This window comes from Methylobacterium sp. Leaf99, assembly GCF_001422375.1.
Classification (GTDB): domain Bacteria; phylum Pseudomonadota; class Alphaproteobacteria; order Rhizobiales; family Beijerinckiaceae; genus Methylobacterium.
In genome coordinates this window covers 1-57,671 of sequence record NZ_LMMU01000014.1, presented here as the reverse complement: position 1 = coordinate 57,671, position 57,671 = coordinate 1, and the positions used below count along the sequence as shown (strand labels likewise).

Annotated in this window: 41 protein-coding genes, 1 tRNA gene and 2 pseudogenes (1 of these 44 running past the window's edge); 21 read left to right on the top strand and 23 right to left on the bottom strand. The window is 71.5% G+C overall.

From position 1 onward, the window contains the following. Positions 1–674 carry the 5' portion of an invasion associated locus B family protein gene (locus ASF28_RS21045; RefSeq protein WP_056097361.1) on the bottom strand. 109 nt of this gene lie to the left of the window's left edge, so the window shows 674 of its 783 coding nt (coding positions 1–674); it begins with the start codon at positions 672–674; its stop codon lies off the left edge, out of view. 445 nt (positions 675–1,119) lie between these two features. Here ASF28_RS21045 and ASF28_RS21040 point away from each other — a divergent pair, with 445 nt between their 5' ends. Together ASF28_RS21040 and ASF28_RS21035 are read left to right on the top strand one after the other, a co-directional pair. Further along, positions 1,120–2,421, top strand: a complete 1,302-nt coding sequence (locus tag ASF28_RS21040; RefSeq protein WP_244475104.1) for an AMP-binding protein — start codon at positions 1,120–1,122, stop codon at positions 2,419–2,421. Positions 2,422–2,710: 289 nt separating this feature from the next. Next, positions 2,711–3,052, top strand: coding sequence for a hypothetical protein (locus tag ASF28_RS21035; RefSeq protein WP_056097360.1), 342 nt, complete (start codon positions 2,711–2,713; stop codon positions 3,050–3,052). A 149-nt stretch (positions 3,053–3,201) separates the two neighbouring features. On the opposite strand, the gene mfd is transcribed toward ASF28_RS21035, so the two are convergent. The 3 genes from mfd to ASF28_RS21020 all read right to left on the bottom strand — a co-directional run bounded on the left by mfd (position 3,202) and on the right by ASF28_RS21020 (position 7,563). Continuing rightward, entirely contained in the window at positions 3,202–6,801 is a 3,600-nt protein-coding gene (gene mfd, locus ASF28_RS21030; protein ID WP_056097358.1) for a transcription-repair coupling factor, read from the bottom strand. A 107-nt stretch (positions 6,802–6,908) separates the two neighbouring features. Next, positions 6,909–7,202 carry an FAD assembly factor SdhE gene (locus ASF28_RS21025; protein WP_056097355.1) on the bottom strand — a complete coding sequence of 98 codons (294 nt, stop codon included), beginning with the start codon at positions 7,200–7,202 and terminating at the stop codon, positions 6,909–6,911. Between the two features lie 97 nt (positions 7,203–7,299). Continuing rightward, on the bottom strand, positions 7,300–7,563 hold the full coding sequence (locus tag ASF28_RS21020; RefSeq protein ID WP_056097352.1) for a hypothetical protein: 264 nt from the start codon (positions 7,561–7,563) through the stop codon (positions 7,300–7,302). A 220-nt stretch (positions 7,564–7,783) separates the two neighbouring features. Here ASF28_RS21020 and recG point away from each other — a divergent pair, with 220 nt between their 5' ends. Further along, entirely contained in the window at positions 7,784–9,928 is a 2,145-nt protein-coding gene (gene recG / locus ASF28_RS21015) for an ATP-dependent DNA helicase RecG (protein WP_056097350.1), read from the top strand. Positions 9,929–10,020: 92 nt separating this feature from the next. Further along, entirely contained in the window at positions 10,021–12,498 is a 2,478-nt protein-coding gene (locus ASF28_RS21010; protein ID WP_056097349.1) for a putative bifunctional diguanylate cyclase/phosphodiesterase, read from the top strand. A gap of 55 nt (positions 12,499–12,553) precedes the next feature. Here ASF28_RS21010 and ASF28_RS21005 read toward each other — a convergent pair whose 3' ends face one another. The 5 genes from ASF28_RS21005 to glmU all read right to left on the bottom strand — a co-directional run bounded on the left by ASF28_RS21005 (position 12,554) and on the right by glmU (position 18,581). Then, entirely contained in the window at positions 12,554–13,324 is a 771-nt protein-coding gene (locus ASF28_RS21005) for a DUF502 domain-containing protein (RefSeq protein WP_056097347.1), read from the bottom strand. Between the two features lie 173 nt (positions 13,325–13,497). Beyond that, on the bottom strand, positions 13,498–14,790 hold the full coding sequence (locus ASF28_RS21000) for an extracellular catalytic domain type 1 short-chain-length polyhydroxyalkanoate depolymerase (RefSeq protein WP_056097449.1): 1,293 nt from the start codon (positions 14,788–14,790) through the stop codon (positions 13,498–13,500). A 29-nt stretch (positions 14,791–14,819) separates the two neighbouring features. Then, positions 14,820–15,239 carry a hypothetical protein gene (locus tag ASF28_RS20995; protein WP_056097345.1) on the bottom strand — a complete coding sequence of 140 codons (420 nt, stop codon included), beginning with the start codon at positions 15,237–15,239 and terminating at the stop codon, positions 14,820–14,822. A gap of 143 nt (positions 15,240–15,382) precedes the next feature. Then, on the bottom strand, positions 15,383–17,047 hold the full coding sequence (gene glmS / locus ASF28_RS20990) for a glutamine--fructose-6-phosphate transaminase (isomerizing) (RefSeq protein ID WP_056097342.1): 1,665 nt from the start codon (positions 17,045–17,047) through the stop codon (positions 15,383–15,385). A 151-nt stretch (positions 17,048–17,198) separates the two neighbouring features. Further along, complete coding sequence (gene glmU / locus ASF28_RS20985; RefSeq protein ID WP_056097339.1) at positions 17,199–18,581, bottom strand: bifunctional UDP-N-acetylglucosamine diphosphorylase/glucosamine-1-phosphate N-acetyltransferase GlmU; 1,383 nt, start codon at positions 18,579–18,581, stop codon at positions 17,199–17,201. A gap of 378 nt (positions 18,582–18,959) precedes the next feature. Here glmU and ASF28_RS20980 point away from each other — a divergent pair, with 378 nt between their 5' ends. The 5 genes and pseudogenes from ASF28_RS20980 (at position 18,960) to ASF28_RS22110 (ending at position 24,106) form a co-directional block, all read left to right on the top strand. Next, positions 18,960–20,504 (top strand): glucan biosynthesis protein, encoded by a 1,545-nt coding sequence (locus ASF28_RS20980; RefSeq protein ID WP_056097447.1) that lies wholly within the window; start codon positions 18,960–18,962, stop codon positions 20,502–20,504. Positions 20,505–20,572: 68 nt separating this feature from the next. Further along, positions 20,573–22,669 (top strand): glucans biosynthesis glucosyltransferase MdoH, encoded by a 2,097-nt coding sequence (gene mdoH, locus ASF28_RS20975; RefSeq protein WP_157085685.1) that lies wholly within the window; start codon positions 20,573–20,575, stop codon positions 22,667–22,669. A gap of 72 nt (positions 22,670–22,741) precedes the next feature. Then, a tRNA-Ser gene (locus tag ASF28_RS20970) sits at positions 22,742–22,831 on the top strand. A gap of 200 nt (positions 22,832–23,031) precedes the next feature. Beyond that, positions 23,032–23,368: pseudogene (locus ASF28_RS23510) on the top strand (hypothetical protein); the annotation flags it as partial. 207 nt (positions 23,369–23,575) lie between these two features. Then, the gene (locus ASF28_RS22110) at positions 23,576–24,106 is read left to right on the top strand and encodes an isocitrate lyase/phosphoenolpyruvate mutase family protein (RefSeq protein WP_244475103.1); all 531 of its coding nucleotides are present in this window, start codon (positions 23,576–23,578) and stop codon (positions 24,104–24,106) included. Between the two features lie 140 nt (positions 24,107–24,246). Here ASF28_RS22110 and ASF28_RS22800 read toward each other — a convergent pair whose 3' ends face one another. Next, positions 24,247–24,720 carry a hypothetical protein gene (locus tag ASF28_RS22800; protein WP_157085683.1) on the bottom strand — a complete coding sequence of 158 codons (474 nt, stop codon included), beginning with the start codon at positions 24,718–24,720 and terminating at the stop codon, positions 24,247–24,249. A gap of 187 nt (positions 24,721–24,907) precedes the next feature. On the opposite strand from ASF28_RS22800, the pseudogene ASF28_RS23775 reads away from it, so the two are divergent. Beyond that, positions 24,908–25,322 (top strand): annotated as a pseudogene (locus ASF28_RS23775) (IS3 family transposase); the annotation flags it as partial. Between the two features lie 90 nt (positions 25,323–25,412). Here the strand turns inward: ASF28_RS23775 and hpxZ are convergent. Genes hpxZ through ASF28_RS20950 form a run of 3 tightly spaced genes read right to left on the bottom strand, consistent with a single transcriptional unit; the run spans position 25,413 to position 27,420 of the window. Further along, positions 25,413–25,793: an oxalurate catabolism protein HpxZ gene (hpxZ, locus tag ASF28_RS20960; protein ID WP_056097334.1), complete on the bottom strand. Its 381-nt coding sequence runs from the start codon at positions 25,791–25,793 to the stop codon at positions 25,413–25,415. 5 nt (positions 25,794–25,798) lie between these two features. Next, entirely contained in the window at positions 25,799–27,223 is a 1,425-nt protein-coding gene (locus ASF28_RS20955) for an AtzE family amidohydrolase (RefSeq protein ID WP_056097332.1), read from the bottom strand. Further along, the gene (locus ASF28_RS20950) at positions 27,220–27,420 is read right to left on the bottom strand and encodes an AtzG-like protein (protein WP_056097330.1); all 201 of its coding nucleotides are present in this window, start codon (positions 27,418–27,420) and stop codon (positions 27,220–27,222) included. Before ASF28_RS20950 ends, ASF28_RS20955 begins: the two co-directional genes overlap by 4 nt. Positions 27,421–27,599: 179 nt before the next feature. Between ASF28_RS20950 and ASF28_RS20945 the strand changes: the two genes are divergently transcribed. After that, positions 27,600–28,964, top strand: coding sequence for an 8-oxoguanine deaminase (locus tag ASF28_RS20945; RefSeq protein WP_056097328.1), 1,365 nt, complete (start codon positions 27,600–27,602; stop codon positions 28,962–28,964). Positions 28,965–28,982: 18 nt separating this feature from the next. On the opposite strand, the gene uraH is transcribed toward ASF28_RS20945, so the two are convergent. Continuing rightward, positions 28,983–29,837, bottom strand: coding sequence for a hydroxyisourate hydrolase (uraH, locus tag ASF28_RS20940; RefSeq protein ID WP_082476714.1), 855 nt, complete (start codon positions 29,835–29,837; stop codon positions 28,983–28,985). 244 nt (positions 29,838–30,081) lie between these two features. Here uraH and pucL point away from each other — a divergent pair, with 244 nt between their 5' ends. Together pucL and ASF28_RS20930 are read left to right on the top strand one after the other, a co-directional pair. Beyond that, positions 30,082–30,921 (top strand): factor-independent urate hydroxylase, encoded by an 840-nt coding sequence (gene pucL, locus ASF28_RS20935; protein ID WP_056097325.1) that lies wholly within the window; start codon positions 30,082–30,084, stop codon positions 30,919–30,921. 576 nt (positions 30,922–31,497) lie between these two features. Further along, a complete protein-coding gene (locus ASF28_RS20930) occupies positions 31,498–32,934 on the top strand; it encodes an acetamidase/formamidase family protein (protein ID WP_056097323.1) in 1,437 nt (478 codons plus the stop codon). 6 nt (positions 32,935–32,940) lie between these two features. Here ASF28_RS20930 and ASF28_RS20925 read toward each other — a convergent pair whose 3' ends face one another. Next, positions 32,941–35,700, bottom strand: coding sequence for a molybdopterin-dependent oxidoreductase (locus ASF28_RS20925; RefSeq protein ID WP_056097322.1), 2,760 nt, complete (start codon positions 35,698–35,700; stop codon positions 32,941–32,943). Further along, positions 35,697–36,512, bottom strand: coding sequence for an FAD binding domain-containing protein (locus tag ASF28_RS20920; RefSeq protein WP_056097320.1), 816 nt, complete (start codon positions 36,510–36,512; stop codon positions 35,697–35,699). Before ASF28_RS20920 ends, ASF28_RS20925 begins: the two co-directional genes overlap by 4 nt. Positions 36,513–36,908: 396 nt before the next feature. Here ASF28_RS20920 and ASF28_RS20915 point away from each other — a divergent pair, with 396 nt between their 5' ends. The 4 genes from ASF28_RS20915 (at position 36,909) to ASF28_RS20900 (ending at position 42,926) form a co-directional block, all read left to right on the top strand. Next, a complete protein-coding gene (locus ASF28_RS20915; protein WP_056097318.1) occupies positions 36,909–37,418 on the top strand; it encodes an RNA polymerase sigma factor in 510 nt (169 codons plus the stop codon). Positions 37,419–37,718: 300 nt separating this feature from the next. Further along, positions 37,719–38,612, top strand: coding sequence for a FecR family protein (locus ASF28_RS20910; RefSeq protein ID WP_056097443.1), 894 nt, complete (start codon positions 37,719–37,721; stop codon positions 38,610–38,612). Positions 38,613–38,788: 176 nt separating this feature from the next. Next, positions 38,789–41,329 (top strand): TonB-dependent receptor, encoded by a 2,541-nt coding sequence (locus ASF28_RS20905; protein ID WP_056097317.1) that lies wholly within the window; start codon positions 38,789–38,791, stop codon positions 41,327–41,329. Between the two features lie 19 nt (positions 41,330–41,348). Then, the gene (locus ASF28_RS20900) at positions 41,349–42,926 is read left to right on the top strand and encodes a PepSY-associated TM helix domain-containing protein (protein ID WP_056097316.1); all 1,578 of its coding nucleotides are present in this window, start codon (positions 41,349–41,351) and stop codon (positions 42,924–42,926) included. Positions 42,927–42,996: 70 nt separating this feature from the next. Here ASF28_RS20900 and ASF28_RS20895 read toward each other — a convergent pair whose 3' ends face one another. From ASF28_RS20895 to ASF28_RS20880, 4 genes are all read right to left on the bottom strand, one after another. Continuing rightward, a complete protein-coding gene (locus tag ASF28_RS20895) occupies positions 42,997–44,130 on the bottom strand; it encodes a hypothetical protein (RefSeq protein WP_157085682.1) in 1,134 nt (377 codons plus the stop codon). Positions 44,131–44,305: 175 nt separating this feature from the next. Next, on the bottom strand, positions 44,306–45,034 hold the full coding sequence (locus tag ASF28_RS20890; protein WP_056097442.1) for an amino acid ABC transporter ATP-binding protein: 729 nt from the start codon (positions 45,032–45,034) through the stop codon (positions 44,306–44,308). 89 nt (positions 45,035–45,123) lie between these two features. Next, the gene (locus ASF28_RS20885) at positions 45,124–45,816 is read right to left on the bottom strand and encodes an amino acid ABC transporter permease (protein WP_056097313.1); all 693 of its coding nucleotides are present in this window, start codon (positions 45,814–45,816) and stop codon (positions 45,124–45,126) included. 41 nt (positions 45,817–45,857) lie between these two features. Beyond that, on the bottom strand, positions 45,858–46,580 hold the full coding sequence (locus ASF28_RS20880; protein WP_056097311.1) for an amino acid ABC transporter permease: 723 nt from the start codon (positions 46,578–46,580) through the stop codon (positions 45,858–45,860). 651 nt (positions 46,581–47,231) lie between these two features. Here ASF28_RS20880 and ASF28_RS20875 point away from each other — a divergent pair. Next, positions 47,232–47,600, top strand: a complete 369-nt coding sequence (locus ASF28_RS20875; protein ID WP_056097309.1) for a hypothetical protein — start codon at positions 47,232–47,234, stop codon at positions 47,598–47,600. A gap of 22 nt (positions 47,601–47,622) precedes the next feature. On the opposite strand, the gene chlG is transcribed toward ASF28_RS20875, so the two are convergent. Next, positions 47,623–48,519: a chlorophyll synthase ChlG gene (chlG, locus tag ASF28_RS20870; protein ID WP_056097308.1), complete on the bottom strand. Its 897-nt coding sequence runs from the start codon at positions 48,517–48,519 to the stop codon at positions 47,623–47,625. A 229-nt stretch (positions 48,520–48,748) separates the two neighbouring features. Between chlG and ASF28_RS20865 the strand changes: the two genes are divergently transcribed. The 3 genes from ASF28_RS20865 to ASF28_RS20855 all read left to right on the top strand — a co-directional run bounded on the left by ASF28_RS20865 (position 48,749) and on the right by ASF28_RS20855 (position 51,701). After that, on the top strand, positions 48,749–48,931 hold the full coding sequence (locus ASF28_RS20865; protein WP_056097306.1) for a hypothetical protein: 183 nt from the start codon (positions 48,749–48,751) through the stop codon (positions 48,929–48,931). A 314-nt stretch (positions 48,932–49,245) separates the two neighbouring features. Further along, positions 49,246–49,626 carry a response regulator gene (locus ASF28_RS20860; RefSeq protein WP_056097440.1) on the top strand — a complete coding sequence of 127 codons (381 nt, stop codon included), beginning with the start codon at positions 49,246–49,248 and terminating at the stop codon, positions 49,624–49,626. 104 nt (positions 49,627–49,730) lie between these two features. Beyond that, positions 49,731–51,701, top strand: coding sequence for an AI-2E family transporter (locus tag ASF28_RS20855; protein WP_056097304.1), 1,971 nt, complete (start codon positions 49,731–49,733; stop codon positions 51,699–51,701). A 1,106-nt stretch (positions 51,702–52,807) separates the two neighbouring features. Here ASF28_RS20855 and ASF28_RS20850 read toward each other — a convergent pair. Continuing rightward, a complete protein-coding gene (locus ASF28_RS20850) occupies positions 52,808–55,777 on the bottom strand; it encodes a response regulator (RefSeq protein ID WP_056097302.1) in 2,970 nt (989 codons plus the stop codon). 77 nt (positions 55,778–55,854) lie between these two features. Further along, entirely contained in the window at positions 55,855–57,273 is a 1,419-nt protein-coding gene (locus ASF28_RS20845) for a pentapeptide repeat-containing protein (RefSeq protein WP_082476712.1), read from the bottom strand. Positions 57,274–57,671 lie beyond the last annotated feature (398 nt).

Genomic DNA, 57,671 nt, shown 5'->3' with positions numbered 1-57,671 from the left:
TGCTGCTCTTCCAGGACCTTCGGGTCGATGGCCGGGCCGTCGAAGGCCTTGCCGAAGCCGGCCAGCGGCACCGCGAAGGTGACCTCGCGCTGGGTCTGGTTCTGGACGCTGACGTTGAGGGTGGTGCCCTTCTTCATGGCGTTGACGACGTCGTTGCTCACGCCGCCGGCTTCGGCGAAGCAGCCGTTGGGGAAGCAGACGGCGAACTTGCCCGGCGTGCCCTGCTGGCCGTCGACGGTGAAGCGGATGCCGGGCTGCAGCAGCAGGCCCAGGGGCAGCAGGTAGCGCACCACGCGCACGTTCTGCTGGGCGTTCTTCATGTCGTAGACGGCGACGGCCAGCACCGGCTGGCCCTGGTCGGAGACGAAGTCGCGGGTGGTGTAGCAGACGTCCGTGGCGCTCGCCTGATCCTTGCCGCAGACCTTGGTCCACTCGGTCTGGGACGGCTCGGACTTCACGTTGACGGTCTGGGGTCCGGTCTGCTGCTGGGCCATGCCGCCGGCCGCGGGCGCGGCCGGAGCCGTCGGGGCGGGGGCCGTCGGCGCCGGGGCGGCCGGCTTGGGCTTGGCGGCCTGCGCCAGGGCGGACCCGGCAAGACCCGATCCTGCAAGACCCGCCAGGGCGAGGAACGCGGCGATGCGCAGCGGGCGCGCGGGACGGTTGGCGAAGGACATCAGGTCTGACCCCTTGGAATTCGACGGACTTGGGAATGGACTCGGGACTTCAGCGGATTTGGCAAGTCCGCAGACTTCGTGGAGGGCGCGCGAACGGGACGCTTGAGTCCCGGCGGCCGCTTGAACTGACGCGACACGGTGACGACGGATCCGATTTCGGCGCCGGTCCGAGGCCCCGCGCCGGGAGACCGGACGCGTCCCGACCCCGCCTGAACGATTGCGCGGCCTGCTTTCCCTCGGAATGCGGCGAAGACATGACACCAGCCCCGTTCGGACCGTGCGCGAAGGCCGGGTTAAGGTTGGCTTAACCCTAAGGGTTCATGAACGCAGGGCAGCGGGAGTTCAAGCGCACGTGTCGGCGCAACCAGTCATCTCATCCCTCTTCCCATCCCTCCCCCCGGGTCCCGCCACCGGTTCCGCCGCTGCGCCCCGCCGCCCCGCCCTCGTGGACCTGACGGCCCTGGGCGCGGGAATCCCACCGCCCCCGGCCGGGCCGCAGACGCCCCCGGCCGGCCGGCCGGAGGGGCGCGACGCCCCGTCACGCACCCAGCGCCTGTGCACCCTGCTGGCCGCCACCGCCTACGCCCATCCGCAACGGGTCGCCCTCGTCGATCCGGCGGGCAAGCCCCTCTGGAGCGGGCGGCCCGCCATCACCTGGACCTACGGCGCCGCCGCCGAGATCGTGGCGCGCCTCGCCAACGGCCTGCGCGGCTGGCGATTGCCGGCCGCGAGCCGGATCGGAATCGCCCTGCCGGGCGGCGTCGAGGGCGCACTCGCCCTCCTCGCGGTGGAGGCGGCCGGCCACGTTCCCTGCCTCCTGCCCCCGGCCCTCGACGAGGACGGCCTCGTCGCCGCCGTCCAGGCCGCCGGCATCAACGCCGTCCTGACCCAGGCCCGCTTCGGCGCGAGCCGTCCGGCCGAGCGCCTGTGCCGGGTGGCGGCGCGATACTTCGGCCTGCGCTACCTCGCCGCCTTCGGACCGGACGTGCCGGACGGGGTGATCAACCTCGACGCCATGGTGCTCGATCAGTCCGGCGGGCCGTTCGCCCCGGGTCCGGGCGGGTTCGTCAGCTTCGCCGGCGGCGACCCCACCCGGCCGATCCATCGCAGCGGCGACGCCCTCCTGGCGGCCATCGCCGCACACCGCGTCACCGCCCGGATGGCGCCCGGCGTGCGCCTCCTCACCCTCCTGCCGGGCAGCGACCTGCGCGGCCTCGTCACCGGCCTCGGCGCCGCCCTGGTCGCCGGCGCCGCCTTCGAGCCGATGCCGGTGTTCGAGGCGGCCGCCTTCACGGAGGCCCTGGAGCGGCCGGTGCCGACCCACCTCGTGGTGCCGGCCGCCCTCGAGGCCAACCTCGCCGCCTGCCGCCTGCCCCCGACGCTCGCCGGCATCCTCCTGGTCCACCGCGTGCCGGCCCGCTTCCCGCCGCGCCGTCTGCCCTCCGGGCCGGACGCGCCGAAGGTGATGGACGTGGTCGCCTTCGAGGAGATCGTCCTCCTCACCGGCGCGCGGGCCGGCAGCGACGTCGCCCTCACCCTGGCGGCGCCCGAGCGGGCCAACCCCGTCTCGACCCTGATGAGCCTGCGCCGCGACGCCGACGGCACCCTCGCCTTCCGCGGCCGCGCCTGCCACGCGGGACCGCTGCAACGCGGCATCCCCCAGCCGGACTTCGTCGATGCCTGGCTGTCCTCGCCGTTCCGGGCCCCCGTCGACGCCGGCCAGGCCACGGGGATCACCCGTGATTGACGCCAGACACGCCCACGGCCCCGAAAACGCACGACGGGCGTCATAAATTCGAAACCCGATCTTCGTCCCGGAAGCGAATCAGAATTCTTTTGCAGAAGATGAATTACCATCAGTAGTTTAGAAGGGCGTCCGGATGTGATGGATGAGGTCCGGGCGCCGGACTGCGAGTCCATCCACCACGCTACCGTCACCAAAACCCCGATTTTGCGCCAGCGAACCAATCGTCGCCGTGTGTGTTGTCACACGGGTCCCTTCCCAAGGGACGATGGATGGACTACCGCTGACGCTCATGGGTGCGCTGCAACAGGTTCTCGTTGTCGATGATGGCCATCGGGCCATCGACCGCTCGCTGGCCGCAGAGCTCGCGGAGCTCGGCTATGCCAGCGTCACCGCGTCCCTGGAAGCGGCGCAGGACGTGCTCGCGGTCATCGCGCGCCCGGCCGCCATCCTGCTCCAGACATCGTCGCGCGATCCCGCCTACGCGCTGCTGTCCGAGCGCCTGCGGGAGCAGATGCGCCAGGCCGGGATTCCGGTCATCGTCGTGGACGAGGTCATGGCCGGCCAGGCTGGCACGCGCATCGACCTCCAGAGCGAGATCGGCCCCTACGTCCTCAACGAGCCCGATCTCTGATCATCGCTGTCCGCCCGCGCTCGACACGTTGCGAAAATGCTTGAGCGTCCGCACTTAACCCCTGACCATACAACGGGATTTCGCCTCGACGGGCGCGCTGGAAGGCGCGCCCGTTTCGCGTTCGGGCGGCCTTCGTCAGGCGGTCTTTGTCAGGCGGCCTTGGCCTTCCTGGCATGGGCGATCTTCGACAGCTCGCGCAGGATCGTGGTGGTGATCTTGAGGCGTTCGGGGATCGAGTCGAGGTCGCGGATGAAGACGATGCTCATGTCCGGGCGCACCTTGGCGAAGGACGCCTGCCCCGCGACGTAGGCTACCAGCCCTTGCGGGTTGGCGAACGACTTGTCGCGGAAATGCACCACGGCGCCCTTCGGTCCGGCCTCGACCTTCTCGACGTTGCAGTCGCGGCACAGGATCTTGATGGTGACGATTCTGAGGAGCTGCTCCACCTCCGGCGGCAATGGCCCGAACCGGTCGATGAGCTCGGCGCCGAAGCTCTCCATCTCGGCGTCGTTCTCCAGGGTCGAGAGCCGGCGGTAGAGGCCGAGGCGCACGGTGAGGTCCTCGACGTAGTCCTCCGGGATCGTGACCGGCGCCCCGAGGGCGATGGTCGGCGACCACGCCTCCTCCGCGGGCTCCTCGATGCCGGCCTTCAGGGCGGTGACCGCATCCTCCAGCATCTGCTGGTAGAGTTCGTAGCCGACCTCCTTGATGTGGCCGGACTGGGCGTCGCCGAGCAGGTTGCCCGCGCCGCGGATGTCGAGGTCGTGGGAGGCGAGCTGGAAGCCGGCCCCGAGGGTGTCGAGGGTCTGGAGCACCTTGAGGCGCTTGTCCGCCTGCACCGTCAGGGTGCGGTTGGCCGGCGTGGTGAACAGGGCGTAGGCCCGGGCCTTGGCACGCCCGACGCGGCCGCGCAGCTGGTAGAGCTGGGCCAGACCGAACATGTCGGCCCGGTGCACGATCAGCGTGTTGGCGGTCGGGATGTCGAGGCCGGATTCGACGATGGTGGTGGAGAGCAGCACGTCGTACTTGCCCTCGTAGAACGCGGTCATCACGTCCTCGAGCTGGCCGGCCGCCATCTGGCCGTGGGCCACCGCCACGGTGGTCTCGGGCATCTCGGTGTCGAGGAACTTCTTGACCTCCGCCAGATCCTCGATCCTGGGCACGACGTAGAACGACTGGCCGCCGCGATAACGCTCGCGCAGGAGCGCCTCGCGGACCAGGAGCGGATCGAACGGCGTCACGGAGGTGCGGACCGCCAGGCGGTCCACCGGCGGCGTCGCGATGATGGAGAGTTCGCGCACCCCCGTCATGGCGAGCTGCAGGGTGCGGGGGATCGGGGTCGCCGACAGGGTCAGCACGTGGACATCGGCCTGGAGCGCCTTGAGGCGTTCCTTGTGGGCCACGCCGAAATGCTGCTCCTCGTCGACGATGATGAGGCCGAGATCCTTGAAGGTGATGGCTTTGGCCAGCAGCGCGTGGGTGCCGACGACGATGTCGACGGTGCCGGCGGCGATGCCCGCGCGGTTCTGCTTCATCTCGGCGGCGGAGACGAAGCGCGAGAGCTGCGCCACCTGGACGGGCAATCCCTTGAAGCGCTCGGCGAAGGTCCGGAAATGCTGGCGGGCCAGGAGGGTGGTGGGCACCACCACCGCCACCTGCTTGCCCCCCATGGCGCCGGCGAAGGCGGCGCGCAACGCCACCTCGGTCTTGCCGAAGCCGACATCGCCGCAGACGAGGCGGTCCATGGGCCGGCCGGCATTGAGGTCGGTGAGTACGGCATCGATGGCCGCGGCCTGATCCTCGGTCTCGTTGAAGGCGAAGCGCGCCGCGAACTCGTCGGTGAGCCCCTCGGGCGCGTGCAGGCGCGGAGCCTGCCGCACGAAGCGCTCGGCCGCGACCTTGATGAGCTGGCCGGCCATCTCGAGGATGCGCTTCTTCATCTTGGCCTTGCGGGCCTGCCAGGCCCCGCCGCCGAGGCGGTCGAGGGCGACCTCCGCGTCCTCCGAGCCGTAGCGCGTCAGGAGCTCGATGTTCTCCACGGGCAGGAGCAGCAGGCCGCCGGCATACTGGATCTCCAGGCAGTCGTGCGGGGCGCCCGCCGCCGTCACGGTCTTCAGGCCGACGAACCGGCCGATGCCGTGATCGGCATGGACCACGAGGTCGCCGGGCTGAAGCGCCTGGACCTCCAGGATGATGTCCTGCGGGCGCTTGGCCTTGCGCTTCTGGCGCACGAGGCGGTCGCCGAGGATGTCGCCCTCGGAGATCACCGCGAGCTTGTCGACGATGAAGCCGGATTCCAGGCCCCAGACCGCCACCGCCACGTCGGTGCCGCGCTTGAGCGCGTTCACCGCCGTCAGGGTGTTGATGGCGATGGGCTTCTTCAGGCCGTGGTCGCCGAGCACGGAGCACAGGCGGTCGCGCGAGCCGTCGGACCAGGACCCCAGGATCACGTGATGACCGGATCCCTGGAGCTCCTTCACGTGGGCCACGGCGGCGTCGAACACGCTGGCCGATTCGTCGGCGCGCTCGGCCGCGAAGGTGCGCCCGGCCCGGCCCTCGCAATCGATGGTCAGGCGCTCGGGGCTCTCGGGCACGGAGAACGGCGAGAGCCGGGCGACGGCGGCCGCCGCCACCCGGTCGCGCCACTCGTTCTGAGTCAGGTAGAGGGCGGAGGGCTTGAGGGGCTTGTAGGGGGCGACCCCGGGGGACGGCGTCTTCACCGCCTCGGCGCGGGCGTCGTAATAATCGCGGATCAGGGTGAGGCGCTCGGCCGCCGCCTCCTCGACCTGCGCGTCGAACACCATCGGCACGCCGGCGACGTAATCGAACAGGGTGTCGAGGTGGTCGTAGAACAGGGGCATCCAGTGTTCGAGGCCGGCATAGCGCCGGCCCTCGCTGATGGTCTCGTAGAGACGGTCGTCGCGGGTCGCCGCGCCGAAGCTCCCGATATAGCCCTGGCGGAAGCGCCGGATGGTCTCGGTGGTGAGCTGGACCTCGCTCATGGGCACGAGGTCCAGCGAGCGGAGTTGCCCGATGGTGCGCTGGGTCTCGGGATCGAAGGCGCGGATCGATTCGAGGGTGTCGCCGAAGAAGTCGAGGCGGATGGGGTTGGGCAGGCCCGGCGGCGACAGGTCGAGGATGCCGCCGCGCACGGCGTATTCGCCCGTGTCCCGCACCGTCCCCGTGCGCAGAAATCCGTTGGCCTCGACCCAGGCGGTGACCCGATCCATGGGCACGACGTTGCCGATGGCGGCCGAGAACGTCTCGACGGCGATCTTCTCTCGGGGAGGCACCCTCTGAATCAGAGCGTTGACGGTGGTGCAGAGGATGCGCGGCTGCTCTTCCGACGAGCGCGAGCGGGACAGCCGCGACAGGGCGGTCATGCGCTGGGCCGCGATGGCGGCGTTCGGCGAGACCCGGTCGTAGGGCTGGCAATCCCAGGCCGGCACGCTCATGGCCTCGATCTCGGGGGCGACGAACTTCAGGGCGTTGACGAAGGCGGCCGCGCGCCCGGAATCGCGCGCCACGTGGACGAGGACCGCCGGACCCTCGACGTCGCGGCTGAGCGCCCTGGCGAGGTCGGCCACCACGACGGCGTCGAACCCCTCCGGCACGTTGGCCAGCGTCGGGCTGTCGCCGCGCTTGAGCGCCTCCAGCGCCCGGGCGAGGGGCCCGGATTTCGGCAGGGCGAAGCGCGCCGTCTGCGGCTTCGGGGCGGGCGCGGGGGCTTTGGGCTGGGGTTTTGCCATCGGGTCGGGTGTTCGAACTCGTTCGGTGGGCGAGGCGCGACGCAGAGTCCCCCCCCGTATGGGGCGGGATCCAGGGCGTCGGACGGTCCCGTGCGGTGGCGCGCCGTCTAGTGAATCGGCGCGTCGTGCTTATGGAACGCCTTGAGGCGGCGGTACACGGGGGTATCGTAGTTCTGCGGCGTCTCGTCCTCACCCGTGAGCCAGCGGAACAGGTCCCGGTCCGGCACCTCGATGAGGGCCTCGAACAGGGTCAGCTCCTCCTCCGTCAGGGTGCCGATCTCGGCATCGGCGAAGCGGCCCATGATCAGGTCCATCTCGCGGATGCCGCGGTGCCAGGCGCGGAAGAGGGTGCGGCGGCGGCGCGGATCGAGGTCCGCGCTGGTGCGGGTGGTTCCGGACATGGGGCGGCCTGTGATGCTGTGATCCGGGGATGCTGTGATCCTCGGATCAGAGGATTGCAAGATCGAAGGCTGCAGCTTCCAGCAGGGGCCTCTGCCCTCAGCGAAGGCCCTTCGTCAGCGTGATGATCGCACCCATCACCACGATGGTCTGGAAGCCGATGGCCGACAGAACCCACTTCAGGATGTCGTACTTCGCATCGGAGAGTTCCGCCTTGAGCGTGGAATTCGTGACCAGGGCGGACAGGTCACTCTCGCGGACCTCGCGGATGACCCCCGTCACGGCTTCGGCCTGATCGTCCGAGAAGCCGGCGGCCTTCAGCTTGCGGGCGATGGCGAGCGTGTCCAGGGTGGTTGTGGTCATGGTGCGCGTCGCGTCTCCCGTCCCATCGAGGCGAGCTACCATCGCATATGGCCCGTGCCGGAGCCATCGCAACGGCTCCGAGAACGGAAGCGGCAACGCGGGCGTTGCCCCGGCCGCGCTCGGCATTCTATGGCGGGGGTATGCATTCCGTCACGGCTCATAGACCCAGTAGGCGCGGCTCTCCCCCAGCCCGGGCGAGCGGCTGGGCCGAGCCGCGCGCATGACCGACGACGCCCGCCCCGCCCCGCTCCGCCCGACCATCCTCGATCCGCTGTTCGCGCCGGCCCGGGGCCTGCCGGGGATCGGCCCGAAGATGGCGCCGATGATCGAGCGGCTGCTCGGGACGCCGGAGCAGCCGGCGCGGATCGTCGATCTCCTGTTCCACCTGCCCCAGGGCGGCGTGGTGCGGAAACTTCTGGGCTCCATCGCCGAGGCGCCGCCGGGGGAGCCGGTGACGCTCGGCGTCACCGTCACGGAGTACCGCCCGCCCCAGGCCGGCGCCGGCAAACGTCCCTACCGGGTGCTGGTGGAGGATGCCACGGGCGACATCACCCTGGTGTTCTTCGGCATGCCGGGCCCCCGGGTGGAGAAGATGCTGCCGCTCGGGGCGCATCGCTACATCACCGGCCGCATCGACCTCTACGACGGCCACCGCCAGATGGTGCACCCGGCCCGCATCATCGACGAGGCGGGGCTGGCCGCCCTCCCCGCCGTCGAGCCCGTCTACGGCGCCACGGAGGGGCTGACCTCGCGGGCGATCTCGAAGCTCGCCCACGCGGCCCTGGAGCGCCTGCCCGTGCTGCCCGAGTGGCAGGACCCGGCCTGGCTCGCGCGCGAAAACCTGCCGGCCTTCGCCGACGCCCTGCGCGCCGAGCACCGCCCGGAGAACGCCCCGCCCCCCGTGCCGGACGGGGCGACGAGCGCCCCCCGGACCCCCGCCCGGCGGCGCCTCGCCTACGACGAACTCCTGGCGTCCCAGCTGGCGCTCGCGCTTCTCCGCGCCCGCAACCGCCGGGCCCCGGGCCGGGCCAATGCGGGCGACGGCCGGCTCAAGGACCGGATCGAGGCCGCCCTGCCCTTCGGGCTCACGGGTGCGCAGACACGGGCCGTCGCCGAGATCCGCGCCGACCTCGCCTCCGACCGGCGCATGCTGCGCCTGCTCCAGGGCGATGTCGGCTCGGGCAAGACCGCGGTGGCGCTGCTGGCCATGGCGTCCGCCATCGAGGTCGGCCGGCAGGCGGCCCTGATGGCCCCCACCGAAATCCTCGCCCGCCAGCATTTCGAGCGCCTCGGACCCATGGCCGGGGGCCTGCGCCTGCGTTTGCTCACCGGCCGCGACCGGGCCGCCGAGCGGCGCGCGACCCTGGCCGACCTCGCGGCGGGCAGCATCGACATCGTGGTCGGCACCCACGCCCTGTTCCAGGACAGCGTCGTGTTCCGCGACCTCGGCGTGGCGGTGGTGGACGAGCAGCACCGCTTCGGCGTCCATCAGCGCCTGGCGCTCGGCGCCAAGGGCCAGGCCGTGGACATCCTGGTGATGACCGCGACGCCGATCCCCCGCACCCTGGCGCTCACCTGCTTTGGCGATATGGACGTCTCGGTCCTCGACGAGAAGCCGGCCGGGCGCCGGGCCATCGTCACCCGCCTCGTCTCCACGGACCGCCTCGACGAGGTGGTGGCGGGGTTGGGGAGGGCGCTCGCCGCCGGCGACCGGGTCTACTGGATCTGTCCCCTCGTCGCCGAATCCGAGTTCGTCGACCTCGCGGCGGCGGAAGAGCGTTTCGCCGATCTGCGCCACAGCTTCGGCGACGCGGTCGGCCTCATCCACGGCAAGATGCCGGGGCCGGACAAGGACGCCGCCATGGAGCGGTTCTCCGCCGGCACGACGAAGATCCTCGTCTCCACCACGGTGGTCGAGGTCGGCGTCGACGTGCCGGAGGCCACCATCATGGTCATCGAGCATGCCGAGCGCTTCGGATTGGCCCAGCTCCATCAGCTGCGCGGCCGCGTCGGGCGGGGCGCCAAGGCCTCCACCTGCCTGCTGCTCTATCGCGGCCCCCTGGGCCAGGTCTCGCGGGCGCGCCTGGAGATGATGCGCGAGACCGAGGACGGGTTTCGCATCGCCGAGGAGGACCTGCGCCTGCGCGGCGAGGGCGAGGTGCTGGGCACGCGCCAGTCCGGCATGGCCGCCTTCCGCCTCGCGAGCCTGGAGAGCGACGCCGAGCTGCTGCAGGTCGCCCGCGACGACGCGCAGCTCATGGTCCAGCGCGATCCCGGCCTGAAGAGCCCGCGTGGCCAAGCCCTGCGGGTGCTGCTCTACCTGTTCGAACGCGACGCGGCGATCCGGTTGCTCGGGGCCGGATAAGACCCCTCTAAACGATATTCATGAGCTGGCTCATGAACTTAGCGTCAATATCTCGGGGTGTAAGGCCCGCCCGGAGCGGGGATTGCGGGACCATGCCGAGTGAGAGTGTGGGCCTGAGTGCCACCCCCCTGATCGAGCGCTGGCAAGCGGCGCGGCGCTCGGATGGGGGCATTCCGTCCTACGAGGCCGTCGTCCTCGGCAATCTCGGGCGTTACGCCGATCACGCCGCCCTCATCGCCACGCGGGCGGGTCAGCCGCACGCCATCCTCTGGAGCGGAGCGCGTTTCCTGGCCTGGCTCCATCGGGATTCCGGTTCGGTCCGCGATGGCGCGACGTCCGCGGCGGAGCGCCTCGACGTGGCCGGCCTCAGCGAGGACGTGCGACAGCCCCTGCACGAGGTGGTGGAGCGGGCCCTGATCCTCCGCGGCCCGGCCCGCACGCGCTGCGACCGCGTCCATGACGGCATCGTCACCAGCATCGAGTTTCTCGGCATACCCCTGGCGCGCCGGGACGACGCGCCCCTGGTGCTCCTGAGCCTCATCGGCGTGCAGTCCCGCTACGATCTCGTCAAGGCGATGTTCGGCGCCACGGACCAGGGCATGCTCGCCCTCAGCACCATCCGAACCGGCGACGGACGGGTGAGCGATTTCAAGATCGTCGCGGCCAACGAGGGGGCGGCCCGCCTCCTCGGCGGCACCATCTCGGACCTGCAATGGCAGCGCCTGACCCGGGTTTCCGCGCGGTTGACCCAGGGCGACGTCCTGTGCCGCCTGGTCGGCGTGATCACGTCGGAACGCCGCGATGTCTTCGAGGTCAGCCTGTCCGGTGCGGACGGGTGCGACCTGCACCTCAAGATCGAGGCGGGCTGCATCGGCGATCTCCTGGCCCTGACCTTCGTGGATGTCGGAGACCTGAAGGCCCGCGAGGCTTCGGCCCGCCTCCTGTTCGAGAACAACCCCCTGCCCATGTGGCTGACCGATCGGGGCACGCACCGATTCCTGGCGGTGAACGACGCGGCGCTGACCCATTACGGGCACAGCCTCGAGCGCTTCTGCGCCATGACCCTGGCCGATCTCGAACCCGTGGTCACGGGTGCCCTGCCCGCCACCACCGAGCTCTACGGGCCGGCCGCACCACGGACGCATCTGCGGGCGGACGGGTCGCGTATCGAGGTGACCCTGTTCGAACGCGTCCTCGATTTTCACGGCCGCTCCGCCGTCCTGACGGCGGTGATCGACGTCACGGAGCGGCGCCGGGCAGAGGCCCGCATCGCCTACATGGCACACTACGACGCCCTGACCGATCTGCCCAACCGTGTCCTGTTCCGGGCCCGGTTGAGCGAGGCCATCATCCGTTCTCGGCAATCCGGCACCGGAGCCCTGGTGCTCTTCCTCGACCTCGATCACTTCAAGACCGTCAACGACACCCTGGGCCATTCCGCGGGCGATGAGCTCCTGCGCGGTGTGGCCGGGCGGTTGACCGGCTGCCTGGAGGGCGTCGACCTGGTCGCCCGCATGGGGGGCGACGAGTTCGCGATCCTCGTCGAGCGCGACGTCCCGGTCAAAACCCTGGCCGCGTGCCTCATCGAGGCCGTGAGCCGACCCTTCACGATCCAGGGTCAGGAGGTTCGGGTCGGCGTCAGCATCGGCGTGGCGCGCCTGCCGCACGACGGCACCGACCCCGATCGGCTGCTGCGCAACGCCGACCTCGCCCTCTACGGAGCCAAGGGGGCCGGCCGGAACACGCACCATTGCTTCACCGTCGCGATGGAGGCCGCGATCCGGGCCCGCCGGGACCTGGAGCAGGATCTGCGCGCGGCCTTCGCCGGCGGCGGCCTCGAACTCCACTATCAGCCGGTGCTGCTGGCCGCCTCCGGGCGGCTGATGGGTTTCGAGGCCCTCCTGCGCTGGCGCCACCCCGAGCGCGGCTTCATTGCCCCCGCGGAGTTCATCCCCATGGCCGAGGAGACGGGCCTCATCGTCCCCATCGGGGAATGGATCCTGCGCACGGCCTGCGCCGAGGCGGCGTCCTGGCCCACCTCCCTTCGGGTCGCCGTGAACCTCTCGCCGATCCAGTTCCGGGATCGTGGTCTTCCCGGCGTGGTGGGGCGGGCGCTGGCGGAGGCCGGACTCGCGCCGGACCGCCTCGAACTCGAGATCACCGAGACCGTGCTGCTCGCCGAGAACGCGTCCAACCTCGCGGTTCTGCACCAGCTCAGGGCCCTCGGCGTGCGCATCGCCATGGACGATTTCGGCACGGGGTACTCGTCGCTGGGCTACCTGCGGTCGTTTCCCTTCGACCGCATCAAGATCGATCGGTCGTTCGTGAGCGAGATGGAGACCCATTCCGAGGCCGCCGCCATCGTCCGGGCCATCGTCGACCTCGGCGCCAGCCTCGGGATTCTCACGACCGCCGAGGGCATCGAGACGGATGGCCAGTTCCAGCGCCTGCGGGCGGCCGGTTGCGACGAGGTCCAGGGCTTCCTGTTCGGTCGGCCGATGCCGGCCGGCGAGGCCCGCGACATGATGCGGGACGACGCGCCCGGGATGTCCCTGCGGCGCGCGGGCTGAGGGGAGGACGGACGAACGCCGTTCGATCGCTCCGCCAGGCGGAGTTCGATGATCCTCAGGCCTCCGTCCGCTGGGGGGCGGAAGGCATCAGGGGCGCCGCATCCGCGTCGCGCGCCGCGCGCAGGGTCGCGGCCATGGCCTGGATCCGCGCGTGGGGATCGTCGGGCTGGATCACGCCGGCCGACATGACGAGTTTGGCCGCGTCGTCGACGCTCATGGCGATCTCCACGATGTCGGCGCGTGGCAGGTAGAAGAAGAACCCCGTGGTCGGGTTGGGGGCGCAGGGCAGGAACACGCCGACATGGTCGCCGCCGGGTGCCAGGGCGTTCTGCACGTCCGGTGCTGCCGGCGCCGACAGGAACACCACCGACCACGTGCCCTTCACCGGGAACTCGACGAGGCCCACCGTGCGGAACGAGGTGCCGTTGGCGGAGAACAGCGTCTCGAAGATCTGGCGCAGGCCCTTGTACAGCCCCGAGATCACCGGGGTCCGGGCGAGCAGCACCTCGCCGAACTCGACGACGCTGCGGCCGACGAGGTTGGCCGTGAGGAAGCCGAGCAGGGTCACCGCCACGAAGGCGATGACGAGGCCGAGGCCGGGGATCGAGAACGGCAGGTAATGGTCGGGCAGGTAGCTCGCCGGCACCAGGGGCTTCACCCAGCCGTCGATGAGGCTGATGAACCACCACGTGATGTAGATGGTGATGGCGAGCGGCCCCGAGACGATGATGCCGGTGAGGAAGTAGGTCCGCAGGCGCCCGCGCGCGCTCACCCGGGGGCGGGCGCCGGTGTCGGGTTCGGGGACCGGTGGGATGAGTGTCGCCACGGATGCTCTTTCGGCCGTGGGGAACGGCGCCCGAGGATCGTCGGCCGGCCCCGGCCCCCCTTCCCGTAGAGGTAGCCCCTGCGGGGGCCGGGCTCAAGGCCGGCCTCCCGGCCGGGCTCAAGGCCGGCCCCCCAGCCGGGCTCAAGGCCGCGGCTCGAGCCCGGCCCGTCCGTTCAGTGCCGGGTCGGGTTTTCCGCCAGGGCATGCGCCAGGAAGAACCGCACCATCTCGGCGCTGGCATCGGGTCCGCGCGGGTCGGTGTAGGACCCGTCCGGGCTGCCGCCGGACCAGGCGTGGCCGGTGCCGTGCAGGAGCCAGTGCTCCAGCACGGCGCGGCCCGCCTCGTCGGTCCGGACCGTGCGGGTGTAGCGGGTGCCGCCCGGCGCCGTTCCCTTCGTCACCGTCGTGCCCAGACCCTCGGCCGGCGTCGCCTGGGCGATCACCCGCTCGCCGTTGACGGGATGGACCGTGCGGTCGCCGTCGCCGTGGAAGACGATGGTGGGGACCGCCGGGCCGTTCCCGCGGGCCTGGACCGCCCCGCCGCCGTTCATGGCCGCGAAGGCGGACGGCATGTCGCGCGCCGCCCCGCAGGCGAGGCCCGAATGCACCCCCACCGCCGCGAACAGGTCGGGATAGGTCGCCGCCATGATGGCGGCGGCCGCGCCCCCCGCCGACAGGCCGGCGACGTAGACGCGGCTGCCGTCGCCGCCGAACTCGGCCAGGACCGCCCGGGCGATGCCGGCGATGAGGGCCGGCTCGCCGCCCTCGCGCCGCTGGTCGCCGGCGTTGAACCAGTTCCAGCATTTCTGCGCGTTGGCCGAGGGCGGCTGCGCCGGATAGGCCACGAGGAAGCCCTGCGCCTCGGCCAGCGCGTTCATCCGGGTGCCGGCGGCGAAATCGTCGGGCGACTGGGTGCAGCCGTGCAGCATCACGATCACCGGCAGGGTCTCGCCCGCCCGGCCGCTCGGGACGTAGACCTTGTAGTCGCGGGCGCCATGGGCACCGGTGAAGCGGCGCGTCTCGAAGCGGGCGCCCTTGGGCACCGGAACCGGCGTCGCCGCCGGTGTCCGGCCGAGACCCTGACCAAGTCCCTGGCCAAGTCCCCCGCCGAGCCCTTCGAGGCTCGGCATCGCCGCCGCCAGGCCACCGGTCAGGCCGCCGGCCTTGGCGAAGCGCTCGGACATGGCGCGCAGGGCCTGCGCGACGTCGGGCATCGCCGTCTGCGCGGGGGCTTCCGAAGCGGCCTCCCCGGAGGCCCGAGCCCCCGGCGCCGTCCAGGCCCCGGTGGCGTCCGCCGGGGCCACCATGTCGAGGATGGGGCGCGGCGCGCCCTTCGGCGCATCCGCCTCGGGCACCGGCCTGCCCTGGAGCAGGGCCATCGCCTCGGACAGCCGCCCGGCCTGGGTGAGGCGGGTGACGGCGGCCATGTCGATGGACGGGAAGTGGGTTGCGTTGAACGAGGCCATGGATCGAAAATCCTTGTCGGTGAGGGAGTTCAAGCGATGCGGTCGGCGAGCGCCGCCTTCACGGCGGGGCTCGCCTGGAAGGCGCCGAGCACCTGCACGGAGGCGATGGCCGCGCGGGCGAGGTCGGGGCTGACGTCGGCGGCGATGCTGGCGAGGCCGAGCACCTGGATGTGGAGCGGCGTCCCGGCGTCGCGGGCCGCCTCCAGGGCGGCACGGCTGTAATGCGAGAGGCCGAGTTCGAGGCCCTTGCGCGCCACGGACTGGCGCACGGCCTCGCCCTGGCGTTCGAGCTGGTTGCGCACGGCGGTGCGGATGAAGTCGGCCCGGTTGGCGAAGAAGCCGTCGCGGACCATCAGGTCGATGTGTCCGAGATCGACGAACCCGAGATTGACCGTGACCTTTTCGCTGTCGGGCAGCTTCGGCCGCAGGGCGTGAACGTTGTCTTCCATCTCTCAAACCCCCTCAGACCATCCGGTTGGATGGTCCAGAGATGGCGTTGGGATGGAAAAGCGCAAGAGCCGGCGTTCGGTCGCCGTGGGCGGGACCGCGTTTCAGGACTGGCTGGTGATGGAGCGGGACGAGTCCCGCGCGGCTATTCCACCGTGACGGATTTCGCCAGGTTCCGGGGCTGGTCCACGTCTTTCCCCATGAACACGGCGGTGTGGTAGGCGATGAGCTGGATCGGCACGGCGTAGACGATGGGGGCCACCACCGGGTCGCAGTCGGGCATGGTCACCGTCGCCAGGGTCTCGAGGCCCGCCGCCGCGGCACCCTTGGCGTCGCCGATGAGGATGATGCGCCCGCCGCGGGCGGCCACCTCCTGCATGTTCGACACGGTCTTCTCGAAAATCGCGTCGTGGGGCGCGATGACGATGACCGGGACGCTCTCGTCGATCAGCGCGATGGGGCCGTGCTTGAGTTCGCCCGCCGCATAGCCTTCGGCGTGGATGTAGCTGATTTCCTTGAGTTTCAGGGCGCCTTCCAGGGCCATCGGGTAGCTGGTGCCGCGCCCCAAATAGAGCACGTCGCGGGCCTTCGACACCCCAGTCCGTGGAGCCGGTGCTGCGCCGGCCAGGGTCGGGACCACGGCGGAGGCCTCGCGGGCGATGGTGGAGGTCGGCACGTTGACCACCGCCAGGGTGTGCTGGCCCTGGGCCTTGGCGTAGCGCAGGGACGCCAGGGTGTCGGCGGTCTCGCCCGATTGCGAGATCACCAGGGTGAGGCCGTCGCGGTCGAGGGGCGGTTCGCGGTAGCGGGCCTCGGAGGCGACGTCGATCTCCACGGGCAGGCGCGCCAGGGTCTCGAACCAGTACTTGGCGACGAGGCCGGCGTAGTAGGCGGTGCCGCAGGCGGTGATGGAGAGGCGCGAGAGCGTGGCGAAGTCGAACGGCAGGTCCGCCGGCAGGGCGACGCGGCCGTTGGCGAGGTCGACGTAATGGGCCAGCGTGCGGCCGACGACCTCCGGCTGCTCGTGGATCTCCTTGCCCATGAAGTGGCGGTGGTTGCCCTTCTCGACCCGGTAGGCCTGCGCCACGATGCGCTGGCGCTGGCGGGTGACCGGATGCCCGTCGATGTCGCGGATCTCGGCGCCGGCGCGGCTGAGGACCGCCCAGTCGCCCTCTTCGAGGTAGGTGATCTCCTCCGTGAACGGCGCCAGGGCCAGGGCGTCGGAGCCGAGGTAGGTCTCACCGATCCCTGCCTCCATCTGGCCGAAGCCGATGGCCAGCGGCGCGCCGTGGCGGGCGCCGATGAGCAGGTCGTCGTAACCGGCGAAGACCATGCCCAGCGCGAAGGCGCCGTGCAGGCGCGGCAGGCAGGCGGCCACGGCCTCGACGGGCCCGAGGCCCCCGTCCATGGCGTGGCTGACGAGCTGGGCCACGACCTCGGTGTCGGTCTCGCTCTCGAAGCGCACGCCGAGGCCCTGCAGCTCGGCCTTCAACTCGCGAAAATTCTCGATGATGCCGTTGTGGACCACGGCCAGCCGCGCCGTGGCGTGCGGGTGGGCGTTGGTCTCGTTGGGGCGCCCATGCGTCGCCCAGCGGGTGTGGCCGATGCCGATGGCGCCGCCCAGGGGCTCGTCGCGCAGGCGCGCCTCGAGGTTGGCGAGCTTGCCCTCCGCCCGCCTCCGCTCGAGGCGCCCGTGCGTCAGGGTGGCGATGCCGGCCGAATCGTAGCCGCGATACTCGAGCCGCCGCAGGGCTTCCACGAGCTGCCCGGCCACGGCGTCCCGTCCGACGATGCCAACGATTCCGCACATGGGTCGTGTCTCTCACAAACGGGCCGCCGAACCTCGGCCAAGCCCCGGCTTGTATCGGATCGGGACAGGCGCGCCACCCGCTTCCCACCGGAGGGTTGGCCGGCAAACCCTCAACGCAAGCTTGCGGCGAGGAACCCGCCGTCCCGGATGGTTACGGCTTTTGGCGCGCGGCCTTCTCGGCGGCCAGAGCCGCGCGCTTGCCCGGCGCCCAGCCGGCGAGGTTGCGCTGGCGCGCCCGCGCCACGGCGAGCGCATCGTCCGCGACATCGGACGCAATCACCGAGCCGGCCCCGACGATGGCCCCGGCCCCGACGCTCACGGGGGCGACGAGGGCCGTGTTCGAGCCGATGAAGGCGCCCGCCCCGATGATGGTGCGGTGCTTGTTCACCCCGTCGTAGTTGCAGGTGATGGTGCCGGCCCCGACATTGGCGCCGGCCCCGATCTCGGCGTCGCCGAGGTAGCTCAGGTGGTTGGCCTTGGCGCCGGCGCCGAGGCGCGCGTTCTTGACCTCGACGAAGTTCCCGACCTTGGCCCCCGCCTCCAGCACCGCGCCGGGGCGCAGGCGGGCATAGGGGCCGATCTCTACGCCCGGCGCCAGCGCCGCGCCTTCGAGGTGCGAGAAGGCGTGGACCGTGCAGCCGTCGCCGATGCTGACGCCGGGTCCGAACACCACATGAGGTTCCACCAGAACGTCCCGGCCCAACACCGTGTCGAAGCTCAGGAAAACCGTCTCAGGCGCGACGAGGGTGGCGCCGCCGATCTGGGCCACGCGGCGCAGGCGGCCCTGGATCTCAGCCTCGGCCACGGCGAGCTGGACCCGGTCGTTGACCCCTTGGGCCTCGGCCTCGTCCACGGCCACCACGGCCACCGTGAGCCCGTCCGCGACGGCCAGGGCCACGGCGTCGGGCAGGTAGTATTCGCCCGCCGCGTTGGCGTTGCCGATGCGGCCGAGGAGATCGAGGGCGTGCCGGCCCGACAGGGCCATGAGGCCGGCATTGCACAGGGTGACGGCCCGCTCGGGGCCGCTGGCGTCCTTCTCCTCGCGGATGGCGACGACGCGTCCGCCCTGCGTCAGCACGCGGCCGTAGCCCGTGGGGTTCGGGGAGTCGAAGGCAAGCACCGCCACGGCGGCGCCGTCGGCCAGGGGGGCGCGCAGGCGGGCGAGGGTGGCGCCGGTGACGAGGGGGGTGTCGCCGAAGGCCACGATCACGTCGTCGGCGCCCGCCTCCAGGGCCTCGCGGGCGGCCAGGACCGCATGGGCCGTGCCGAGGCGCTCGGCCTGCGGAAACACCGCGGCGCCCGGCGCCGCCCGTTCGATCTCCCGGGCCACGGCCGCCTGCCCCGGCTCGACCACCACGGCGATGCGGGTCGCCCCCGCCTCGCGGGCGGCGGCCAGCACGTGGCCGAGCATGGTCCGCCCGGCCACGGCGTGGAGGACCTTGGGCAGGTCGGAGCGCATCCGCGTGCCCTTGCCGGCGGCCAGCACCACGGCGGTGAGACTGCGCCCGGTCGTGGTCGTCGTCGCTGCACCCATGGGTCGATCCGTCCTCGTCGTCAGTGTGGAGCCGGTGCGCCGCTGCGGCGTCCCGACAGGATCAGGGTGATCGGCACGGCGGCGACGCACACGAAATGGACGCCTCCGTTGCGACGTCGACCCAGGACCGTCGACGCTTCCGATGTGCCATAAGCGCCGCGCCTCGACCAGATGCCCGGCCTCGGCCGGCCGGTTGAACGGGATCGGCGCATCGCGCGTTCCGTGACACTTAACCTTCAGTTCAGGCCGGCGCATGGTAAAGCCGTCGCCGACGCCACACCCGCTTTCCTGCGCTTTCGCGCCGAGACGACAGGTTCCATGACGACGCCGTTCCAGGATTCTCTTCACGCCGTCCCCGCGGCCGATGACCCGGGGACGATGGCGTCTCGGAATCACACCCGGCGCGCCCTCCTGCGCGGGGCCGGCGCCGTCGCCCTGTCCGGCGGCCTGACCGCCGTGCCCGTCGCGGCCTTCGCCGACGAGGCCCCGGCCCTGCCCGCCGCCGGCACGCCGTTCCGGCCAGGGCTGGTGGCCGACCTCGCCCGGGCGCTCGCCGCGCGCGCCTACGTCGCCCCGCGCACGGACGATCTGCCCGAGGCCCTGGCGGGCCTCAACCGCGAGCAGTACGCCGGCATCCGCACCGTGCCGGGCAGCGCGATCTGGGCCGAGGCCGGCCTCGGCTTCACCGTCGAGCCCCTCCATCGCGGCTCGGTGTTCAAGGGCCGCGTCGCCCTGGCGCTCATCGAGGACGGGGTGGTGCGCCCCGTCCCCTACGACCGCGCCCGGTTCGCGGCCGAGACCACCCCGATCCCGGCGATGAAGGACGATCCGGGCTATTCCGGCGTCAAGCTCCGCGCCCGCTTCGAGGGGGGCGAGCTGACCGACTTCGCCTATTTCCAGGGCGCCTCGTTCTTCCGCCTCGTCGCCGCCGGCCAGGGCTTCGGCGTCACCGCCCGCGCCCTCACCCTGCGGCCGGCCGATGCCCGCGGCGAGGAATTCCCGGAGTTCCGCGCCCTCTGGATCGAGAGGCCCGGCCCCGGCGGCCCCCTCGTCCTGCACGCCCTGGTCGATTCGCCCTCGGCCACGGCGGCCCTGCGCATGAGCCTGCGCCCGGGCGCCGTCTCGCTCTGCGACGTCGAGGGCACGGTGTTCGCCCGCACGGCCATCGACCATCTCGGCCTCGGCGGCATGACCACGAGCTACCTGTTTGGCCCCTACGACCGGCGCGGGGCCGACGATGCGCGGGCCGCCGTCCATTCCTCCGGCGGCCTCCAGATCCGCACGGGCTCCGGGGAATTGATCTGGCGCCCAGCGCGCAACCCCGAGACCCTGCAGGTCTCGTCCTTCGTCGACGACGGTCCGAAGGGCTTCGGGCTCATGCAGCGGGCCCGCGACTACCGCAGCTTCCAGGACGACATCCAGCACTGGGAATGGCGCCCGTCCCTGTGGCTCGAACCCCTCTCCGCCTGGGGACCGGGTTCGGTGACCCTGCTGGAGATCCCGAGCGACTCCGAGTTCAACGAGAACATCCTGGCCTATTGGCGGCCCAAGGCCGGCCTCGCGGCGGGGGCCGAACTGGCGTTCAGCTACCGCCAGCACTGGTGCTGGCAGCCGCCCGAACCGGTGCCCGTCGCCACCGTCTCCGGCACCCGCGCCGGGCGCGGGACGAGCGACGCCCGGCGCCTGTTCCTCGTGGACTTCACCGGAGACGGACTGGCCGAAGCCGGCGACCTGCGGACCCAGCTCTCCGTCGGCCCCGGCGCCATCACGGCGAGCACCCTCTACCGCTATCCCGACCGCAAGACCGTGCGCGTCGCCTTCGAGCTCGACCCGCGCGGCGAGAAGGCGTGCGAGCTGCGCCTCGCCCTGCAACGGGGCGACACCCCCCTCACCGAAACCTGGCTGTACCGTTGGACACCGTGAACGCACCCGCGCCTCAAGTCGCCCCAGCCGGTGACGTCGCCCCGGCTCCCGCCCCGTTCCGCCCGGCGATGCCGCCCGAGGCGCCCCTGGCCATGCCGGTGCAGCGCCTCGACGCCTGGGACGGCACCGACGGGCACGTGCCGTCGGTTGCCCACGCCAAACCGTGGCTCGCCCGCCTCTTCGTCTTCGGCGCGGCGGCGCTGCTCACCGCCTACGGCGCCATGCAGATGTACGAGGTGGTGGCGGTCTCGGGCGGCACCACGGCCCTGCAGTACGTCCTGCTCGCCCTGTTCACCCTGAACTTCTCCTGGATCGCCCTCGCCTTCACCGGCGCGATCCTGGGCTTTTTCGTCCTCCTGCGCCGGGGCAGACCCCCCGCCCTGCCGGTCGCGCTCACCACCCGCACGGCCGTGGTGATGCCGGTCTACAACGAGGCCACGGCCCGCACCTTCGCGGCCATCGAGGCCATGCGCGCCGAGATCGACGCCACGGGCCTGGGCAAGGCCTTCGACTACTTCGTCCTGTCGGATTCGACGCAAGGGGACGCCTGGATCGCCGAGGAGCGCGCCTTCCTGGATCTGCGCGCCCGCTGGGGCGACGACGCCCGCCTGTACTACCGGCACCGGCCGAAGAACCATCACCGCAAGGCCGGCAACATCGGCGATTTCGTCTCGCGCTGGGGCGCCACCTACGACCACATGCTGGTCCTCGACGCCGACAGCCTGATGACGGGGGCGTGCGTCGTGCACCTGGCCGCCGCCATGGAGGCGGACCCGGATTCGGGCATCATCCAGTCCCTGCCGCTCATCATCAACCGCAACACCCTGTTCGCCCGGGTCCAGCAATTCGCCGCGCGGATCTACGGGCCGGTCATCGCCACGGGCCTATCCGTCTGGTCGGGCCGCGACGGCAATTACTGGGGCCACAACGCCATCATCCGGACGAAGGCCTTCGCCGCCGCCTGCGGCCTGCCGGACCTGCCCGGCAAGCCGCCCTTCGGCGGCCACGTCCTGTCCCACGATTTCGTCGAGGCCGCCCTGATCCGGCGGGCCGGCTGGAGCGTGACCATGCTGCCGGCGCTGCCCGGCTCCTACGAGGAGAGTCCGCCCTCCCTCATCGACGTCGCCGTGCGCGACCGGCGCTGGGCGCAGGGCAACCTCCAGCACAGCCGCATCATCGGGGCCGCCGGCCTGAAACCGGCCTCGCGCCAGCACTTCGCCACGGGCATCGCCGGCTACGTCGCCTCCCCGCTCTGGCTCGCCCAGCTCGTGGTCGGTATCGCCCTGGTGCTGCAGACCGCCTACGTGCGGCCGGAATACTTCACCAGCGAGTTCGGGCTCTACCCGGTCTGGCCGCGCTTCGATCCCGTGCGCGCGCTCCAGCTGTTCGGGATCACCATGGGCATCCTGCTCGCCCCAAAGTTTTTGGGACTCATCCTCGCGCTGATCGACGGGCCGGTGCGCCGGGCCTGCGGGGGGGGCGTCCGCCTCGTCCTGTCGAGCCTCATCGAGATCCTGCTCTCGGCGCTCATCGCGCCCATCGCCATGGTGATCCAGTCGGGCTCGGTGTTCCAGATCCTCGTCGGGCGCGACACCGGCTGGAACCCCCAGCGGCGCGACGACGGCTCGATCCCGTGGGGCGACATCGTGCGCCGCCACCGCTGGCACATGGCCCTGGGCCTGGTGACGGGCATCGCGGCCTTCGCCATCGCCACCTCCCTGTTCCTCTGGATGTCGCCGACCATCCTCGGCCTCGTGCTGGCGATCCCGATCTCGTGGGCGAGCGGCCAGCTGAGCTGGGGCCTCGCCCTCAAGCGGCTCGGTCTGCTCATGACCCCGGAGGAGCGCGCCCCGCCCGCCATCGCCACGGATGCCGGCCGCCTCGCCACCCGCAACGCCGCGCGGGGCCTCGACGAGGCCGACGCCCTGCGGGCCCTCCACGCCGAGCCCGACTTCGCGCGGGCCCATGCCGCCATGCTGCCCCAGGCCGCGCCCCGCCCGCGCGGCGTCATCGACACCGACCGGGCCCTGGCCCAGGCCAAGGTGGTGGAGGCCCACACCCTCGACGAGGCCGCCGCCTGGCTCGCCCCGAAGGAACGCATGGCCCTCCTGCACGACCGCGCCCTGCTCGACCGTCTGGGCCGTCTCGAGGCCGGGGCCGCCTGAGTTTTCGATTTCCGCCCGTCCCGTTCTCCGCTAGAACCCTTCCGTCCCCGCCGGCCCCGCGCCGGCGCGGACGGAAGGGTGGCCGAGTGGTTTAAGGCAGCGGTCTTGAAAACCGCCGTGGGGGCGACTCCACCGTGGGTTCGAATCCCACCCCTTCCGCCAAATTGTTCCTGTAAGTCATTATCTTAGATGAACTTTTGATCCTCTTAGGTTGGCGCACCCCAACAGTTTGCGCGAAGGCCAGCGAATTGCTGCGGCTGGTCGCGACCATAGGCCGTGTCACGCCCGGCTGCATGACAAAGCCCGGAGATAGAGGCCGGCCAGCACGGCAGCTGTGATCAGGTTGCCTCTGCCCGCCCCTCGCGGGCATCCGGCGCTCGCGGACCGGCATGCGCGGCACGAAGGCCGAGAAACCCGACCGGCTCGAAGGAAGAGCATCGGTTGTTCTCGTTCCTCACCTGCGGGGCCAACGGCGTGGTCGGCCCCATCCACGCGAAGGCCATGCCTGTGCTGCTGAGCACGCCTGAGGAATGGAGCCCGTGGCTCGCAGCCCCCACGGAGATCGCCCCCGAGCTTCAACGGCCGCTGCCAGACGCCCAGATGCGGATCGTGGCGCGGGGCGCGCGGAGAGATCCCTCGAGCCTGCCTTCGGAGGTTCGTTTGGCGGCTGTTGCGCCATTCAAGGGAGGGAAGGAATGAGGCTTTCGCTTTCTTCCTGGCAAGAAGGGGAGAAGCGAACATGCGGCTGGGGGGCTTAACGCGGTGGGGGTTCCCTGCTTTCACGCCCCCTGTCTGAGGTGTCCATAAAAAGCGACACCATTCAAATTTTGGGTCTCCGCCGCTGTCATCCAGCATCCGTTATTGACGATTGATCCGAATTCCGCACGGTGGCGGGAGAAGGGTTTCGTGAATGCACGGAAGCGGGGGCGATCGGTGAACGAAACGGACAAGCTGATGCGGGATCTGTCAGGTACTCATCCGGAAGCACCTCCGCATGGCGATGTGCTCGATAGTAATAGCGATAAAAAGCTCACCAATGTTCTGCGTGTTTTCGGATCATCCGGCGAAAGCTCATATAATACTCCGCCGAATAGAAATTCTTCGCCCCAAGACTGGTCTAAATTAATAGACCGTGTTCGCTCTGCGGCTCTTCGGGTAAGAGAAGTCGAAGCGGATGCCCACGAACAAGAGATGCGGGTCCGCGAAATTCTTAAGAACGTTCAAGAAGACATCAAGTCGGCGAATGAAAGAGTTCGCGCAGCCGAGGCGCATGCTCGTGATATTCAAGCTCGTGCCGATGCCTTGCTGAGGGTTGCGGATGATCGCGTGAAGGCCGCGGAAGAGCGAGCTCGCGTCGCGGAAGAATGGCTTACCCAGCTATCGATAACGATCATTGATGGGTTCGAGGGTGGCAATGCCGAGCGATTGATCGCGTGAGCATCTCGATTGCGCCCTTTCGGTCATGAGCCAACCGGACGGGAAGCCGCGGATCGGATGTCAGGCGGCTTGGGGGGCAGGCGGCTTGGGGGGCAGGGATGGCGGCCGCAGAAAAACGCAGCCCCATCGCCATCGCAGGATCACCGACGCAGTTCAGCATCCCACGAGTTTTCTGCCTGTAAAATCTGGCGGAACTGAACGCTTCGCTTGAGATGTCTACGCCGGAGCGCAGCCCGTCGTTTCAGCGCAGCTGCTCGCCTAACCTTCGCGGGCTGCATGGAGACATATTTCGGTTTGAGGGTTGTGGGAACGTCCAACCCTGCAGCAACATGTTCCTCTGCCTGTATTTTGCGAGAGGCCCTGGCGACTCGAATCGGAGACGCCGTGCTGTCGTCGGGTGCGCAGCCGGAACAAACCAAATTGTATGCGTCTGGCAACCGAGGGCGCAGCACAAAAGCATCCATTGCTCTTTTGGCGCGCGCGCCAAATTTTTCCAGTGCTATCAGGTCGGGATCGGTGAAGCGCGGCGCTGCTCTCGACTTGGAAATGGCATGATCGGCAATAATCAAGCTCATAAGGCCGACGGCGAAACCTATTCGGGTCGGGAATCGCATCTGCTTGTCTCGGTGTATCGAGCCTCATCGTTAAAATGCAATGCTTGGGTTAATGGCGTGTTTACGTGCGCAGAGCGAATCGAGTTGAAGCAGCTTGGGGCTTGTGGCTTGAGACAAATGAGCCCGACCGCCAGCGAAGGTGCCGTGCTGAAATCAGTTCAGGGCGCGTTCGCTCTCAGGCGCTTCGCTCGAAGTCTCCCCCGGCGGCGATTACGGCTGGCGGTCACGCCCCGAAAGCGTCCGGTCGGTGTCGAACCGTCAACTCCCCGACGACGTCCGGCGGATCCATGCCGAGCATCACAGGCGCTACGGCTCACCTCGGTGCACGCGGCCTGGCGCGCGGCGGGCTGAACGGCCAGCCGCGGACGCGTGGAGCGTCTCATGCGCCGTCAAGACATCCGGGCTCCGGCAGGGCGCCGATCTCGGCAGCGATGCCCAGCACGGTCCGGCTGGCCGATATCACCTCCCTGCCCACCGGCGAGGGCTGGCTCTACCTGGCCGCCGTCCTCGATCTCGCCACCCGCAAGATCGTCGGCTGGTCCATGCGCGATCACACGCGGACCGAGTTGACGTCGGCCGCCCTGAGGATGGCTACCCACCAGACACCCCTTCCGCCAGCGCTCCGCCGGAGGCTCCGCCCGGCCGGTTCGAGGCGATCCGAAACCGCCGGGCGGGAGGCTCGGCTCGCGGGGTCACGCGTCGATGACGCTGACATGGGCCGCGACGACCTTCCAGCCCTCGGGAAACCGCAGCCAGGTCTGGCTCTGGCGCCCGATCCGATCCGGGGCGCCCGCGCGCGTGAACAGGGTCATCGCCACGGCGCAATCGCGTCCGTAGGTGGTGATGACCGTGTCGCGGAGGTCGCGGGCGAGGCCCTGGGCCGGGCGGGCCCGGCGGAAGGCGCGGATCGCGTCCATGCCGTAGAGGTTTTCGCCCGCGCCGTACCGGATGGTGCGGGAGTCGTCGTGGAACAGCGCTTCCAAGGTCGCGACGTCGTTGCCGACCAGCGCCGCCTCGTAGCGGGCGAACGCGGCCTCGACCTCGGCCTTCACCAGGGGATCGTCGATCAGCATCGGGGTCACGCGAGGGTCGCGACGGGCGCGCGGGCGACGCCCGCGCGTTCGAGGTGGCGGGCGACCCGGAGGGCGAGGTCCTCGCGCCAGGGGGCGGCGATGATCTGCACGCCAAGGGGCAGGCCCGCATCGGGCCGGACCGGCGCGGCGACGACCGGCAGCCCGATGAACGAGATCGGCTGCGTGAATAGGCCGACATTCGCGCGCACCGGCAGCGCGACGCCGTCGAGCACGAAGGTCGCCTGACCCGAGGCCGGGGCGCGGCAGGGCGTGCAGGGCGCCAGGATGATGTCGACCTCGCGGAACAGGTCGAGGACGGCCGCGCGGTACCAGCGCCGGAAGCGCTGGGCCCGTTCGACGAAGGGCGCAGGCAGCATGGCGCCGGCGATGAGGCGGTCCCGGACGGCCGGATCGAACTCGGCCGCCCGTTCGCGCAGGCGGTCGAGGTGCAGGGCCGCGCCCTCGGCGGCGGTGATGAGGTAGGCCGCGGCCCGGGCCCGCGCCGCCTCCGGGATCTCCACCGTGCGGGTGCAGGACAGGGCGGCGGCCACCGCTGCGACGGCGGCGTCGGCGTCCCCGCCGCGGGCGAAATAGCCGCCCGCCACGGCGATCCGCAGGTCCGCCACCCCCGCGTCGAGGCCGGGGCGGGCGGGCTCGGGCGCCCGGTCGGTGGCGACGGGGTCCGCCGGGTCGGGTCCCTGCAGGGCGTCGTAGGCGAGGGCGAGGTCGCCGGCCGAGCGGGCCATCGGCCCGAGATGGTCGAGGCTGCCGACGAAGGGGAAGCTGCCGGCACGGCTGAGGCGCCCGTAGGTCGGCTTGAGGCCGAAGCAGCCGCAGAAGGCCGACGGCACCCGGATCGAGCCGTTGGTGTCGGAGGCGAGCGCCAGGGGCACGAGACCCGCCGCCACCGCCCCGCCGGACCCGCCCGACGAGCCCCCGGACATGCGGCCGAGGTCGTGCGGGTTGCGGGTGTTGCCGTCGTGGATGTTCTCGCCGGTGAAGTCGTAGGCGTACTCGCCCATGTTGAGGGCGCCGACGAGGATCGCGCCCGCGGCTTCCATCCGGGCGATCAGCGTCGCGTCCCGCTCCGCCGGCGCCCGCTCCCGGTTGATCCGCGACCCGGCCCGCGTCGGCAATCCGGCGATATCGTAGAGATTCTTGGCCGCGAAGGGCACGCCCGCCAGGGGCCCGAGCGGCGCGCCCCGGGCGCGGGCCGCGTCGATGCGGTCGGCGCCGGCGAGTGCGCGCTCCGCCAGGACATCCGTGAAGGCGTTCACGGCGGGATCGATCCGGCCGATCCGATCGAGGGCGGCCGCGACGACCGTCCGGGCGCTCACCGAACCGTCCGCCACGGCGGCCGCGATGGACGCGGCCGGGGCGATGCTCCAATCCTGACTCGAATCCGGCTCGCTCACGGGTTCGCGCCTCATGCCGCGAAGACCGGGGCGGCCTCGGCGGCGTCCGGCAGGGGGAAGGCGCCGACGAGATCGGCGGCGGCGTGGAGGACGCGCAGGTTGGCCGCGATCGCCGGCATCCAGGCGGGGTCGAGCGGCAGGGCGAGCAGGCCGGCCGCGGCCCGGGCGTAGGCGTCCGGATCGAAGGCCGGGTCGTGTGGTGCGTCCGTCATGCGTCTCCTCCTTGCGAGCGCCGGTGAGCCTTTCGGGACGGCGCGGCGCCGGCCTTGAGGCAAGTCCCGTTCCGGCCCGGCCCCGCGGCCGCCCGCGTCCGAGGCTGGGCCGAACGGCGTGAAACGTGCTCTATCCCGGCAGCACGGGGAGCCGGCGGCACGCGGAATCGGGAGTGGGGATGAACGAGCATACGGGCGGGGCCCGCCGCCTCTGGATCAGGAACCCGATGGCGATCCTCGCGGCGGAGGCCGCCGGCGGCGTCGTCGTCGAGGGGACGCGCCTCGTGGAGTGCGTGCCCGCGGGCGGACGGCCGGCGGCGCCGGTGCACGAGACCTTCGACGCCGCGCGCCACGTGGTGATTCCCGGCCTCGTCAACACCCATCACCACTTCTTCCAGACCCTGACCCGCGCCCATCCCCTGGCGATCAACAAGCCGCTGTTTCCCTGGCTCCAGGCGCTCTACACGGTCTGGGACAGGCTGACCCCGGAGGCGTTCCGCCTCGCCACGCGCCTCGCCTACACCGAACTGCTGCTGTCGGGCTGCACCACGGCGGGGGACCACCACTACCTGTTCCCGAAGGGGCTCGAGGCCGCCGTCGACATCCAGGTCGAGGAGGCGCGGGCGCTCGGCATCCGCGCCTTCGTCACCCGCGGCTCCATGAGCCTGTCCGTGCGCGACGGCGGCCTGCCGCCGGACGCCCTCGTGCAGGACGACGACACGATCCTCGCCGACAGCGAGCGGGTGCTGTCCCTGTTCCACGACCCCGCGCCCGGCGCGATGGTGCAGATCGGGCTCGCCCCGTGCTCGCCCTTCAACGTGACGAAGCGGCTGATGCGCGAGAGCGCGGCGCTCGCCGAGCGCCACGATTGCCGCCTGCACACGCATCTGGGCGAGACCCTCGACGAGGACGCCTACTGCCTCGCCACGTTCGGCCAGCGCCCCGTCGACTACCTCGAGGAGGTCGGCTGGATGAAGGCGCGGACCTGGCTCGCCCACGGCATCCACTTCACCGACGACGAGGTCGCCCGCCTTGGGCGTGCGGGCGTCGGCGTGTGCCACTGCCCGACCTCGAACATGACCCTGGCGTCGGGTCAGTGCCGGACCTGCGAGCTCGAGGCCGCCGGCTCCCCCGTGGGCCTCGGCGTCGACGGCTCGGCCTCCAACGACAGTTCGAACCTCATGGAGGGCGTGCGCCACGCCCTGATGCTGAACCGCCTCACCTACGGGGCGGAGCGGGTCACCCACCTCGACGCCCTGCGCTGGGCGACGGAGGGCTCGGCCGCCTGCCTCGGGCGCTCGGACATCGGCCGGATCGAAGCGGGCCGCGAGGCGGATCTGGCCCTGTTCACCCTCGACGAGCTGCGCTTCTCCGGCGCGCACGATCCCCTGGCGGCCCTGGTCCTGTGCGGGGCGCACCGGGCCGACCGGGTGATGGTCGCCGGACAATGGCGGGTGATCGACGGGCACCCCGTCGGCCTCGACACGCGCCGGCTTCGCGAGGAGCACACGCAGCTGGCCCGACACCTGTTCGGCGCCGTCTGAGACGGGGCCGCGGCGGGGTCAGCTGCCGCGATAGGTCTGGTAGCTCCACGGGGTCGCCACCAGGGGCACGTGATAGTGGCCCTCCGGGTCGCCGACGCCGAAGCGCAGGGGCACGATGTCGAGGAAGGGCGGTTCGGGCAGGTCGAGGCCGAGGGTGGGTCCGACCCGGCGAAAGTAGTCTCCGAGGCCGAAGCGCAGCTCGTAGGTCGCCCTCGGCACGGGGCGTCCGTGGATCAGGGGCGCGTCGGTGCGGCCGTCCGCGTTGGTCACCGCCCGGGCGACGACCGCGGTCTCCGTCGCCGAGACGAATTCCACGAGCTCGACGGCCACGCCGGCCGCCGGCCGGCCCCGGACGGTGTCGAGGACATGGGTCGAGATCCGTCCCGTGGTGGTCGGCGGCCCGGCGCCGGTCACCACGGCATTCAGGCGGATCGCCGCGATCCGCATCGCCTCGGCCTCGGCCTCCCGCCGCTCCGCGTCGGGGGACGCGGCCAGCCGTCGCTCGACGGTGGCGAGCAGGGAGGCGCGGCCGTGCCGCCCGGCGCAGAGGATGACGGGAAACCCGAACCGTTCGCGGTAGGCCGCACCGAGCGCCGCGAAGCGGGCGGATTCGGTCTCCGACAGGGGATCGGGCGGGCCGGCGGGTTCGGGGTGTTCCGCGAGCAGGGCGAGCCGCCGGGCGTCCGGGGCCCCGTGGACCACGTCGCGCAGGGCGCGGACCAGGGCCTCGACGGTGGGAAAGGGCCGCCGCGCCGCGGCTCCCTCGGCCACCCAGGGCGCGTGCCCGAAGACGGCGCCGAGCGCCGCCACGACGTCCGGGACCGGCGCATCGTTCAGGGCCGCAAGTGTCGTTGCCCCGCGTGTGGTCGCCATGACGGCCGGGTCCCCGGTGGAAGCGGGCGATGGCGACGCATCGCAGGGCCGAACGGTGCCGGCGACGGGCCATCCCGGCTCCGGCCTGGCACACGCTTTGCCCCGTCGCAACGGCATCCCCGGGCGGGGGCCGCGCGGCGGCGGTGTCGAGCCTCCTTCGGCGGCCTCCGCCGGGCCTTGAGCCTCGGGCGGCTTTCGCCGACCATCGCGCGTCCGTCCGGCCCCGTCGTCCCTGGAGAGAACCATGCCCCTGACCGCTTCCCGGTACGGCAAGGCCCAGGTTCGGGTGATGCGGCTCACCCGCGACGGCGACCACCACACCCCGCGCGAGCTGTCCCTCACGGTGCTGATGACGGGGGCCTTCGACGCCGCCTGGACCGGGGGCGACAACCGGGCCTGCATCGCCACCGACAGCGTGAAGAACATCGTCAACGTGGTGGCGGCCCAAAACCTCTCCCTGGACAAGGAAGCCTTCGTCGAGGCCGTCGCCCGGACCCTCCTCGACACCTATCCGCAGGTCGCGGAACTGCAGGTCGAAGGCCGGGAGACGCGCTGGCTGCGCCAGACCATCGCGGGGGCGCCGCACGGCCACGTCTTCACCCTCGACGGCAACGGAACGGCCCATGTCCGGCTGGTGGCGCGCCGCGACGGGGCCGTGCTGCAATCGGGCCTGCGGAACTTCACCTTCATGAAGACCACCCGGTCGGGCTGGGCGGACTTCGTCCAGGACCGCTACCGCACCCTGGCGGACACCACCGACCGCATCGCCGCCACCGCCATGGACGCGACCTGGACCTGGGCGCGCATGCCGGCCGACACCGCGGTCACCAACGCCAGGGTCCTCGAAGTCCTGATGGCGGTGTTCGGCACGACCTACAGCGCCGGGGTCCAGGACAGCATGTACCGCATGGGCGAGGCGGTCCTCGACGCCATCCCGGAGATCGCCGAGATCGGCTTCGCCATGCCGAACAAGCACTACATCCCCATCGACCTGACCCCGTTCGGCCTCGAGAACCCGGGCGTGGTGTTCCTGCCGACGGACGAGCCCCACGGGCAGATCGAGGCGACCATCGGCCGGGACTGAGGCGCGAATCCGCGCCATGCTCGGTGAGGCATGGCCGAAAAACCGGCCCTCTACGATAAGGGACCGACCTCGCTGCTGTCTTCGTCGGTTTTTTGCGAAAGGGCCGTACGCCGCCTGCGCGCTGCATCAGGATGATGCATGTCCTTTGCGCAAGGTGTTTCTCTATTGAGTGCGCCCCTGCACAAATTTCAGGAGCCCCGATCGCCGCCCTGCCCTCTTTCTGGCCACGGCTCCGGACTGGGCTACGCCCTCGCCTTCACCCGCGCGCCGATCGGCCCGATCTTCCGGCGGCTCGCGGCGGCACGGGAAAAGGGCTTCCCCGTCATCCCCACCCGCGAGGGAGACCGGCGATCCACGCCGCCGCGCGAACTCACCGATTCCGTCGATCTCCCGATCGTGGTCGATCCATGCTTCGGCTTTGGCCTTGTCCGAAATCCGCAACCGCATCGCCGCCGCGCGCAACGCCGGGGCGGCGATGCCGCTGACGCTCGATCGCTTCGGGCCGAACGGATCTCGGGTCGGCCTGGCCGCCGGCTTGCGTACACGGCTCCGGACGCTTCCCACCGGAGAGACGAGATGTGCCTCGGCGACGATCCGACCTGCGCGGCCTTCGCGGAGCACCGCCTGCGCTACCGGCGTGACATGGAGCCCGAGCGGCGCGCCTTCCTCAAGAGCGGGTTCGTGGCGTCCGGGGGCGCCGCCGCCCTCGCCGCCGGCGGCTTGTCCCTGGTGAGCCCGGCCCTGGCCGAGGCCAGCAGGGGCGTGAGGCAATCCGCGCATTACCACCTCCCCGCCACCGCCGAGACCGTGCACTGGGGCTACTTCAGCAAGACCCTGAAACCGCAGGTCGAGATCGCGTCGGGCGACTACGTCACCATCGAGACGCTCACCCACCACGCCAACGACGATTCCGAGCGTATGGTGACGGGCGATCCCGGGGCCGAGAGCGTCTTCCTCTGGACGAAGGAGCGGAAGGGCGTCACCCGGCGCGGCGCCGGCCCGGAGGATGCCAAGCTCGGGCCGGGCGGCGGCCTCGGCGTGCATATCTGCACCGGCCCGGTGGCGATCCGGGGCGCCGAGCCCGGCGACGTCCTCGAAGTGCGCATCCTCGACGTGGCGCCGCGCCCCTCCGCCAACCCGAAGTTCAAGGGCTCGACCTTTGGCAGCAACGCCGCCGCCTGGTGGGGCTACCATTACGGCGACATGCTGGAGGGGAAGAAGCGCGAGGTCATCACCATCTACGAGGTCGATGCCACGGGCGGGCGCGATTGGGCGAAAGCCGTCTACAGCTTCCCCTGGCCCGGCGTCACCGACCCCAACGGGGTGCTGCACCCGACCATCGACTATCCGGGCATCCCCGTCGACCATACCAAGACGACGCGCACCTACGACGTGCTCAAGGGCATTCGCGTGCCGATCCGCCCGCATTTTGGGACCATGGGCCTCGCGCCCGCCGAGGCCGAGATGGTGAACTCGATCCCGCCGAGCTACACCGGCGGCAACATCGACAACTGGCGCATCGGCAAGGGCGCGACGATGTACTATCCCGTCGCCGTGCCGGGCGCCCTGTTCTCCGTGGGCGATCCCCATGCGAGCCAGGGCGATTCCGAACTCTGCGGCACGGCCATCGAGTGCTCGCTCACCGGGACCTTCCAGTTCATCCTGCACAAGAAGACCGATCTCGCCGGCACGTCCCTGGAAGCCCTCGATTTCCCGATGATCGAGACCGCCGAGGACTGGGTGCTCTCGGGCTTCAGCTATCCGAACTACCTGCGGGACCTCGGCCCCGACGCGCAGAACGCGATCTTCCAGAAATCCTCCCTCGACCTCGCCATGCGCGACGCCTTCCACAAGATGCGGTCCTTCCTCATGCACGCGAAGGGGCTGACCGAGGACGAGGCGATCTCGCTCATGTCCATCGCCGTCGATTTCGGAATCACCCAGGTGGTGGACGGCAACTGGGGCGTCCACGCCATCGTCAAGAAGGCGATTTTTTCGGAAAGGACGGCCTGACGGATTTCAGGTGGCGGAGCCCTCGCGCTCCGCCACCGCCGCCATCACAGCCCGAAAGATCCGGTCGGGCGCGAACGGCGTCGCGGTGAGGCGCGCGCCGGTGGCATCGCGGATCGCGTTGGCCAGGGCCGGGGCGACGGGGTTGTAGGGCGATTCGCTCATGGATTTGGCGCCCAGCGGCCCGATGCGGTCGTGGGTGTCGGCGAACAGCACCCGCGTGTCGGGCACGTCGGCGCAGGCCGGGATGTGGTAGTTGCGGAACGTCTGCGTGAGCACGCCGCCCGCCGCATCGAAGCGGTAATCCTCGTAGAGGGCGGCGCCGAGGGCCTGGGCCACCCCGCCCTCGACCTGACCCCGGCACTGCATCGGGTTGATGACCACGCCGGCGTCCACGGCCTGGATGCTCGCCAGGATGCGGACCTCGCCGGTCCCCGGGTGCACGGCGACCCGGAACGCCTGGACGTTGAAGGCGACGGAGCGCGGCGAGCCGTCGGCCTCGGCCCGGGCCTCCATGGGCGCGAGGGACGAGAGCGGGACGGGACCGGCCGGGGTTTCCACAACCTCGCCCGACAGGCGGCAGGCATCTGGGTCGACCCCCATCCGCTCCGCCGCCGCCCTCGTCAGGGCCCCGGCCAGCGCCGTCGCCGCGCGAAAATTGGCCTGGCCGGCAACGACGGTGCCGGTGCTGCCGTAGGCGCCGGTGTCGTGCGCGACGGCATCGGTGTCGGCCTGGATCAGGCGGATGCGGTCGGGCGTGGTCGAGAGCGCCTGCGCGGCGATCTGGGTATGCACGGTGCTGGTGCCGTTGCCGAATTCGGCCGTGCCGATGGCGAGGGCGTAGCCGTCGGGCTCGCGGCGCAGGTGCGCGTGGGCGAAGTGGCCGCGCGGCGGGATCGTGTCGATCATCGCCATGGCCATGCCCTCGCCGATCAGCCAGTCCGGCCCCGGCGGCGGCGCGCCCGAGTCTTCTGCGAGGGCCGCCTGTGCGAGGTCGAGGCACTGGTCGAGGCCGTAGGAGCCGTACTGGACGTCGTGGGGCTCCAGGCTGGTGGCGACCAGGGGGTCGCCCGGCCGCACGGCGTTGCGGCGGCGCATGGCGAACGGATCGAGGCCCAGCCCGCGCGCCAGCTCGTCCAGGGCCGATTCCACGGCGAAGATCGTCTGGCTGAGGCCGTAGCCGCGGAAGGCGCCCGCCGGCAGTGTGTTGGTGTAGACGCTGACCCCGTCCACCCGCTTGTTCGGGCAGGTATAGGCGGCGATGCACTCGTTGCAGCCGTGGTGCAGCACGCCGCCGGCGTGGTTGGCGTAGGCGCCGGTGTCGGACAGGACGGTCAGCTGGATCGCCGTGAGGGTGCCGTCGGCCCGCGCCCCCATCTTCACCCGCACCCGCATGGGATGGCGCGTGGTCGTGGCCGTGAACTGCTCCTGGCGGGTCAGGTCCCACCGCACCGGCCGTCCGGTCCGCAGCACGGCGAGGGCGACGAGGTCCTCGGTGAGCATCTCCTGCTTGCCGCCGAACCCGCCGCCGACGCGGCCGCACAGGACGCGGACCGCGGTCCGGTCGAGGTCGAACAGGGCGCAGAGGGCGTCGCGGGTCAGGAACGGCACCTGGGTCGAGGACCGCACCACGAGGCGGCCCTCGGCGTCGCGCCAGCCGAGGGCGCCGTGGGTCTCGAGGGCGGCGTGCTGGACGCGCTGGGAGACGTAGTCCGCCTCGTGGATGAGGTCGGCTTGCGCGAACCCGACCGCGACGTCGCCGATGGCGCCGTGGGCCTCCGCCGCGAGGTTCGGGTGGGCCGAGAGCGGCGGCGCGTCGGCGCCGGGGGGCGGCGATGCGCGGTCGGCGGGATCGTGCACCAGGGGGGCGTCGGGCCGCAGCGCCGCGTCCGGATCGAGCAGGGCCGGCCGGATCTCGTAGGTCACCACGAGGGCCGCGACGCCGGCCTCCGCCGCCGCCTCGCTCTCCGCCAGGACGGCGGCGACGCGCTGGCCGACGAACCGGACGATGGAATCGAGGATCAGGGTGTCGGGGGCGTCGTCGGCGGGGTTCTCGTGGCGCCCGGTGGAGAAGCGCCGCTGCGGCACGTCCGCGTGGGTGTACACGGCCACCACGCCCGGAACGGCCAGCGCCGCCGCCCGGTCGATGGCCACGATGCGGGCGTGGGCATGGGGCGCGCGCAGCACCTTCAGGTGCAGCAGGCCCGGCATCGCCACGTCGAGGGTGTAGGGCGCCGTGCCCGAAACCACCGCCGCGCCCGCCGGCGCCCGCACGTCGCGCCCGACGGGCGCGCGGCAGGCCTGGGGCGCCTCGGCATGGCCCGTGCCCGCCACGGCGTCGCGGATGGCGCGGTAGCCGGTGCAGCGGCAGAGGTTGCCCTTCAGGGCCGTGCCGAGGTCCCGGCGCTGGCCCTGGTCGAGGGCGGCGGCCGTCATGATCAGGCCGGGGGTGCAGAACCCGCACTGGAAGCCCTGCGCGTCGAGGAAGGCGTCCTGCATGGGGTGGAAAAGCTCGGGCGGCCCGCCGCCGGGCCGGCACGGGCCGGCCAGGCCCTCGATGGTGGTCACGGCCCGCCCCTCGGCCCGGAAGGCGGGCAGCAGGCAGGCATGCACCGCCTCGCCGTCGAGGTGCACGGTGCAGGCGCCGCAATCGCCGGCGTCGCAGCCCTTCTTGACGCCGAACCAGCCGAGCTCCCGCAGGAAGGTGCGCAGGCACTGGCCGGGCCGGGCCGTGGCCTCCTGCGCCTGCCCGTTGACGGTGAGCCTCATGGGGCGAGCTCCCGCCGGATCTCCTCCGCGAGGAGGCCCGTGACGTGGCGGCGCCAGTCCGGGGCGCCGTGGACGTCGTCGTACCAGTCGGCCTCGGGGATCGCCGCGGCGATCCCCGCCCGCAGGGCCTCCGGGGTGGGCGGCCCGTCGAAGGCGATCCGCACCGGGCGCGGGGTCGAGGCCGTGACCGTCAGCGCGAGGGCGCCGGATCGGTCGAGGGTCCCGATCAGCAGGGCGCCCGAGCGGCCGTTCGGGCTGAGGGAGATGCGGCGGAACGCGGTCCGCCGGGTGACCGCCGCCGCCGGCAGGGCGATGCTGCGCAGGATCTCGCCCGGCCGCAGGGCCGTCCGCTGCGGCCCCAGCACGAAGTCGAGGACGGTGAGGTGCCGCTCGGACCCGTCCGGCGCGCGGATCGTACACCTCCCGTCGAGGGCGGCCGTCAGGGCGATCATCGGCCCGGCCGGCAGGGCCATGCAGAGGTTGCCGCCGACCGTCGCCCGGTTCCAGATCTTGAACGAGCCCAGCAGCGCCCGGCAGCACCGGCCGACGAGGGGCGCGGCGATCCACGCCCCCGGCAGGTCGAGGCGGTCGAGGTCCGCGAGGGTGCAGGTGGCGGCCAGCGTCAGGCCGTTCGCCGAGACCGCGTGCGGCGGCCAGCCCAGGGCGGCGATGTCGATCAGCCGGCGCAGGTGCGGCTGCGGCTCCGAGAACAGCCAGGTGCCGCCGGCCAGCCACGCATCGCCGGTCCGCCAGGCGGGCAAGGCGTCGGCTGTCCCCGGGGTGATGACGGAGGTGACGCCGTTGAGATCCATAGCCCGGCCTCCAGGATGGTCCGGTCTTCAAGCAAGACTCCGTCCATCGATCGGTCCCATTCCGACCCGGGTGCGGAAGATGTCGCCCCGCGCCGTGACACGGTCCGATACGCGCGGACGGTACGCGCCGAACATGCGCAAGGTTACGGGAGTGTGTCCATGGTGCAACGCAGCGGAGTCTTTGCGGCCCGATGCGAACCGAGCCGCCTCGGCCTTCCCATCCGGAAACCAACGCTTTCCGGTAGAAACACAAAGGCTTGCGACACCGCTGCGCGGCCTGTTTAGAAATCGTATAAACTGTTGAGATGCTTGCATAATTTCGCGACGGCCTGTCTGCTCGGACCCGACGTGATTGAGCAATGGTGCGATGATCCGGGGGTCGTTGGAGCGGATGGCATGCAGCCGGTATCGATCGAGGCGCTGCATCGGAGCGAGGGCGTAAGGCTGCGGCGCTTCCTGCTGCGTCTCCTGGACAATTCCACCGATGCCGCCGACGCGCACCAGGAGACCTACCTGCGGATGCTCGCGGCGCTCTCGCGCACGCGGGTGGAGCAGCCCTCCGCCTTCCTGTTCCAGGTGGCCCGCAACGTCGCCCTGCGGATGCGGAACCGGCGGCGGCTCGAAGGGACGCTGTTCCGGGCCACGACCGACGCGGATCTCGCCGAAATCGCCGATGGCTATGCCCTGCCGGAACGCCAGGTCATCGCCCGGCAGGAACTCAGGCGGCTCGCCATCGCCATCGACGCCCTGCCGCCCCGGTGTCGCGAGGTGTTCCTGCTCGCCCGCTTCGAGAACCTGCCCAACGGCGAGATCGCCGCACGCCTGGGCATCAGCAGGAACATGGTCGAGAAGCACCTCATCCGGGCGCTGCTGCAGTGCCGCCGCCAAGGCGGCGATTCTTTCTAAGTCGCCGCCAAGGCGACGATCTTTTCTGAGTCGCCGCGAGGGTGGCGATTTGGCCTGACGCGGGACGTCAGGCCCTCGGCGTGTCATTGATCCGAGCGTGTAGGAAGACGGGCCCGGGCGGTCCGGGCCCGGGGGGCGACCCGGCCCCGGTCTGACCCGGCGGGGAGCAGAACCGTGGCGAACGGCGACAAGACCGCTGCACGGGCGGCAGGCGGCCGGGATCGGGGCTCCGGAGATCCGGCCTCCCAAGATCCGGCCTCCCAAGATCCGTCCGGGGAAAACCCGGCCGGGGAAGACCCGATCCACGCGGCCGCCGCCGGCTGGGTCGCGCGGCTCTCCTCGCCCGATGCGACGCAGACGGACCATGACGCCTTCGACCTCTGGCGCGCGGCCGATCCGGCCCATGGGGCCGCGTACGCCGAGATGGAGGCGTTGTGGCACAGGCTGGGGCACGTCCCCGATCCCCGGCGGCGGCGCGGAGTCCCGAAGAAACTGGCCGGCCTCGCCGTCGTGGCCGTCCTGAGCGCCGCCTTCGCCCATGGGCTCGGCCTCCTCGATCGCCTGCGGTCCGATCTGTGGAGCGGCGTCGGCGAGATCGCGCATGCGACCCTCGCCGATGGCAGCCGCATCGCCCTCAACACCGACACGGCCGTCGCCCTGCGCTTCAGCGCGACCGAACGCGGGGTCGAACTCCTGCGCGGCGAGGCCTTCTTCGACGTCGTCTCCGACCCACGGCGCCCCTTCGTCGTCCGCGGCGACGGGTTGAGTGTCCGCGCCGTCGGCACCCGCTTCTTCGTCCGCGCCGACGGCACGGACAGGCCCGTGGGGGTCGCCGAAGGGCGCGTCGACGTCGCGGCCTCCGGCCGGCATCGGCTGATCTCGGCGGGCGAAGTGGTCCGCCGCGAGGACGATGCGTCCCTTGCCGTCGTCGGGGCGGACGTGGATCGGACCCTGGCCTGGCGGGACGGCCGCCTGATCTTCTCCGGCGAACGGCTCTCCGTCGTCCTGGCGGAGCTCGAGCGCTATCGCCACGGGCGCATCGTCCTGCTCGACGCCAGGGCCGGCGAACGGCGCGTCACCGGGGCGTTCGACCCACAGAACACCGACGACGCCCTGGCGGCGATCGGGGCGACCATGGGGGTGCGCCTCACCCGCCTGACCCCGCTCCTCGTCCTGGTCGGATCCCCGCTCTGAAAAAAATTCGCCCTCGGACGTCAGGAGATCGGCGCTCCGTTGATCTCTCTCGGCAGGGGACGAGCGAACGCCAAGCGGGCCGCCCCTCCGGGCAGAGGATGGGGCGTGCAATGGCGGTGCGAGGGCGTGGGTTTGGATGTGGGCGACGGGCGGGAACGACCCTCGCCCGCGCGTCGATGTCCGGGTTGTCGATGGCCGGCGCGTCGATGCTCCTGCTGGTTCCGGCGGCCGTCCAGGGCGAGGAAACCCGCCGCACGCCGCCGGGCAAGGGCCGGGCGGCGACTATCCTCGCCCTGGCGCCGGAGCCTTCGGCCCCGCCGCGGGCGGCGGGCAGCGTCGTCCTGACGATCCCGAAGGGCCCCCTCGAATCCGCCCTTGTCGCCTTCACCGAACAGGCGCGGGTGAAGCTGGTCTACGCGACGGAGCTCACCGCCCGCCTGACGACGAACGGCGCCGAGGGCGCGTTCGAACCCCTCGACGGCCTCGGCAGGATTCTGGAGGGCACCGACCTGACGTTCCGCGCCGTGGGCCCCTCCACCATCACCCTGGTGAACCCGCGCTACGTCCAGCTCGGGGGGGCGGCGGGGTCCGTGGCCCTCGAGGAACTGCACGTCGCCGGGCAGCCCCAGGGCCGCGGGGCGCCCACGGGTCTGCCGCCGCGCTCCGGAACCGTGGGCCAGCCGCCGGTGCCCTACGCGGGCGGCCAGGTCGGCACGGGAACCCGGGTCGGCCTGCTGGGCAACCGCTCGGTCCTGAAGACCCCGTTCAACGTCACCGGCTATACGGAAAAACTCATCAACGACCAGGAGGCGCGCTCCGTCGGCGACGTGGTGCTGAACAACCCGTCCGTGCGCAGCGACGCCCCGCCCTACAGCGAGCGCGATTCGTACTTCATCCGCGGCTTCTCGGTCACCAACCTCGACACCGCCTTCGACGGCCTGTTCTACATCGCCAATCCGCGCCGCAGCTTCACCGAGGGTCTGGAGCGGGTCGAAGTCCTGCTCGGGCCCACCGCCCTCCTCAGTGGCGGCACCGGACGGGTCGGCGGCACCATCAACCTCGTGCCGAAGCGCGCCTATGACGCGCCGCTCACGCGGGTGACCACGAGCTACTTCAGCGACTCTCAGTTCGGGACCCATCTCGACCTCGGGCGCCGCTTCGGCACCTTCAAGGAATGGGGCGTGCGCTTCAACGGCGCCTATCGCAACGGCGACACGCCGCTCGACAAGAACGCCATCGAGGTCGGCGTCGCGGCCCTCGGGATCGACTACCGCAACGACCGCTTCCGCGCGTCGTTCGACTTCAACCATTCGACGCAGAACGTCACCGCGCCGACCTCGCTGTTCAACGCGGTGGCGCCGAATATCCCCGTGCCGCGGGCGCCCAACGCCCGCCGCAACACCGCGAACGCGTTCGAGTACAACGACAGCCGCTACAACATGGCCGCCGGCCGGGTCGAGTTCGACGTGCTGCCCGAGACGACGATCTACGCGGCCGGCGGCCTCAGCCGCTACAACGAGGACTTCCTGACCTCGAACTACCGCGTCACGAGCCCCACGGGGCTGGCGACGAATTCCCTCGCGATCCAGCCCCTGGAGCTGCAGGGCTTCACCGGCGAGGTGGGGCTGCGCACGGCCTTCCAGACCGGCTTCATCGGGCATCAATTCACCGTCGCGGCCGTCGAGGCGGTCAACAAGAACTTTTCGCGGGGCTTCGTCCCGTTCGCCCTGCCGACCTACCCGATCAACATCGACAACCCCGTCGATCTGCCGTTCGGCTCCGTGCCCACGGTCGCGTTCCCCCGCTCCGATCGGCAGCCCCTCTTCACCGAACTCTACGCCCGCAGCGTCGCCGTCGCCGACACCCTGTCCCTCGGCGACGACCGCTTCCTGCTGACCCTCGGCGGGCGCTTCCAGGAGATCGACCTGCGCAGCTACGTCACCCGGCCGGGACCGACCCAGGGGACGCCGGCGACGGGCTATCGCGAGGGCCGGTTCAGCCCCGCCATCGCCCTGGTGGTCCGGCCGTTCGAGAACCTCTCGTTCTACGGAAACTACATCGAATCCCTCGACGCGGGGCCATCCGCACCGGCGGTCGCGGTCAACGCGAACGCGGTCTTCGCCCCCGTGGTCAGCCGGCAGAAGGAGGTCGGCGCGAAGGTCGACCTCGGCACCGTCTCGGTCACGACCTCCCTGTTCGAGATCGAGCAGCCGAGCGCGTTCACCGACCCGGCCACCCGGCTGTTCTCCGTCAGCGGCCTGCAGCGCAACCGCGGCATCGAGTTCAACGTGTTCGGCGAGCTCGTCCCGGGCGTGCGGCTGCTCGGCGGCCTCACCCTCATCGACGCGAAGCTCGTCAACACCGTGGGCCGCCAGTTCGACGGCAAGGCCGCGCCCGGCGTGCCCGATGCGGCGTTCAACCTCTACGGCGAGGTCGACCTGCCGCCGTGGCTGGCGCCGGGCCTGACCCTGACCGGGCGGGCGATCTACACCAGCCGCATGTTCTACGATCAGGCCAACACCCAGTCGGTCCCCGACTGGACGCGGTTCGATGCCGGCCTGCGCTACGCCTTCGAGGGCGTGAACGGCAAGCCCGTGGTGATGCGGGCCACGGTGCAGAACCTGTTCGACGATTCGTATTGGGCCTCCGCCGCGCGCGGCTTCCTGGCGGTCGGGGCGCCCCGGACCTTCATCCTGTCCGCCACCGTCGATTTCTGATCGGCCCGGAGCGCGGGCCATGAGGGCAACCCTCCGCCAGTCCATGGCGTGGCTGCACACCTGGTCCGGCCTCGTGGTCGGCTGGGTGCTGTTCGCGGTCTTCGTCACCGGCACGGCGAGCTACTACCGGCCCGAGATCACCCGCTGGATGCAGCCCGAACTCGGCACCCGGACGGCCCTCCCGCCGGCGGCGGTGGCCGCGTCGGTGGAGCGCGGCGTCGCCTACCTGCAAACCCACGCGGGCGCGGCGCGGGGGTGGTTCATCACGCCGCCGCGCCCCGACAAGCCGGTGGTGGAGCTGTTCTGGCGCAACGCGCCCGGCGTGCCGCCGGGGCACGTCCTCCTCGACCCGGAGACCGGCACACCCGCGCCGGTGCGCGACACCAGGGGCGGCGACTTTCTCTACCAGTTCCATTTCGAGCTGCACCTGGCCCCGCTCTGGGGCCGCTGGATCGTCGGCTTCTGCGCGATGATCATGCTGGTGGCGCTGATCTCCGGGATCGTCACCCACCGGCGCATCTTCGCGGACGTGTTCACCTTCCGGCGGGACAAGGCGGCCCGGCGCGGATGGCTCGACGCGCACAACGTCACGGGCGTGCTGGCCCTGCCGTTCCACCTGATGATCACCTATACGGGCCTCGCCATCCTCGCCCTGATGTACATGCCCTGGGGCGTCACGGCCGCCTATAACGGCGACACGCAGGCGCTGTTCGCCGAGAGCGGCCAGGTCCCGCGCCTGCGCCCGCCCGCCGGGCGGCCCGGCACCCTGGCGCCCCTCGGTCCCCTGGTGCTGCGGGCCGTCGCCGCGCGCCCGGAGACCCTGGAGCGGATCGCGATCCGCAATCCGAAGGACGCGCACGCCACGGTGATCGCCCTGTTCGAGGCGCCGCACGGGCTCGCGCACGCGCATCCGCAGATCGCCTTCGACGGCCCCTCGGGCGCGTTCCTGGAAGGGAGCGCGGATGCCCTGAAGCCCGCGACCCGGACCTTCGCCACCCTGGTCGGCCTGCACGAGGCGCATTTCGCCGGTCCGGCCCTGCGCTTGCTGTTCTTCCTGTCCGGGCTGATGGGCTGCGCCATGGTGGCGACGGGCCTCGTGCTGTGGTCGGTGGCGCGCCTGCCGAAGCCCGGTGACCGCGCCTTCCCCGGCCTGCGGCTGGTCCAGGCCCTGAACGTCGGCACCGTCGCGGGCCTGCCGGCGGCGGTGGCCGCCTACTTCCTCGCCAACCGGCTCCTGGCCGTGGACCTCGCCGGGCGCGCGGAGTGGGAGATCCGCGCCTTCTTCGGCGCCTGGATCCTCACCGCGTTGCTGCCCCTCGTCCGTCCGCCGCGCCGCGCGTGGTGCGAGGGGCTGGCGGCGGTGGCGATCCTCTGCGTTCTCGTCGTCGCGGCCGATATCCTCACCCTGCCGCGGCACCCCGTGCGTGGAACCGGGGGCGACATGCTGTTCGCATGGTTCGACGGGGCGATGCTGATCTTCGCCGCCCTGTTCGCCGTCGCCGCCCGCAAGGTCGGGCGCTACGAGGCGCTGGCGCGCGGCGCGCGGCCCGTGACGGCCTCCGCCGGTCCGACGCCCGTCCGAATCCGCGGCCCGTGACGGCCTGTGACGGCCCGCGCGGCCCGGCGCGGGCCGGTGGTTTTCGCAGGCCGGGTTCGGCTCGGTCCGATCAGGCGCCCGTCGCCGCGGCGATGGTGGACGGCGCCCGGCTCCCGGTCCCGGCCCCACGCGGCGTTCGGGCCCGGCCCGGCTCCGCCCAGATCAGGCGCCCGATGGCGAGCCCCAGGCGGCGGCAGAACAGGGTGACGCCCCAGCACCAGCCCAGGGCCAGCCCGACCGTTCGCACCAGCTCCGTCAGCACGGCGCCGATCACCAGGGCGGCGCGGTCGAGGAGCTTGAGGACCGCCCGCGTCGCCGGCCCCATGCCCTCCGCCAGGCGGACCACGCGGCCGATCTCGGCCGGGGACCGCGCCAGGGACAGGACCTGCAGGACGCCCCGCGTCCCCATCCGCCCCTGCAGGGCGTAGGCCCGGCCGCCCAGCGCCGTCAGCTCGGCGACGGCGCCCGTGCGCAAGCCCGCCCGCGCGGCGGTGCGGGCCCCGGCGAGGTCGAGGCGGCCGGCGGCCAGCGCCATGGCGCGCACGGCGCCCGGATCGACGCTTTCCCGCGCCAGCCGGGCGAGATGGGCGGCGAGGGGACGCGACAGGCGCCCCGATCGGTGGGCCGTCTTGAGCAGGGTCGCGCCGCCCCGCGCCACGGCGCCGAGGCCGCCCGCGTAGGTCGCCGCCGTCGCCGCCAGCCCGACGCCCGCCAGTCCGAGAAGGACGGTGTCGGCGGGCTCGTCGCGCAGGAGATGCCCGCCCTCCCGCGCGAGGTCGCGCAGGTCGCCGAGGCCGGTCAGGTCCGCCGCGAAGGCGCCGGCGAGGCCGACGCCGCTGTCGGCCCGGCCCGTGAGGGCGCCGTCGGCGAAGGCCCGCGCCGTGCGCAAGGGGGCACCCTCCCCCAGGGCGGCGACCCGGTCGCGCCGGGCGGCCTCCACGGGGATGCCGCGCCCGTCCGCGAGGTCGAGGAAGCTCCGGGCCAGGGTGTCGTCCTGCGCCGCCACCGCCGCGTCGATCTCGTCGGCCACCCGTTCGGGCGTCGCCACGGGGTCGAGGCGCAGGCGCGCCAGGGCGGGCGGATCGTCGGCCGCGCGCAGGAGCCGCCACGCCAGGTGCGCCCGCGGCAGGAGCGCCCCGCCGGTGCCCGCCAGGAGCAGGGCCGACAGGGCGAGGCCGCCCCAGGCGAGAAGCCGTCGTCCCATGCCCTCCCCCCGATCCGCGGCCGGCCCGGCGCCGACGCGTCCGTCGAGCCGGCCCCGGAACGCCGCTCCGGTCAAGGGTTTCGGGAGCCGCGATGTCCCGCGGCGCGGGGGGGCACGGGAATCCGCCCGCCCGGCCCCGCGCTCGGCGTTGCGGGATTTTCGCTGCGGACTCTTCTCAGTGCTGCAGGATCTTCGAGAGGAAGTTCTGGGCGCGCTCCGAACGGGCGTTGCCGAAGAAATCGTCCTTGGTGGCGTCCTCGACGATCTCGCCCTTGTCCATGAAGATCACCCGGTTGGCGACTTTCCGGGCAAATCCCATCTCGTGGGTCACGCACATCATGGTCATGCCCTCGCGGGCGAGCTGGACCATGACGTCGAGGACTTCGCCGACCATCTCGGGATCGAGGGCCGAGGTCGGTTCGTCGAACAGCATCACGATGGGGTTCATGGCCAGCGCCCGGGCGATGGCGACGCGCTGCTGCTGGCCGCCGGAGAGCTGGCCGGGGAACTTCTTGGCATGGGCGGACAGGCCGACGCGGTCCAGCAGGGTCATGCCGCTGTCGAGGGCGGCCCCGCGGTCGCGCCCCAGCACCATGACCTGGGCCAGGGTGAGGTTCTCGGCGATGGAGAGGTGCGGGAACAGCTCGAAATGCTGGAACACCATCCCGACCCGGGCGCGGAGTTTCGGCAGGTTGGTGCGCTTGTCGCGCACGGGCGTGCCGTCCACCACCACCTGACCCTCCTGGAACGGCTCCAGGGCGTTGACGCACTTGATGAGGGTCGACTTGCCCGAGCCCGACGGCCCGCAGACGACGACGACCTCGCCCTTGTTCACGGCGGTGGTGCAATCGGTCAGCACTTTGAAGTCGCCGTACCATTTGCTGACGTTGGTCATGGTGATCATCGGGCCGTTGGTCACGGACGGGGCCGACGCGGTGTTCAGGGGGGCGCGCATGGGGCGATCCTCGATGGAAGACGTGAAGGGACGGGCGGTCAGCGGATGATGGCGATCTTCTTCTGCAACTGACGCACCGCCAGCGAGGCCGCGAAGCACACCGCGAAGTAGACGACCGCCGCGAAGAAATACATTTCCACGAGACGTCCATCGCGCTGGGCGATCTTCGAGGCCGCGCCCAGGAAGTCGGTGATCGAGAGCACGTAGACGAGCGACGTATCCTGGAACAGGACGATGGTCTGGGTGAGCAGGATCGGGGTCATGTTGCGGAAGACCTGCGGCAGGATCACCGTCCGCATGGAGGTCCAGTAGGTCATGCCGAGGGCCGAGGCGGCCGCCGCCTGCCCCTTGGGGATCGACTGGATGCCCGCGCGCATGATCTCGGAGAAGTAGGCCGCCTCGAACAGGGTGAAGGTCACGAGCGACGAGGTGAAGGCGCCCACCGTCATCGGGCGGTCGGCGCCCGTCACCCATTGGCCGAGATACGGCACCAGGAAGTAGAACCAGAAGATCACCAGCACGAGGGGCAGGGACCGGAACAGGTTGACGTAGCCCTTGGCCACCAGGGGGATCACCGGGAGCCCCGAGAGCCGCATCATCGCGATGAAGGTGCCGAGCACGATGCCGCCGACGGCCGCGAGGGCCGTCAGGGTCAGGGTGAAGCGCATGCCCTCGAAGAACAGGTACGGCAGGGAACTGGTGATGACGGAGAAATCGAAATTGGCGAGCATGGGAGGCTACCTCTGATGGGGCGAAGGCGAGGATGGCACCCTCAGCGGCTGCCCGGGATGGCGACCCGGCGCTCGATCCAGGACGAGATGAAGATCACGCCGACGTTGATGAGGACGTAGAGGATCGTGGCGGCGGTGAAGGCCTCGAACACCTGGAACGAGAATTCCTGCATGGCACGGGCGCGGGCCGTGAGTTCGAGCAGGCCGATGGTCAGGGCCACGGAGGTGTTCTTGAGGTTGTTCAGGAACTCGGAGGTCAGGGGCGGCAGGATGATGCGGTAGGCGTTGGGCAGGAGCACGTGGCGGTAGGTCTGCCCCACGGTGAGGCCCAGAGCCGTGCCGGCCATCTTCTGGCCCCGGGGCAGGGACTGGATTCCGGCGCGGACCTGCTCGGCCACGCGGGAGGCCGTGAAGAAGCCGAGGCACAGGACGGCGGTGTAGAACGGCGCGTTGGGCAGCTGCTTGAGCCAGGACCCCCACTCTTCCGGCAGCACCTCGGGCAGGACGAAGTACCAGAGGAACATCTGCACCAGGAGCGGGATGTTGCGGAACAGCTCGACGTAGGCCGTGCCCACGGCGTTGGCGGTCCGGCTCGGCAGGGTCCGCATCACGCCGATGAGGGAGCCGAGGAGGAACGCGATGACCCAGGAGCACAGGGCCGTGACGATCGTCCAGGCCAGCCCCGACAGCAGCATGTCCGCGTAGGTGCCGGTCCCCTCCGGCGACGCCTCGAAGAAGATGCCCCAGTTCCAGTTGTAGTTCATCGCATCGTCTTCCTTGTGGGCGGGGCGGCGTCGGCCCCCTCGGTCGCGTCGATTGGGATGCCGGGTGGCCCCGCCCGCCCGGTCGCCCGGTGGCGCGGGACGCCGGGCGTCGTGCGGGGGACGCGCAGGACGCGGGCAGGCCAGTCCGGAGGGACGGGGATGGCGGTGGGAGACGGCTCGGCGCGGCCCGGGCATGCCCGGACGGACCCGCCTAGCATCAAACGGACCAAAGCGTGGCCGCCCCCGGCGCCCGCTTGGCTCGCGCACCCGGCGCTTGCTTGGCTGCTGTCCCGCATTCCGTCCGCGTCGATCCCCGTCGGGTGCCGCATGGCTGCGTTGCCCCTGGTGCAACCTCGCTGACTTCCGCGGGGGCGACAAGGGTTCGTGCGACGCGTGAGGGCCTGCCGGTTGTGGACGGCGGCCCGATGTCGCTTCGCGACGCGGGCGGCGGACGATCCTCGGCCCGGGGTGAGTCGGCCGGGGCCCGACGGTGGCCGGCACCTGGGCGTCCCAAGCATTCGGCGGACAAGAATTGCAAAAGACAGTTTTCGCTGAAGCGGAGAAAAAATTACGCGCCGATGAAACCTGAATAAACCCCGGATCGTAGTCGAAAGAAGTGTCGAAGACTCACCGAAGGAGAAGGATCGTCCAATGCGCCCCGCTGCCTCGCCCCTCGCTCTGCTGTCCCTCGCCGTTTCGTCCCTCGCCGTCCTGGACCCGGTTTCCGTTGCCGCGCAGGACGGCGCCCGGACGCGTCCCGCACCCGCCTCCCGACCGGTCGATCCGACGAGCGACGAGACGGCGGCCGAGACCCGGCGCCTGATCCGGTTGGGGCAGGCCCGGCAGCAGGCGGTGGACGCCCGCAACACCCGGATCTGGAAACGGTGGGACTACGCCGTCTGCATCGGCTGCGGACCGATGCCGAAGCTGCTCCGGATCGTCTACACGACGCCTGCGCGGGTTCTCGCCGGATTCCTGGCGGCCGACGACGACGCGGCCCGCGGGTCCCGGCCCATCTGACGGCCCACCGGGCTTGTGCCCGTCAGGCCAGCGCGCGCGCCGCGAAGGCGCTCGCCAGCATGCCGGACACGTAGAGGGGCACGCCGAAGCCGCTGTACCACAGCGCCCGCTCCGTCGGGCTGGCCAGGAAGCGGCGCATCATCGCGGCCTGCCCGATGAGGAGCGCCGCGACGATGCCGGCCTCGAGCGGGCGGCCCCAGGCCAGGAGGAGGCCGATCACCGCCCCCTGCGGCACGGCCATGACCCAGCACGCCACCCGCGCGGCGCGCGCCGGCCCGAGGCTCGCCGGCAGGGAGCGGATGCCCATCTGGCGGTCGCCCGCCACGGACTTGAAGTCGTTGAGGGTCATGATGCCGTGGGCGCCGGCGCTGTAGAGGGCGGCCAGGATCAGGGATGTCGCCGGCGGCAGGGCGCCGTCCAGCATCGCCGCCGCCCCCGTCACCCAGGCCAGGCCCTCGTAGCACAGCCCGCAGGCGGCGTTGCCCCACCAGCCGTTCCGCTTCAGCCGCAGGGGCGGCGCGCTGTAGGCCCAGGCCAGGGCGAGGCCGAGGACGGCCGCGAGGAAGACCCAGAGTCCGAGGCTCGCGGCCACGGCCAGCGACAGGCCGGTCCAGGCCACGGCGATGGCGAGGCCCCATCGGCCGGGGATGCGGCCCGAGGGAATCGGCCGGTGCGGCTCGTTGATGGCGTCGACCTCCCGGTCGAACCAGTCGTTGACCGCCTGGCTCGTGGCGCAGACCAGGGGGCCGGCGAGCAGGATGCCCGTGAGGGCGACACCCCAATGCCCCGCGAGCGGCACGCCCGAGGCGACGACGCCGCAGCCGAAGGCCCACATGGGGGGAAACCACGTCACCGGCTTGAGCAGCTCCAGCACCGCCGCCGGTGCCGGGGTGCCGGGATGGAGCCGCGTCCCGTTCATGCGTCCCTCGCCTTCGTGCCCCGCCTTCGCGCCGCACCCGAGGCTACCGGAAGGTTTTGGCATTTGGTAGGGCGGTGAAGCCGGTGGCCGCGCCCCCGTTTCCGGCCGCCGCGGGGCCGCGGTCCAGCTCCCGGCGCGCCCGGAGCCCGGGCGGCGCTCCCCGACCGATGCCCCCCGTGGCGGAACCGCGCCATGACCGTCCCACGCGTCCCCACCCGAACGGCTCGCCATGCTCACCGTCCTGCTCCTCCTCGCGTTCCTGGTCGTCCTCGTCGTCATGATCGTGCGGCGGCGCCATCTCGGCCGCCTCGCCTCCCTAGCGACCCTGCTGGCGGCGATGCTCGGCCTCATCGTGATGCAGGATAGCGGTCTCCTGCCGGGGCCCGCCTCGGCCCCGTTCACCCGGCGCTGACGTCTCCGCCCCGCCACGGCGGCCCCCGCGCGATCGGGCCGATCGGTTGGGACCGTTCGCACGACTCGTGCGTTCACAGCACGGTGAAGGGTCGGGGGCGTCGGCCGGGTGTGGCCGGGACCCGGCGGAGGATTTGCGTTCAGGGCGGCACAGGCGTGCGGGGCGCCGGCATCGGGCCGGGGCTCCTCCCCGCGCGCCGGCCCGGAACGCGGGTACGGACCCCCGGGCCTCGACGGGCACGGGACATGCGGGGCGACGGGCGCGGATCGGCCCGCGCGGTCGATCCCGCGCGACGGCATTCAGGGGAGCGTATGATGGTGAAGATCTTGCTGGTGGAAGACCACGAGGAAATCTGGGACTTCCTGTCCCGCCGGCTGAAGCGGCGCGGCTACGAGGTCATCCTCGCCCATGACGGCGAGGCCGGCGTGCAGCAGGCCCGCACCGCCCGTCCCGACGTGATCCTCCTCGACATGAACCTGCCGATCCTCGACGGCTGGTCGGCCGCCCGCGTGCTGAAATCGGGCAGCGACACCCAGGGCATCCCGATCATCGCGCTGACCGCGCATGCCATGTCGGGCGACCGCGACAAGGCGATCCAGGCGGGGTGTAACGACTACCACCCCAAGCCCGTCGATTTCTCGAAGCTGCTGACCCAGATCAACGCCGCCGTCGGTTCGCCGGCGCCCGCGGCTTAAGGGCAAGCGCCCGCGGCCTGAAAGCCTTCGCCCGCGACTCCATCCACCGGCGCGCCTTCCCGACACTTCCGTTGCTCTCCCCCTGACGAGACCGTAGCGTACCCATGAGCGACGATCCCATCACCGCCCGCCTGCTCCGGCAGGCGATGCCGGTCTTCACGACCCTGGCGTCCTGCCTCCTCGTCATCACCATCGCGGCGGCGCTCTATCTCGGGCGCGACATCTTCGTGCCGGTGACCCTCGCCATCCTGCTCAGCTTCGTCCTGGTTCCGGCCGTGCGCCTCCTGAGGCGCATCCGCGTGCCCCGCGCCCTGGCGGTGATGCTCGTGGTGATCGCCGCCTTCGGGGCGCTGCTCGGCATCGCCCTGCTCATCGCCAACGAGGCGGCGCAGCTCGCCGCCGACCTTCCGCGCTATCAGCTCACCATGCGCGACAAGATCGCCTCCCTGAAGGAGGCGACCGCCGGGAGCGGCACCCTCACGCGGGTGATCGACATGGCGCAGGATATCGGGGCGCAGCTTCAGCCGGAGGCGAAGGACGCCGTCGCGGAGGCGGCGAAAGCCGGCAGCCTCGACCGTCCGCTCCACGTGCAGATCGCGGCGGCCAAGGTCGGATTGCTCGGGACCCTGGGCGCCTTCGCGGCCCCCATCCTCCATCCGCTCGCCACCACCGGCCTGATCCTGATCTTCACGATCTTCATCCTCCTGCAGCGCGAGGACCTGCGCAACCGCGCCATCCGGCTCGCCGGCTCTGGCGACCTGCGCCGGACCACGGCGGCCATCGACGACGCGGTGAGCCGCCTCAGCCGGTTCTTCCTGGCGCAGCTCTGCCTCAACATCGCGTTCGGATTCGTCATCGGCCTCGGCCTGTGGTGGATCGGGGTGCCGAACCCGATCCTGTTCGGCGTGCTCGCCGCCATCATGCGCTTCGTGCCCTACGTGGGGGCCGCCATCAGCGCCCTGCTGCCCCTCGTGGTGGCGGCGGCGGTGGACCCGGGCTGGACCATGGTCATCGCTACGGCGGCCCTGTTCCTCGTGGTCGAGCCCATCGCCGGCCACGTCATCGAGCCCCTGCTCTACGGCCATTCCACCGGGCTCTCGCCCATCGCGGTGATCCTGGCCGCCACCCTCTGGGCGTTCCTGTGGGGCCCCATCGGCCTCGTGCTGGCCACCCCCATCACCGTCTGCCTCGTGGTGCTCGGGCGGCACATCGAGCGCCTGTGGTTCCTTGACGTGATCCTGGGCGACCAGCCGGCCCTGTCGCCGCCGGAGATCTTCTACCAGCGCATGCTGGCGGGCGATCCGGCCGAGGCCATCGACCAGGGCGAGCTGTTCCTCAAGGCCCGGGCCCTGGTGACCTACTACGACGAGGTGGTCCTCGCCGGCCTGCTGATGGCGCAGGAGGACTTGGCGCGCGGCGCCCTCGATCGCGCGCGCCAGGGCGAGGTCGGCACGTCCCTGCGCACCGTCGTCACCCGTCTCGGCACCCGGCCCGTGCGCCGGGCGAAAAGCGGACGGGCGAAGACCGGCAACAGCGAGACCTCGGCGGCGGTGGCCGCCGTCGGTCCCGACCGGCAGGTCGCCGCCATCGTCCGCACCCAAGCTGACCTTGCCCCGGGCTGGCGCGGCCCGCGCCCGGTCCTGTGCGTGTCGAGCCGCGGACCGTTCGACGAGGCGGCCACCCTGATGCTGAGCCAGATCCTCGGCCAGCACGGGCTCGCGGCCCAGGTCATGTCCATGGCCGCGCTCCGCCAGGGCGAGCGGCCCGAGGTGGTGGAGGGCATCGCCATGGTGTGCTTCTCCTACCTCGAACCGGTCAGCCTGTCCCAGATCCGCCTCAACGTCCGCCAGGCGCGCCAGGCGATTCCGGGCGTGCGGGTCCTGGTCGGGTTCTGGCGCGAGCGCGATCCGGCCACCCTCGAACGGCTGCGCCGGACGATCTCGGCCGACGTGCTGGTGACGTCCCTGAACGGGGCGCTGGACGCGGCCCTGCGCTTCTCCGAGCGTCGCCCCGACGCCGTGGAGGCGCCTGCCCCGGCGATTCCGCGCCTCGCTGGCCCCGCCGTGCCGGCCTGAGCCGCGCGAGGGGGCGCGTTCTCGCGGCTGCGCGCGTGAGCGCGTAACCCTCTCCCCTCTGCGGGCTACCGGAATCACGCATCCGCCCGGTGGCTCATATCGAGAGCCACAATGAGCCGGCATCGAGCACGACAGGCCCCCTCTCCCGGAAGGAGAGGGGGCCCGAGCATCCCGCGAGATGTGTGAATGCCGTATCCTCTGCGGGAGAGGATGCCTGCGGAGCAGGCGGAGAGGGGCAGCGCGACTTTCCAGGATAAGGCAGTGCTCCCCCTCATCCGACCCGCTTCGCGGGCCACCTTCTCCCGCAGGGGGGAGAAGGATTTTTCGCTGCGGTGCCCGCGCCCAGACACCGAAATGTCTTGACAATATTCCTATTCCGTGGTTGTCTCCGGTCACTCGCCGCCCACATGGGAGGCCCCCCGGCGGACCGGGTCGGGGGGCTCGGGGGGAGGAGACGGTGCCCCGCGTCGATGGCCCGGTCGCCATCGCCCCGGGCCGCGCCGGCGANGGGAGGCCCCCCGGCGGACCGGGTCGGGGGGCTCGGGGGGAGGAGACGGTGCCCCGCGTCGATGGCCCGGTCGCCATCGCCCCGGGCCGCGCCGGCGACGCAAGGTGCCCTGGACGGGGAGGCCGTGCTGAGGCTGGCTCCGGGACCCTGGGGCGCACCGAGAGAACGGACGGTCCGCCCACTACGAGGCGGGCTCGGGGCCCAGCGCCCTGATTAGTCGGCTGCGCACCGGCGTTCCCGCGAGGGGCGCGTCGCGTCGCGCGGAGGAGGGCCGCCACTAGCCGAGTCGCCGACGCCGTGAAGACATCGTGACGAAAAACGGACCGGCCCCGAAACGGGCCGGGCCGGGGGACGCCGGGGGACCGGCTTAAACTTTTACAAACGTGGTTTCGCGGCGTCCCGCGTCTCCCGTTTCCCGGCCATCCCCCGCGCCACCGGCGGCGGGGCCGCAGTCATGCGCGCCCTCGAAACCGGCCCCTCCCGTGCCGATCCTCCGCCGGGCAGGCTTTCGAGGCACACGGACACGGCAGGGGCCGACCCCGGGGCCGATCCGGCCGAGTGCCCCGGACGGCCGGCATGAGGACCGGCCGCCCGGCCCTCATGCCCCCGGCGCCACCAGCGAGCGCAGGGATTCCGACAGGTCGTTCAGGCTGAGGCGGCCCTTCTGCAGCACCCGGTCGGCCTGGCCCGCGAGGCGGCGGCGGTCCTCGGCGGTCACGTCCTTGGCGGTGAGCACAACCACGGGGATGTCGCGCCATTCGGGCTTGGCGCGCAGGGCCCGCAGGAAGCCGAAGCCGTCCATCTCCGGCATCATCAGGTCGAGGAGGATGAGGCAGGGTTTCTTGGCCGCCGTCGCCTCGAGGCCGGCGATGCCGTTCTCGGCGGAGGCGACCCGCCAGCCCTCGCGGATCAGCATCGCCGACATGCGCTCGCGGGCATCCGGGTCGTCGTCGATGATGAGCACCGGCCCCTCGGCCTCCGACGGCTTGAACCGCTCCATGGCGGTCTTCAGCTGGCCCCACTCGATGGGCTTCTGCAGGTAGTCCGTGGCGCCGAGGGAGAAGGCGAGGTTCTGCTCGTCGAGGACGGTGACCATGATGATCGGCGTGGCGCCGAGGTCCGGGTCGGCCCGCAGGGTGCGCAGCACCGACCAGCCGTCCATGCGCGGCATGGTCACGTCGAGGAGGATGACCCGGGGCCGCAGGGCGCGGGCCCGCTCGACGCCCTCGCGCCCGTCGCTCGCCGTCGCCACGGTGAAGCCGTCCTTCTCGAGGAAGCGCGCCAGGAGGTCGCGGGTGGAGGGATCGTCGTCGATGATGAGGACGTGGCCACCCGAAACCATGTCGGAGAGGGGGAGACGGCGCGCCGCGTCCGCGCCCTCGTGCCCGATGGCCTCGAGGGGCGAGGTGCTGACGTACCGGGCCGGGACCCGGAGGGTGAAGGTGGTGCCCTCCCCCTCCCGGCTCGTGACCTCGATGGCGCCGCCGAGCATGTCGGCGAAGGCCCGGGTGATGGCGAGGCCGAGGCCCGTGCCGCCGAAGCGCCGCGTCGTCGAGGCATCGGCCTGGGTGAAGCGCTGGAACAGCTTGGCCTGCTGTTCGGGATTCATGCCGATGCCCGTATCAGTGACGCTGAAGCTGAGCCAGCCGGTCCCGCTCGCCTCGCTGCGCGCGGCCGAGAGGGTGATCTGGCCGCCCTCGGTGAACTTCGCCGCGTTGCTCAGGAGGTTGATGAGACACTGGCGCAGCTTGGTCTGGTCCGTATGCGCCTCGCCGAGGCCGTCGCCGATGTCGAGGGCGAGGGTGTTGCCCTTCTTCTCGACGAGGGTCTCCACGGTGGAGGCGACGTCGCGCACGATCTCGGCGACGGGGAAGGTCTCGGCGTAGATCTCCATCCGCTCGGCCTCGATCTTGGACAGGTCGAGGACGTCGTTGATCAGCCCGAGGAGGTGGCGCGCGTTCGCCTCGATCTTGCGCATGTCGACGAGGAGGCTCTCCTCGCCGAGATCCTCGATCTCCTCTTGAAGCATCTCCGAGTAGCCGATCACCGCCGAGAGCGGGGTGCGCAGTTCGTGGCTCATGTTGGCGAGGAACTGGCTCTTGGCCCGGTTGGCCTCCTCGGCCGCCTCCTTGGCGGCGGCGAGGGCCAGTTCCGCCTCCTTGCGCGCGGTGATGTCCGTGTGGGCGCCGACCCATTCGCGGATGGTGCCGTTCTCCTCGAGGATCGGCACGGCGCGGGCGGCCATGAAGCGCCAGGACCCGTCGTGGCGGCGGATGCGGTGCTCGATCTCGTAGGGCGACACGGTTTCCACCGCCCGGTTCCAGGCCGCCATGGTCCGATCGCGGTCCTCGGGGAAGATCGCCGCGACGAAGCCGTGGCCGGCCGCCGCCTGCGGGGTCTGGCCGGTGAAGCGGGTCCATTCGGACGGGGCGGCCTCGAAGCCGCCGTCGGGAGTGGTGGTCCAGACGATGGAGGCCGTGGCCTCCGTGAGGGAGCGGAAGCGCTCCTCGCTGTGGCGCATGCGCTCCTCGGAGAGCTTGCGCAGGGTCTCGTCGGATACGACGAGGCCGACGCCGTCGGCCTGGGTCCCGGCCGGCCCGGAGCTGCCGCGCAGGGGATAGAAGCTCATGAGGAAGTGGCGCACCCCGCGCGGGGCGCTCGGCGTCGGCACGGCGACATCGACGTTGGTGGTGACGAGGCCCTCGTCGCGGGCGGCCCGGAGCTTGGGGGTCAGCTGCTCCTGGAGCGTCGGCAGCATCGCCCAGATCGGCGCCCCGAGATCGGCCCCGAAGCCGCGCTCGTTCATGGTGGCGAGCGCCCGGTTCATGTGGCGGATGCGCAGGTCCCGGTCGAGGAAGCCGAGGCCGACGGGGGCGTTGGCGAACACCCCGTCGAGGAGGACGGCCATGCGCTGCTCCTCGCGCCGGCGCACGAAGGCGAGGCGGCCGAGGAGGCCGACGGCTCCGAGGGCCGAGGCGATGGAGATCAGGAGCAGCACGAACGACCAGGTCCGGTCCTGCCCCTCGACCTCGACCAGCGTCGCGTTGGCCTGGTCCTGGATCACCTTGGCGGCGGCCCGGACCCCGTCCATGGTGCGCTTGCCCTCGCCGGTCCGCGCCACCGCCACGGCCGGGTCGTAGCCCTCGTTCCGGCGCACCGCAATGACCCGCGCCGCGAAGGTACGCTTGGCATCGACGAACGCGCGCAGGCGTCCGGAACCCGGGCCCGGGGCATCCCTGGTCAGGGCCTCGATGGCGTCGAGCTGTCCGCCGACGGTGCCCTGGGCGGCGTCGTAGGGTTCGAGATACTCTTCGGCCCCGAACAGCATGTACCCGCGCATGCCGGTCTCCAACTCGACCATGTTGGCGAGCAGGCGATCGCTCTGGGTGAGAATGGCGTGCTGGCGCGTCCCCTCGGCCCGGCGCACCTCACCGACCCAGTAGTTCGCGACGCCCGCCGCCACGGCGACGCCGATGAGCACCAGGGCGACGGGGGAGCTCGGCAGGCCGGCGAGCAGGCGCGACCCGCGCCTGTTGCCGGCGGAAGCCGAAGGGGTGGCTATGGTCATCGGGCGGCCTGGGAGGGAGATGGGAAAAGGGGGCGGCTCCGCGAGGAGCCCGGCGAATCCGGCACTCGCCGAACGCGTCAGCGCCGGAGGCGGTTGCCGAGGATGAAGCCGAACAGGCCCATGAGGATGATGCCCGCCGCGCCCTCGATGCCCACCAGCAGGTTGGTGAAGCGCCCGACGGGCTTGATGCCGATCTCGGGCGGGTTGGCCGTCATCATGTTGAGGGCGCTGTAGCTCACGAGGTCGAGGACGTTGTAGGTCGGGCTGCCGTCGCCGCCCTCGCGGATGAGTCCGCCGGCGACGCCGTAGAGCGCCGCGAACAGGCCGATGACGAGGACGAAGGCCCTGGCGATCCGCGACAGGCTCTCGCCGTAATCGCACAGCCACTCGACGAAGCGGTCGGCGACCCACTGGTAGCCGTGCCGGGCCAGATCCCGGCCGGAGCGGGCCTGCCAGGCCGCCCGCGCCTCCGTGCCCGCGTGGAACCGGCCCATGCGGCGGCCGCGCTTGTACGCCCAGCTCGCCTCGTCCTGGGCGCCGATGCTCTTGAAGTTCTGCTCCAGGGCGAGGTAGCTCGCCTGGGCCGCCTTGTACTCCCCGGTGATCTCCTCGCCGACGGCCCCGCCGAGCTGCTCGGCCCGCATCCGCGTGCCGTTGAGCCAGGCGCCGGCGAAGCGCACGTGACGCAGGGAGCAGGTGGAGAGGTTGAGCCGCACGAGGCTGGTCTCGGAAAAGTCGGCCCCGTCGAGGGTCGCCCCGTCGAGCTTGACCCCGGTGAAGTTGGCGCCCCGCAGGCGCGAACCGGCGAGGTTGGCCTTCTTCAGGCTGGCCCCTTCGAAATCCGCATAGGTGAGATTGACGTTGCCGAGCTTCGCCTCGTCGAGGCGGGCGCCGCGAAACACGGTGTAGTCCGCATCCGCCCCCGTCAGGTCGGCACCCCACAGGTCGGTGCCGGTGAAGTCCGCACCGTCGAGGAGCGCGCGGCGCAGCTTGGCGAAGCGCATGGAAGCCTGTCCGAAGCGCGCATCCTCCAGCATGGCCTCGTCGAAATTGGCCTCGCCGCCGGCGATCTGGGTGAAGTGGGCCCCGCTGAGATCGGCGCCGCCGAGGTCCGCCTCCTCCAGCACCGCTCCGTCGAAGCGGGCCGAGCGGCCGAGGGCTCCGGCCAGGTTCGCGCCCGCGAGGTTCGCGCCCGCAAGGTCGGTTTCCTCCAAGGAAGCCTCGCGCAGGTCGGCGCCGGCGAGGCGAAGCCCGGCCTGCTGGCTGTCCCACCAGGCCGGTACGGGACCGGACCGGACCGGATGAGTCGAGCGACCGAGTCCGAGGCCCCGCAGGTCGAGGCCCCGGCAATCGAATCGTCCGACCGGGTCGGGATTTGCCGCGAAGGTCGCGATCCGGGCCAGCAGAGCCGCGACGCGCGGATCAGCCTCGACCGGGGGAGCATCCGTATCCGCCGGCGCGAGCGGGGTTCGGGCGGCGCCGGGTTGATCCGTCAAGGCAGGACTCTTTCGTTCCGAACAGGCATTCGAAGCCCGATCCGCGGCGGCGCGAACGGGAGCATCGCCCGGCGGTTTTCACGGCGCCTCGACCGGTGTCAAACCCGAACGGCGTCGCGCCCCTCCCCTGCCCGCCTTCGACGACGGCACAATGCTGCGGAAGACCCACCGGCGCAGGTCTGCCCGCACCGTGGAAGGCTGGTTGCGAGCATTGCCATCCGTCTGGCGTGCCGTGTCGCACGAGTGTCGTGTGATTTTCGCGCTCCCGTCATTTGCCCGTTGACGGCCCGGTTTGGGGCCCGTATACCCCGGTCATCGGCGGCGGCGAGCGGAACCTTCGGGTCTCGGGGCGGCGGCCGGTACATCTCGGAGACGATTTATCGGATGGATGATCCGGC

Excerpts from the sequence above, each read along its gene's own strand:
- ASF28_RS21035 (WP_056097360.1), top strand. The coding sequence starts at position 2,711 with ATGGGTGCGCTGCAACAGGTTCTCGTTGTCGATGATGGCCATCGGGCC.
- mfd (WP_056097358.1), bottom strand. The coding sequence starts at position 6,801 with ATGGCAAAACCCCAGCCCAAAGCCCCCGCGCCCGCCCCGAAGCCGCAG.
- ASF28_RS21025 (WP_056097355.1), bottom strand. The coding sequence starts at position 7,202 with ATGTCCGGAACCACCCGCACCAGCGCGGACCTCGATCCGCGCCGCCGC.
- ASF28_RS21020 (WP_056097352.1), bottom strand. The coding sequence starts at position 7,563 with ATGACCACAACCACCCTGGACACGCTCGCCATCGCCCGCAAGCTGAAG.
- recG (WP_056097350.1), top strand. The coding sequence starts at position 7,784 with ATGACCGACGACGCCCGCCCCGCCCCGCTCCGCCCGACCATCCTCGAT.
- ASF28_RS21010 (WP_056097349.1), top strand. The coding sequence starts at position 10,021 with ATGCCGAGTGAGAGTGTGGGCCTGAGTGCCACCCCCCTGATCGAGCGC.
- ASF28_RS21000 (WP_056097449.1), bottom strand. The coding sequence starts at position 14,790 with ATGGCCTCGTTCAACGCAACCCACTTCCCGTCCATCGACATGGCCGCC.
- ASF28_RS20995 (WP_056097345.1), bottom strand. The coding sequence starts at position 15,239 with ATGGAAGACAACGTTCACGCCCTGCGGCCGAAGCTGCCCGACAGCGAA.
- glmS (WP_056097342.1), bottom strand. The coding sequence starts at position 17,047 with ATGTGCGGAATCGTTGGCATCGTCGGACGGGACGCCGTGGCCGGGCAG.
- glmU (WP_056097339.1), bottom strand. The coding sequence starts at position 18,581 with ATGGGTGCAGCGACGACGACCACGACCGGGCGCAGTCTCACCGCCGTG.
- ASF28_RS20980 (WP_056097447.1), top strand. The coding sequence starts at position 18,960 with ATGGCGTCTCGGAATCACACCCGGCGCGCCCTCCTGCGCGGGGCCGGC.
- mdoH (WP_157085685.1), top strand. The coding sequence starts at position 20,573 with ATGCCGCCCGAGGCGCCCCTGGCCATGCCGGTGCAGCGCCTCGACGCC.
- ASF28_RS22800 (WP_157085683.1), bottom strand. The coding sequence starts at position 24,720 with ATGCGATTCCCGACCCGAATAGGTTTCGCCGTCGGCCTTATGAGCTTG.
- hpxZ (WP_056097334.1), bottom strand. The coding sequence starts at position 25,793 with ATGCTGATCGACGATCCCCTGGTGAAGGCCGAGGTCGAGGCCGCGTTC.
- ASF28_RS20955 (WP_056097332.1), bottom strand. The coding sequence starts at position 27,223 with ATGAGGCGCGAACCCGTGAGCGAGCCGGATTCGAGTCAGGATTGGAGC.
- ASF28_RS20950 (WP_056097330.1), bottom strand. The coding sequence starts at position 27,420 with ATGACGGACGCACCACACGACCCGGCCTTCGATCCGGACGCCTACGCC.
- ASF28_RS20945 (WP_056097328.1), top strand. The coding sequence starts at position 27,600 with ATGAACGAGCATACGGGCGGGGCCCGCCGCCTCTGGATCAGGAACCCG.
- uraH (WP_082476714.1), bottom strand. The coding sequence starts at position 29,837 with ATGGCGACCACACGCGGGGCAACGACACTTGCGGCCCTGAACGATGCG.
- pucL (WP_056097325.1), top strand. The coding sequence starts at position 30,082 with ATGCCCCTGACCGCTTCCCGGTACGGCAAGGCCCAGGTTCGGGTGATG.
- ASF28_RS20930 (WP_056097323.1), top strand. The coding sequence starts at position 31,498 with ATGTGCCTCGGCGACGATCCGACCTGCGCGGCCTTCGCGGAGCACCGC.
- ASF28_RS20925 (WP_056097322.1), bottom strand. The coding sequence starts at position 35,700 with ATGAGGCTCACCGTCAACGGGCAGGCGCAGGAGGCCACGGCCCGGCCC.
- ASF28_RS20920 (WP_056097320.1), bottom strand. The coding sequence starts at position 36,512 with ATGGATCTCAACGGCGTCACCTCCGTCATCACCCCGGGGACAGCCGAC.
- ASF28_RS20915 (WP_056097318.1), top strand. The coding sequence starts at position 36,909 with ATGCAGCCGGTATCGATCGAGGCGCTGCATCGGAGCGAGGGCGTAAGG.
- ASF28_RS20905 (WP_056097317.1), top strand. The coding sequence starts at position 38,789 with ATGTCCGGGTTGTCGATGGCCGGCGCGTCGATGCTCCTGCTGGTTCCG.
- ASF28_RS20900 (WP_056097316.1), top strand. The coding sequence starts at position 41,349 with ATGAGGGCAACCCTCCGCCAGTCCATGGCGTGGCTGCACACCTGGTCC.
- ASF28_RS20895 (WP_157085682.1), bottom strand. The coding sequence starts at position 44,130 with ATGGGACGACGGCTTCTCGCCTGGGGCGGCCTCGCCCTGTCGGCCCTG.
- ASF28_RS20890 (WP_056097442.1), bottom strand. The coding sequence starts at position 45,034 with ATGATCACCATGACCAACGTCAGCAAATGGTACGGCGACTTCAAAGTG.
- ASF28_RS20885 (WP_056097313.1), bottom strand. The coding sequence starts at position 45,816 with ATGCTCGCCAATTTCGATTTCTCCGTCATCACCAGTTCCCTGCCGTAC.
- ASF28_RS20880 (WP_056097311.1), bottom strand. The coding sequence starts at position 46,580 with ATGAACTACAACTGGAACTGGGGCATCTTCTTCGAGGCGTCGCCGGAG.
- ASF28_RS20875 (WP_056097309.1), top strand. The coding sequence starts at position 47,232 with ATGCGCCCCGCTGCCTCGCCCCTCGCTCTGCTGTCCCTCGCCGTTTCG.
- chlG (WP_056097308.1), bottom strand. The coding sequence starts at position 48,519 with ATGAACGGGACGCGGCTCCATCCCGGCACCCCGGCACCGGCGGCGGTG.
- ASF28_RS20865 (WP_056097306.1), top strand. The coding sequence starts at position 48,749 with ATGCTCACCGTCCTGCTCCTCCTCGCGTTCCTGGTCGTCCTCGTCGTC.
- ASF28_RS20860 (WP_056097440.1), top strand. The coding sequence starts at position 49,246 with ATGGTGAAGATCTTGCTGGTGGAAGACCACGAGGAAATCTGGGACTTC.
- ASF28_RS20855 (WP_056097304.1), top strand. The coding sequence starts at position 49,731 with ATGAGCGACGATCCCATCACCGCCCGCCTGCTCCGGCAGGCGATGCCG.
- ASF28_RS20850 (WP_056097302.1), bottom strand. The coding sequence starts at position 55,777 with ATGACCATAGCCACCCCTTCGGCTTCCGCCGGCAACAGGCGCGGGTCG.